The organism is Candidatus Dormiibacterota bacterium, assembly GCA_036495095.1.
Classification (GTDB): domain Bacteria; phylum Chloroflexota; class Dormibacteria; order Aeolococcales; family Aeolococcaceae; genus CF-96.
Window position 1 is genome coordinate 1 of record DASXNK010000194.1, and the last position, 54,973, is coordinate 54,973.

Below are 54,973 nucleotides of genomic sequence, written 5' to 3' on the forward strand. Positions count from 1 at the left end.
GGCGCGCTGCAGGGCGACCTCCGCCATGCCCACCCTGACCAGGTTGCGGAGGCCGAGCTCGAGCGCCGCCCGGGGGAGGTGCCCGCAGGCCACCCGGAGACCGCCGAGACCGCCGAGCGCCCCGCTGGCGGCGTTGGCGAGGGCGGTGCGGCGGCGCACCAGGTTGGCGCTCTGGAAGACCATGGCGATGCTCCGCCGCGCCTGCTGCAGCCGCCGGTCGTCGAGGGTGGTGAGCTCCTGGCCGGCCACCCGCACCGTGCCGGCGCTGGGCTCGATCAGCCGAACCGTGCAGCGCATCAGCGTCGACTTCCCGCTGCCGTTGGGGCCGAGGATGGCGGTGACCTCACCGGCACGCGCGGCCATGTCGACGCCGTCGAGCACCAGCCGGTCGCCGAAGCGCCTGCTCAGGCCGGAGACCTCGAGGAGCGGCTGCCCCGGCGCGGCGGGCGACCCCGGCGCCGGCCGCCGGACCGCGGGTGCGATCGCCATGGCGTCCGGCTCCGGCTACTTCGGGAGGTTGTTGAGATCGAGCTTCAGCGTCGAGACCAGGTCGCGGATGGTGGTGTAGGCGCTGTCCGGCTGGGCCGTGAACCCGGGGCCGAGGAGCACCTTGCCGGGGTCGGCGACGGTGCTCAGGTCGATGGCGGCGAGGGCCGCGGACAGCTTCTTCGTGAAGGAGGCGGGCAGGTCGCCGCGGACGCAGATCGGGTCCTGGGGGATGGGATCGGACTGCCACAGGGTGACGTAGTCCGCCGGCTTGTACTCACCGGACGCGGTCGCCGACGTGATCGTGTTGCTGTTGAGCTCACCGGCGTCCACCTTCCTGTTGCGGATCGCCTCGAAGGCCGCGGTGTGGCTGCCCGCGTAGAGCGCCTGCACGCCGGTGTCGGGGTCGATGCCGGACTTCTTCAGCGCGTAGGCGGGGAACAGGTGGCCCGAGGTCGACGCCACGTCGCTGTAGGCGAAGCTGTGGCCGGCGACGTCGGCGAGCCTGGCGATGCCCGACCCCTGGGGGCTCACGATGCTGGCGGTGTAGGTGGCCGGCCCGCCGCTCCTGTCGGTGTAGGTGGCCACCGCCTGCGCCCTCGCCACCTGGTGGGCGAGCACGTAGCCGAGCGGGCCGAACTCGCCGATCTCCAGCTTGCCGTTGCGCATCGCCTCGATCTCGGCGGTGTAGTTGGTGGCCACGGTCAGCTCGACGGTGCAGCCCAGCTTCGTCCCCAGCTGCTGGGCCACCGACTGGAGCACGGGGAGCAGCTTGGCGGCGTCGTCGTAGGGCTCGACGCCCATCCGCACGGTGCCGTTGTTGGGACAGGTGAACCCGGCGGCGGTGGCCGCCGTGCCGGTGGTCGGGGTCGACCCTCCGCAGCCGGCGAGCGCGAGGATCGCCAGCGCCGGCGCGGCGGTGAGCCCGCGCCGCAGCGCCGGGGTCGGTCGGAGGTGCTCTCGTCTCGAATCCATCGCCCCTCTCTCCACGCCACCGTCGCCCGCAATCACCACGAGCGCACCGCGACGCCATCTTGTCTAGATGATCGCCATGGGAGCACACCGGCGGGGCGCAGCGGGATTGCAGACGATGCGGAGGCGGTTAAGGCATGGAAAAGCGTGAGACTCGCGCCGGCCGCGGTCAGCCGGACTGGCCGGTCTCGCCGACCCGGTGGATGCGCAGCAGGTTGGTGGACCCGCTCTCGCCGGTCAGGGTGCCGGCGACGATGACGACGAGGTCGTCGGGGGCGCAGCGGCCGAGGTCGAGCATCGCCCGCTCGACCTGCAGCACCATCTCGTCGGTGTGGCCGGCGAGCGGCACCACGAAGGTCTCGACCCCCCAGGTCAGCGCCAGCTGGCTGCGCACCGCGGCGTGGGGGGTGAACACCAGGATGGGGATGTGGCAGCGGTGGCGGGAGAGCCGACGCGCTGACATGCCGGTCTCGGTGAAGGCGACCAGCGCCTGGGCGTCGACCGACAGCGCGACCTCCGGGGCCGCCGCGGCGATCGCCTCGGCGGGGGTGGTCGAGGCGGGTGAGGGCAGCGTGGCCAGCCCCGCCCGCTCGGTGGCGACGATGATCCGGGCCATGGTGTTCACGGTCTCCACCGGGTAGGCGCCCACGCTGGTCTCACCGGAGAGCATCAGGGCGTCGGCGCCGTCGAGCACCGCGTTGGCGACGTCCGAGACCTCGGCGCGGGTGGGCCGGGGATCGTGGGTCATCGACTCCAGCATCTGGGTGGCGACGATCACCGGCTTGCAGCTCTCCCGGGCCAGGCGCACGGCGCGCTTCTGGATCAGGGGCAGCTGTTCGAGGGGCATCTCCACCCCGAGGTCGCCGCGCGCCACCATCAGGCCGTCGAAGGCGGCGACGATGTCCGCCAGCCGGTCGACGGCCTCCTCGCGCTCCAGCTTGGCGATCACCGGCACCCGCCGGCCACAGGCGTCCATGACCTGGTGGACCGCCTCGATGTCCTCGGGGCGGCGCACGAAGGAGAGGGCCACCAGGTCGACGCCCATCGCCAGCGCGAAGCGCAGGTCCTCGGTGTCCTTGTCCGACAGGGTGGGCACGCTCATCCGCACCCCGGGCAGGGTCAGGCCCTTGTGGTCGGAGACCACGCCGCCGTCGACCACGGTGCAGAGCACGTCGTTGCCGCTGGAGCCGAGCGCGCGCAGGCGGATCCGCCCGTCGTCGATGAGCAGGGTGTCGCCGGCGGTGACGTCGTGGGGCAGCGCCGCGTAGCTGGTGGTCGCCCGGTGGCTCGAGCCCGCGAGCACGTCCCCGGGGTCGTGGCCGGTCTCGGCGGTGACGGTGAAGAGGGCGCCGCGCTCGAGGAGCGCCGTCCCCCCCTCGAAGCTGCCCAGCCGCACCTTCGGCCCCTGGAGGTCGGCGAGCACGCCGACGGCGCGGCGGCGGGCGTCCGCGGCCTCCCGGACCAGGCGGTAGGTGGCGAGGTGCTGCTCGCGGGTCCCGTGGGAGAAGTTCAGGCGGGCGACGTCCATGCCGGCGTCGATCAGCGCACCGATGGTCTCGGGGGTCTGGCTGGCGGGGCCGAGGGTGCACACGATCTTGGCTCGCCGCGCCCTGAAGGTCCCCCTGCGTTCGCCGGGGTGCGGCGAGTCGAGAAAGGATTCGAGAAGAGCGTCCATCGACGGTACCTCCGGGGGTGCAGATCGGGCACCGCGTCGTCCGCGGCCGCTGCTCACACCCGATGCTGGGCGGAGGGGCCGGCAGGGCTGCCGGCGGTGCCACCGCCATCGGCGCGTCGTTCTCCATGCTACGCGCCCCCGGAAGGCCACCGCGTTGTTCGGCCCGCAACAAGTCGCGATCGTCCGGTTATGGCACCGGAGGCCGGTTCGCGTCAGCCCGTGTCACCCCGGTTCAGCCGTCGAAGTCGAGGGTGACCGCCGGGCTGGCCGGGTGCGACTGGCAGGCGAGCACGAACCCGGCCTCGACCTCGTCGGGTTCGAGGGCGTGGTTGCGGTCCATCGTCACCGCGCCGCTCAGCACCCGCGCCCGGCAGGTGCCGCAGACCCCGTCCTTGCAGGCATAGGGTGCGTCGCTCCGCACCCGCAGCACGGCATCGAGGATCGGCTCGGCGCCGGCGCCGAGCTCGAAGCTGGAGCTGCGGCCGTCGAGGACCACGGTGACCCGGCTGCCGCCCCCGGCGGGCCCGGCGGGCACCGCGCGACCGGGGGCGGCGCGGTCGGCGCCGGCGTGGAACAGCTCGGAGTGGAGCCGCGACCCCTCCACCCCGCGCCCGAGCAGGGTGGCGCGCGCCTCCTCGATCATCGCCCGCGGACCGCAGAGGAACCACTCGTCACCGCCGCCGGGGAGCAGCACGTCGAGCAGACGGCCCAGCCGTTCGCCGTCCAGCCGGCCGTTCAGCAGCTCCGCCTCCTGCTCCTCGCGGGAGAGCACGTTGACCAGCTGGAAGCGCTCGCAGAACCGGTTCTTGAGGTCGAAGAGCTCCTCCAGGAACATGATCCCGGCGGTGGTGCGGTTGCCGTACAGGAGGGTGACCCGGCTGCGCGGCTCGACCGCCAGGGTGGTGGCGACGATCGAGAGCACCGGGGTGATGCCGCTGCCCACGGCGACGGCGACGTGCTGCCGGGCCCGGCCAGGGTCGAGCGGGGCGTGGAACCGCCCGGTCGGGGTCATCACCTCGAGGGTGTCGCCGGCGCGGAGCCGGGTGTGCGCGTACCCGGAGAACACCCCGCCGTCGAGACGCTTCACGGCGATGCGCAGCACCCCCGAGCCCGCCGGGGTGCAGATCGAGTAGTTGCGCCGCGCCTCGTCGCCGGCGACCGGGCAGCGCACCGAGACGTGCTGGCCCTGGGTGTGGCGGTAGGCCTCGCGGAGCCGCCCCGGCACCTCGAAGGTGATGGTGACGGAGTCGTCGGTGAGCGGCTCGACGGCGGCCACCCGCAGCTCGTGGAGGACGGCGTGGCGCGGTGCCGCGGGCGCCGCCCCGGGCGCCGTGCTCACCGGTGGGCCCTGAGGTGGGGGAAGGGCTCGCGGCAGGCGTGGCAGCGGCGCAGCGCCTGGCAGGGGCTGGCGGCGAACCGGCTGAGCGGCTCGGTGTGCGCCGACCCGCACTGCGGGCAGGGCACGTCCGGATCGACGGCGGTCCCCGGGGGTGGGGGAGGGGCGATGCCCTCGGCGGCGAGCCGCGACCGGCCCCGGTCGGTGATCAGGTCGGTGGTCCAGGCGGGGGAGAGCACGGTGCGCACCTCCACCTCGGCGTGGCCGTGCTCGCGCAGCCGGGACTCGACGTCCTCACGGATCGCCGCCAGCGCCGGGCAGCCGGAGTAGGTGGGGGTGATCTCGACCACCACGACGCCGCCGTCGAGGCGCACCCCGCGGAGGATGCCGAGGTCCTCGATGGTGAGCGCGGGGATCTCCGGGTCGGCGACGTCCGCGACCAGGGCGCGCACCCGCGCGGTGGCGTCCACGGCTACCAGCGCGCCCCCGCGTGGGAGCGGTGGAGGTGCTGCATCTCCGCGAGCAGGCGGCCGAAGCACTCGGTGTGCAGGCCGCGCCGACCCCCGGTGGGTCCCCAGGAGCCCTCGGGCCGGGCCAGCGTCGCCTCGGCGAGCACCGCGTCCACCGCGCTGTCCCAGGCGGGCCGCAGCGACGCCGGGTCGGGTGCGAGGCCGGCGGCGGCGGCGCGGCCGGTCACCTCGTCGGTCTCGAAGAGCTCGGCGGTGTGGGGCCACATCCGGTCCAGCGCCGACTGCATCCGCCGGTGGCTCTCCTCGGTGCCGTCGCCGAGGCGCACCGTCCAGCCGGCGGCGTGGTCGCGGTGGTAGTCGACCTCCAGCACGGCCTTCGCCGCCACCGCGGCCAGGGTGGGGTCGGTGGAGCCGAGCAGGCCCTCGAGCAGGCCGAGCTGGTACGTGGAGTAGAGCAGCTGGCGGGCGATCGTGACCGCGAAGTCGCCGTTCTCCTGCTCCACCAGCAGGCAGTTGACGAACTCCCGCTCGTCGCGGAGGTAGGCGAGGTCGTCCTCGTCGCGGCCGCGACCCTCGAGCTCGCCCGCGTGGGTGAGCAGCATCCGCGCCTGGCCGAGCAGGTCGAGCGCGATGTTGGTGAGGGCGACGTCCTCCTCGAGCTCGGGGGCGAGCGAGGCCCACTCGGCGAGGCGGTGGGAGAGGATCAGCCCGTCGTCGCCGAGCCGGAGCGCGCACGCCGCCCGGAGGTCGGCCTCGGTCACAGGTTCCTCACCTCGTCGGGGATGTCGTAGAAGGTGGGGTGGCGGTACACCTTGTCGGCGGCGGGCGCGAAGAACGGGTCCTTCTCGTCGGGGGACGAGGCGGTGACCGCGTTCGCGGGCACCACCCAGATGCTGCAGCCCTCGCCGCGGCGGGTGTAGACGTCGCGGGCGTTGCGCAGCGCCATCTCCGCGTCGGCGGCGTGGAGGCTGCCGGCGTGGGTGTGGGAGAGGCCGCGCCGGCTGCGCACGAACACCTCCCACAGCGGCCAGCCGCGCTCCTCGGTCATTCCGCGGACCCCCGCGCGCGGCGGCGCCGCTGCTTCTCGGCGTGGACGAGCGCCGCCTCGCGCACCCAGCGTCCCTCCTCGTGGGCGGCGACGCGGTGGGCGATGCGCTGGCGGTTGCAGGGCCCGTCGCCGCGGACCACGGCGCGGAACTCGTCCCAGTCGATGGCGCCGATGTCGTGGTGGCCGCGCTCCGGGTTCCAGCGCAGCTCCGGGTCGGGGAGGCTGAGCCCGAGTACCACAGCCTGGGGCACGCAGATGTCGACGAAGCGCTGACGCAGCTCGTCGTTGGAGTGGCGCTTGATCCGCCACGCCATCGACTGTGCGCCGTGCGCGGAGTCGCCGTCGGGGGGCCCGAACATCATCAGCGTCGGCCACCACCAGCGGTTCACCGCGTCCTGGGCCATGGCGTGCTGTGCGGCGGTGCCGTGGGCGAGGGTGTGGAGCAGCTCGAAGCCCTGGCGCTGGTGGAACGACTCCTCCTTGCAGATCCGGGTCATCGCCCGCGCGTAGGGACCGTAGGAGCAGCGGCAGAGCGGGATCTGGTTGGTGATGGCGGCGCCGTCGACCAGCCAGCCGATGGCGCCGACGTCGGCCCAGGTGAGGGTCGGGTAGTTGAAGATCGTCGAGTACTTCTGACGGCCGCGGTGGAGCAGGTCGAGCAGCTGCTGGCGGCTCACCCCGAGGGTCTCGGCGGCGGCGTAGAGGTAGAGGCCGTGGCCGGCCTCGTCCTGCACCTTCGCCATCAGGATCGCCTTGCGGCGCAGCGACGGCGCCCGGGTGATCCAGTTGCCCTCGGGCTGCATCCCGATGATCTCGGAGTGGGCGTGCTGGGCGATCTGGCGGACCAGGCTGGCGCGGTAGGCGTCGGGCATCCAGTCGCGGGGCTCGACCCGCTGATCGGCCTCGATGGTGCGCTGGAAGTGCTCCTCGAGGGCCCCGGTGGCCGTCGCGTCCATCAGATCCCGCTCGCCCCCGTCCGAACGTTCGGTCGTGTACTATCGAGTGTACCGGAGGGGCTCCAAACCGTGTCAAGGCTACTCGCGCAGGCGCCTCCGAGTCCGCACAATCAACGGGTCAGGCGATCAGGGGAAGAACCATGAGCGCACGCGGAGCGCCGGGGGCCGGCGCCGCCTCCGCCGCCGCGCCGCGCCAACGCTCCGGCGAGCGCGTCGCCTACACGCCCCAGAGCCTCCTCGCCGTGGCCGTCGAGGCCTTCAACCAGCGCGGCTACGATGGCACCAGCATGGAGGACCTGGCCCATGCCACCGGCATCACCAAGTCCTCGATCTACCACCACGTGCGCAGCAAGGAGGAGCTGCTGCGGCTGGCGGTGAGCCGTGCCCTCGACCGGCTCTTCGCGATGCTCGAGCAGCCCGAGGCCTGCACCGGCCGCTCCATCGACCGGCTCGAGCACATGGTGCGCTCCTCGGTGCAGGTGCTCGTCGACGAGCTTCCCTACGTCACCCTGCTGCTGCGGGTGCGGGGCAACACCGACGCCGAGCAGTGGGCGTTGCAGCGCCGCCGCGAGTTCGACCGCAGGGTGTCGGAGATGGTCCGCAGCGCCGTCGAGGACGGCGACCTCCGCGACGACGTCGACCCCCGCCTGACCACGCGACTGCTGTTCGGCATGATCAACTCGGTGGTGGAGTGGTACGAGCCCTCGGGCACCGGCTCGGCCACCGAGCTCGCCGACGCGGTGATGCGGCTCGCCTTCGACGGCCTGCGGCGCCGCGACCCCGCGACGTGAGCGCCGCCGACGAGCTCGCCCGGAGCTGCGCCGACGCCATCCTGGCCCGCGACACGTTCGCCCGCCAGCTCGGCGTCGAGATCCTCGAGGTCGGCACCGGGCACGCGGTGGCGCGGCTGCGCACCGGCGACGGCATGGTCAACGGGATCGGCACCGTCCACGGCGCGGTGGTCTTCGCCCTCGCCGACATCGCCTACGCGATCGCCTGCAACAGCCACGGGATGGCCACGGTGTCGCGCAGCGCCGAGGTGATCCACACCGCCCCCGCCCACCCCGGCGACGTGCTGCTGGCGACCGCCGCCGAGCGCACCCGGATCGGCCGCAACGGTGTCTACGACGTCACCGTGCGGCGCGAGGACGGCGCCGTGGTCGCCGAGTTCCGCGGCCAGAGCCGGTCGCTGGGCGGTGCCCTGGTCACCGACCCGGAGAACGGCGCCGCCTGAGCCCCGGCTCAGGCGGAGCGGCGGCGCCGGGCCGGCGGTGAGGCCGCCTCGCCGGGGGGGTCGGCGATCGGCGCCGCCCGCCGGCGGGGGGCGCGGGGACGGGCCCGGGCGGTCTCGGAGCGGCGGCCGGTGAGGGCCACGGGCACCTCCTCGGTGAGCACCCCGTCGCTGATCCGCACCACCCGTGCCGCCACCGCGGCGATCTCGGGGTCGTGGGTGATGAGCACGATCGTCCGGCCGTCGCCGTGGAGCTGGTTGAGGATGGCGAGGATCTCGGCGGTCGAGGTGGTGTCGAGGTTGCCGGTGGGCTCGTCGGCGAGGATCAGCTCGGGGTCGGTGACCAGGGCGCGGGCGATGGCGACGCGCTGCTGCTGGCCGCCGGAGAGCTCGTTCGGGGTGTGGTCGACGCGGTGGTCGAGGCCCACCATCGAGAGCGCGGCCAGCGCCTTCTCGCGCCTCCCCCGGGCGCGGCGGTAGAGCAGCGGCAGCTCGACGTTGCGCCAGGCGCTGAGCTTCTTCAGCAGGTGGAACTGCTGGAACACGAACCCGATGCGCAGGTTGCGGATCCGCGCCAGCTGGTCGTCGCTGAGGCGCATCACGTCGTCGCCGGCGAACAGGTAGCGTCCCGTGCTGGGCACGTCGAGGCATCCGAGGATGTTCATCAGCGTCGACTTGCCGGAGCCGGACGGTCCGATGATGGCGACGAAGTCACCACGGTTGACCTCCAGCGACACCGAGCGCAGCGCCTGCACCATGGTCTCGCCGGCGCCGTAGTTCTTGGAGACGTTCTCCAGGGTGAGGACGGCGGGGCCGCCGCTCACCGAGCACCCGTGGGATCGAGAGCCACCGCCATCCCTCCACCGTCCCTCTCCTTGCCGCCGCCAGTCGAGCATCGGGGCTGCGGTTCAAGAGCGGCGTAAGACCCGGGTAAGAGGTTGGCAAGAGACGGTATCAGCCTCCGGCGTTCTCGCCGCCTGAGGGGAGCCGCAGCGCCAGCAGGGCGCCGAGGGCGGCGAGCGCCGCGGTGACCATCACGGTGTGGAGCAGGGTGCCGCCGGGGAGGGGGAGGAGGACGTCGCCGTGGAGGAGCACCAGCCGCTGCGGCAGAGTCCCCGCGGCCGCCTGCGACCCCGGCGACCACGCCGGCACCGCCAGCGCCGACCCGAGCACCGCGGTTCCCGCGGCGGCGGGGATCAGCACCGAGACGGCGGCGACCCCGGCGGCCCGCCCCACCCGCGCCGACGGGGCGATCGCCGCCGCCACCAGGGGGGCCAGGGCGATGCCGAGGGCGGCGGCGCGCAGCGACGACCAGAGCAGCAGCCGCGCCACCCCGGAGGGGGGCACGCCGTGGAGCATGTAGGTGGCGACGGCGACGGCGAGCAGGCCCCCGGCCACCGGCCAGCGCGCCCCCAGCCGGTCCCGGAGCGGCATCGCCGCCGCCATCGACCCGGCGGCGAGCGCCGCGGGCAGCAGCAGCGCCATCCCCACCTGCAGACCGCCGGTCGCGCCCGCGCCCTGGAGCAGCAGGGGCACGTCGACGAGCCCGCCGAAGAGCTCGGCCACCGCCACCGCGAGCAGCGGCAGGACGAGCAGCACCTCGGCGGACCCCAGCCGTCGGAGGTCGACGAGCGGCTCGGGCACGGAGAGCTCGACCACCGCGAGGAGGAGGACGCTGACCAGGCTCACGGCGAGCAGGCCGAGCACCGGGTACGAGCCCCAGCCCCACGCGGCGCCCTGGAGCAGGGCCAGGAGCAGCGCCCCCAGCGCCAGCGCCGCGGTGGCCATCCCCGCGGGGTCGGGCCGGGCGCCAGGCTCGCCGGGGGCCCGGGGCAGCGACAGCCGGGCGCAGGCCAGCGTCGCGACTCCGAGCGGGAGCATCAGCAGGGGCGGGATCCGCCACTCCAGGTGGCCGGCCAGCCAGGCGCCGAGGGCGGGGGAGAGGGCGGGCGCCAGCAGCAGCCCCCCGCCGAGCGGGCCGGCCACCCAGCCGGTCCGGGGCCGGACCCGGCAGAGCAGCGCCACCGCCGCCGGCAGCAGCAGGCCGGCGGCCGCTCCCTGGACGGCCCGGAGGCCGAGGAGCACGCCGAGGTTCCAGGAGAGGCCGGCGAGCGCCGAGGCGGCGACCAGCGCGGCGACCGACCAGCGCAGCAGCCGGGCGGCGCCGATGCGGTCGCCCAGCCCGGCGGCGACCGGCACCGCCATCCCCATCGCCACCAGGTACAGGGTGACGGTGAGCCTGGCGTCGGGCGCGGAGGCGCCGAGGGAGGCGTGGAGCGACGGGATCGCCGCACCCGGCAGGGTGGCGCCGAGCAGGGCGAGGGTCGCCGCGGCGGTCAGCACGGCGGTGGCGAGCCCGGGTCGGGTCGTGGTCGGGGGCGGGGCCGAGGGCCGGGTCATCGCCGCCGCACGGCGCCGGGGCGCGGCCGCGGGCCGGGTCGCCGGCTTCGGCGCCACCGGCCGGGCCTTCGGCGTCGCCGCCGCCGGGCGCGGCCTCGCCGCGGTGGCGGTGGCGGTGGTGCCCCCTGCCGGACGGCGTGCAGGCCGTCCGGCGGGGGGCGGTGCCGGCAGCTGTTCCCCCGCGGATGCCGCCAGCGAGGCGGGCAGCTCCGCGAACGCCTCGACGGCGAGCGCGCGGGTGCGCGCTGTCCCCTCACCCGTCACCTCCGGCCGCCGGGCCCGGGGCCGCTCCGTCCGTCCTTCAGGCCTCGCCATCGTGGAGTACAACGGGCTGGTGCCGACGTTCTTGTGGCCTCCGTGGTGATCGAGGCCTTCGACCGCAGGATCCGGGCCTACGTCACCCGGGACGAGGGTGGCCCCGGCTTCGCGGCCCCGGCGGCGGCGATGGCGGCGAGGCTGGGCCTGCACCCGCTACGCTGATCCCATGCCGGTGATCCGCAACTGCGACAACTGCGGGCGGCCGTTCCCGATCTACCGCCTCGCCGGCGTGCTGCTCGACGGCCGCATCCAGGAGCTCTGCCCGCGCTGCTGCTCGACCGAGCACGCGCGCCTCGAGCAGCCCTACGCGCCGCGAACCGATCAGGGCGCCATCCAGCCGAGCACCAGCCGCGACGTCTGGTAGGCGGCGGGTGGCGCCGACCGACTTCGCCGCGCGGCTGCGCGAGGCGTGCGAGCGCAGCGGCTCGCTGCTCTGCGTCGGCCTCGACCCGACCGGCTGCGCCACCGCAGCGGAGGCGGAGCGTCTCTGCGCGGAGCTCCTCGAGGCGACCCTCGACCAGGTCTGCGCGGTCAAGCCCAACGCCGCCTTCTTCGAGCAGCACGGGGCCGCCGGCTGGCGGGTGCTGGAGGGGCTGCGCGCCCGGGTCCCGGCCGACCGCATGCTCATCGTCGACGGCAAGCGCGGCGACATCGGCAGCACCGCGGAGGCCTACGCCCGCGCCCTCTTCGACGGTCTCGGCGCCGATGCGGTCACCGTCAACCCGCTGATGGGGGAGGACGCGGTCCGTCCCTTCCTGGAGCGGCCCGGGCGGGGTGCGTTCCTGCTGGCGCGCACCAGCAACCCCGGCGCCACCGACCTGCTCGAGCGCCGCCTCGACGACGGCACCCCGGTGTTCGCCCACCTCGCCACCCTGGCGATGCGCTGGGACCCGGGCGGCGCGGTCGGGCTGGTGGTGGGGGCGACCGCTCCCGACGCGGTGGCGGCGCTGCGCCGGCTGGCGCCGTCGGCGCCGCTGCTGCTCCCCGGGGTGGGCGCCCAGGGCGGCGCCGTCGAGGCGGCGGTCGCCGCCGGGCTCGACGCCGCGGGCGGCGGCGTGGTGGTCAGCGTCAGCCGCGGCATCGCCGCCGCGCCCGAGGGACCGGCGGCGGCGGCGCGGCACTGGCGGGAGCGGATCGAGACCGCCCGCGAGGGTGCCCGGGCCGGGCGCTGACCGCGCCCCGGATGTCTAGACTGCCGGGGGGGAACGGCGCGCCGGCGCCCGGAGGAGAAGGATTGCCCACCGCCACCATCGAGGTGAGCGGGCACATCATCGACTCGATGATGCTCCCGCGCATCTTCGACGTGGTCATGGACCTCGGCGGGTCCTTCAAGGTCGACGAGTTCCGGGTCGGCCAGAACCCCGACGAGCGCAGCTTCGCGCGCATCACCCTGAGCCACGACGACGCCCGCGGCCTGCGCGCCATCGTCGCCGCCTGCCAGCAGCAGGGGGCGGTGCGGGTCGACGGCGCCGCCGCGCGCACCGAGCCCGCCCCCCGTGACGGCGTCCTCCCCGACACCTTCTACTCGACCAGCAACCAGCCCACCGCGGTGCGCGTCGCCGAGGCCTGGCTGGAGGTCGAGGACATCGAGATGGACTGCGGGGTCGTGGTCGACGGCGGCCGGGCCCGCTGCGTCGCGGTCACCGAGGTCCGCGCCGGCGACCGCATCGTGGTCGGCCACGACGGCATCAAGGTGTCGCCGGTGGAGCGCTCGCGCAGCAGGGAGATCTTCGGCTTCATGACCAGCTCGGTCTCCGCCGAGAAGCCGAAGCACCTGATCATCCGCGAGCTGGCGAACACGATGCGCGAGATCCGCGCCCGCGACGGCCGCATCTGCATGGTGGCGGGGCCGGCGGTGATCCACACCGGGGCGGGCGTGCACCTCAGCCGGCTGATCGCCTCCGGATGGATCGACGTGCTGTTCGCCGGCAACGCGCTCGCCGCCCACGACATCGAGTCGCAGTTCTTCGGCACCTCGCTCGGCATCAACCTCCGCGACGGCCTCCCCGTCGAGTCCGGCCACGAGCACCACATCCGCGCCATCAACCGCATCCGCGGGGCGGGCGGGATCCGCGAGGCGGTGGCCACCGGCATGATCCGCGGCGGGGTGATGTTCGAGGCCTTCCGCCGCGGCATCACCGTGGTGCTGGCCGGCTCGGTGCGCGACGACGGCCCCCTCCCCGAGGTGGTCGTCGACATGATCGAGGCGCAGCGGCGGATGCGCCAGGGACTGCGCGGGGTCGAGCTGTGCATCATGTGCGCGTCGATGCTCCACGCCATCGCCACCGGCAACATGCTGCCGGCCGCGACCAGGACGGTGTGCGTCGACATCAACCCCTCGGTGGTGACCAAGCTCGCCGACCGCGGCTCCTCCCAGACCCTGGGCCTGGTCACCGACGTCGAGTCCTTCCTGCGAGAGCTCTCGGAGTGCCTGGCATGAGCCTGCCCGTCCCCGTCGCCATCCTCAGCGACGACACCTCCGACCAGCACGACGCGCCCGGACACCCCGAGTCGGCGCAGCGCCTCCACGCCATCGTCGACCACCTCGCCGCCGACCCGCAGCTGCGCGACCTGCCGGCGATCCCGGTGCACGAGGCCGACGCCGTGCTGGTGCTCGGCGCCCACGGCGACGCCCACCTCCGCCGCATCGAGCGCGCCGCCCGCGGCGGCGGCGCCTGGATCGACCCGGACACCTACTGCACCGACCGCTCCTACGACGTGGCGCTGCGCGCCGCCGGCGCCGCCTCCGAGGGCGTGGCCGCGGTCTGCACCGGGTCGGCGCGGAGCGCGTTCGCGATCGTGCGCCCGCCCGGCCACCACGCCACCCGCGACCGCGCCATGGGGTTCTGCCTCTTCAACAATGCCGCCATCGCCGCCCGGGCGGCGCAGAGCCGTCACGGCCTCGGCCGGGTCGCGATCGTGGACATCGACGTGCACCACGGGAACGGCACCCAGGACGTGTTCTACGACGACCCCTCGGTGCTCTACTGCTCGCTCCACCAGTGGCCCCTGTACCCGGGGACGGGACGCCGCTCCGAGACCGGCGAGGGCGCCGGCGCCGGCGCCACCGTCAACGTGCCGCTGCCGGCGGGGACGACCGGCGAGCGGTGGCTGGCCGCCTTCGACGAGGTGGTCGCCCCGGCGCTGCGCGCCCACGCCCCCGAGCTGATCGTGGTCAGCGCCGGCTACGACGGCCACCGCGCCGACCCGCTCGCCAGCCTCCGGCTCGACACCGACACCTACGCCGAGGTGGCCCGCCGGCTCGCCGGCATCGCCGCCGAGACCGCCGGCGGCCGCACCGTCTGGGTGCTGGAGGGCGGCTACGACCTCGACGCCCTCTCCGCGTCGGTGGCGGCGTCGCTGCGCATCCTGCAGGCCTCCGGATGAACGTCCGCGCCGCCGTGCTCGCCGCCGTGCTCGCCGCCGCGCTCGCCGGCTGCGGGTCGTCGAGCACCCCGGCGCCGAGCGGGACGTCCCGGCCCTCGGCCCCGGCGACGGCGTCGCCGAGCCCCTCGCCGGGCGCGGTCGACATCGGCTCGACGATCACCGTCATCGCCCCGCTGGGCCTGAAGCTGCGCGACGCGGGCTCGCCCGACGGCGCCGTGCTCGGCAGCCTGGGCCAGGGCACGGTGGTCACAGTTGTGTCCCACGGTGGCCAGAACAACACCTGGTACCAGGTCAAGGGCGAGACCCAGACCGGGTGGATCACCGACAACCCCCAGTTCACCAGCCCGCGGCACTTCGAGCTCTACCAGTCCGACGCCCGCGGCTTCACCGCCCTCTACCTCAACACCTGGTCGTTCACCGAGGCCGCCGGGCCGGTGATCTTCCGTCCCCAGAGCGGCGGCTATCCGCAGATCGCCGTCGCCACCGGCGCCAACCAGGCGGCACTCGGGGCCCCGGGCATCGAGGGCTACTCGACCGTCCAGGTCGGCGCCGCCGAGGTGTTCGGCATCACCGGGGTGCTCAAGCTCTACGCGCGCAGCGGCGCCGCGCCGCCACCGACCCCGGGGCAGCCGCCGATGCCACCGCTGCTCGCCGAGCTTCGGGTCACCCTCGACGCCAACCGGGCGATGCGCCTCGACTTCCTCTACCCGACGGCCGACGACCTGCGCACCTTCCGAGACTTCTATGGGTCGATCATCGTGCCCCAGCCGGCCTCGCCGGGTGCCGTCCCGGCGACTCCGAAGCCGGCCTGACCGTGCTCGAGCGCGACCTCCTCGTCGACACCTCGCGGCGCCGCGTCGTCGACGTCACCGACCAGGCGGCGGCGCTGGCGCGCGAGGGCGGCGGCGACGGACTGCTCAACGTGTTCGTCCCCCACGCCACCGCGGGGGTGGCGATCATGGAGACCGGCAGCGGTTCCGAGCCCGACCTCGTCGACGCGCTCGAGCGCCTGCTCCCCCGCGACGACCGGTACCGCCACAGCCACGGCTCCGAGGGGCACGGCGCCGACCACCTGCTGCCGGTGCTGGTGTCGCCCTCGGTCACGGTGCCGGTGCGGCGGGGGAGGCTCGGCCTCGGCACCTGGCAGCGGATCGTGGTCGTCGACCTCAACCGCGACAATCCCGAGCGCACCCTGCGCCTCTCCTTCCTCGCCGGGTGACCACGAGAGTCGCCCGGCTGCTGTCGTGACGCCGCTGTCGGTGTTGTCCGCAGGGGGACGTGCTGACTAGAGTGGTCGCATGAGAGGGCGTCATTCGGCCGCCGCCGCGAGCGGTGCGCTGCTCGCGATCGTCAGCCTGGCCGGTGGGGGTGAGGCCGCCGGCATCGGTGGAGGCTCCGGCATCGGTGGAGGCGCGGGCATCGGCGTGGGCTCCGGCATCGGCGTGGGCCCGTCCGCGCTGGGATCGAGCCTCAGCTCCCCGGGCACCATCGGCCACCACACCTTCGGCGTCAGCACGCTGGTCCCGCCCCCCGCGCCGGTGCTCGACCTCCGCGGCCTCGGCACCCCGACCGGGGGAACCATCCCGCCGCCGGCGCCGCTCCACGCCGTCGGCGTGACCGTGACCCAGAACGGGCCGACCACGCCCGCGCCGTTCACGACCTTCGACCTCGGCGGCCGCCAGACCATCCGGCCGGGAACGAGCGGCGGGACGAGCATCACGAGCTCCTCGACCGCGAGCCAGCGCAACCAGGTCACCCTGAACCCCACCGTCCTCGGCGGCGGCAACGTCCCCGGCACCCGCGTGACCGTCGGGTTCGACCCCGCCTCGCTGACCGGAGGCGGCGGCGCCGGCACCAGCGGAGGCGGCACGATGACCATCGGCGGCGCGTCGGGCGGCACGGCGGGCGGTGCCGGCGGCGCGGTGACCATCGCCGGATAGCTCTCCGGCGCCCGCGGTGGGGCGGGGAGGGTCCGGCCCGGCGGGTGACACCTGCCGATGCGAGTTGGCCCCGAGCCTCCGCGCGCGTATGCTCGGCGGCCGCAACGGGGCGCCGCGGGCGAGTCCGGTCACGAGGCGGACGATGCCGAGATACATCCTGGACCAGACCTGGGAGCGCGAGGCCGAGCGCCTCGACGCGCTGGAGCGCTGCGGCGATCCGCTCACCGTCGACCACCTGCGCCGCACCGGCGTCGGCACCGGCTGGGACTGCCTCGAGGTGGGTGCGGGCCGGGGCTCGATCGCCCGCTGGCTCGCCGACCGGGTCGGCGACCGGGGCACGGTGCTGGCGGTGGATCTCGACACCACCCTGCTCGAGGAGGAGCGGCGCCCCAACCTCGAGGTGCGCCGCCTCGACATCCTCAGCGACCCGCTCCCCGCCGCGGCCTTCGACCTGGTCCACGCCCGCCACGTCATCGGCCATCTTCCGGACCGCGCCCGCGCGCTGCACCGCCTCGCCGCCAGCCTGCGCCCGGGCGGGTGGTTGCTCGTCGAGGACTTCGACTTCCGCTGGGCCGAGCTCGGCGACTGGCCCTGCGACCCGGTCGACGCCGGCCCCGTGTTCGGCCGGGTCTGGTCGGCGACCCTGGAGGTGATGCGCACCGGCACCTACGACGGCGGCTGGTCCTGGCGGGCGGCGGCCGGCCTGCGCGCGGTGGGGCTCGCCGAGGTGGCGGGCGAGGCGAGGGCGCCGATCGGCGACCGCGCCTTCACCGAGATGATGCACCTCACGATGCTGCGGTTCCGCGAGCCGGTGATCGCCGGCGGCATCCCCGAGGCCGACATCGACCGCTGCCTCGCCATGCTCGCCGACCCTGGCAGCTGCGTCACCGCGGCGCCGCTGGTGTCGGTCTGGGGGCGGCGGCCGCCCCCGGACCGAACACCTCAGCGCGCCGCCCGGAGCGCGGCGACGAACCACTCGTAGGCGGGCGTCAGCGAGGGCCCCTGCGGCCAGCCGTTGATGACGCCGATCAGGTTCCAGTAGCGCTCCACCCGCTGGTCGCTGAAGGTCTCGAGCATCCAGACCAGCTCGGCGCGATACGCGGCGTCGTCGCTCCGGTGGGCGGCGGTCGCGAACAGCCCGACCAGCTCGTCGGCGATCGCCGCCGCCCCCTCCGACTCCGGCGCGACCCCGGCGGCGATCGCCGCCTGGCCACGCTCCACCACCGCCCGCCCGGCCTCCGCGGTGGGCTTGTCGTCGTGGCTGATGCCGGAGCCGGCCCGCAGCCGGGCCCCCTCGGTGACCATCCGCCGCACCCGGGCACGGAAGTCGGCGTCGCCGACCATTCCGGCGAGCTCGACCCAGGCGTCGATCTGGGCGTCGGACGGGTCCTCCGGCAGCGTGGGCAGGCCGCTGCGCATCACCGTGGCGAAGGGGTCGTCGGGATGGTCGGCGAAGACGGAGGCGATGAAGTCCTCCATGATCCGTCCGGCCTCATCGGCGGACGTGCGGGCGAACGCGGTCATGCGATGTACCTCCTCGGGCCGGGAGTCGCGGCGGGCGATGGCCCGCAGCAGCGTCCGGCGCAGGGTGAGCTGACGGATGTGCAGGTCGATGGCGTCGGCGTGGGCGCTGGCCACCTCGGCGAGCCCGGCCCGGCGGTCGAGGACCTGGCGGATCGTCGCCAGGTCGAACCCCAGGTCGCGGAGGGTGCGGACCAGCTCGAGCCGGGCCAGCCCGGCCTGGTCGTAGCGGCGATAGCCGGACGGGCTGCGCTCGGCCTCGGGGGCGAGCCCGATGTCCGAGTAGTAGCGGACGGTCTTCACCGGGAGCCCGGTGAGCCGCGCCATCTGGCCGATCGAGATGTCCATGCCCCGACCCTGAGGCCTCCAGTGGCTGGAGAGTCAAGGCCGTCACCGCGCCGTGACAGCGAGAGGGGGGCCGCGCCGGGGGCCCTTCCCGGAAGCCTACATACTCATGAGAATGCATATTCTCATGAGTATCTGGTGCAAGGATGCCCTTACGGGGCATCTGTCCGCAACCGTGCACTCCCGGGATCCGCCCCGCTCGGATCTGGACCCGATGGAGTTCGCAGGTGCGGCCAGTCCACTAGTAGTAGTAGGCGTCGACGTCACCGGCCGGCGCCCCGACCTGCCGGGCACCGTGGTCGACGGCCTCGGCGGGGATCTCGGATCGGCGCCGGGGGAACCGGCCCCGTTGGATGTAGAACTTGAGCAGCAGGGCAAACCCCATCCGGTTCTCGCCCCGCTTGGCCTGGATGAGCGCCTGCTCGTCCGGAAGGACGGTCCAGTGCTCGATCAGCTCATCTGGATCGAGCTCTCGGCGCACCAGCCCTGCTTCGCCGGCAAAGTTCCGAGAATGCTCGGAGGCGGAACTCGGGAGCCCAGGCCTTGGGGGCGGACAATTCTCTGGAAGGCGGGCTGTCGAATCGCGAGACGAGGACCCTAGCCTCCACGGCTCACGGGGTGATCAGCACATGTGGCCACTCTTGATCCTTCTGCTGGCGAGCATGGCGGCGCTCGGTGCGTACCTAGCCGCCCATGGGTTCAGGGACGGCCGCTGGGGTGGCTACGTCGTGCTCTATGCCGCGGGCGTCGCCGGCGCGGCGACATGGGGTCAGTGGTCCGGCCTCACCCAGTCGATCCGGCTCGAGCTGGTCTTCGGCTTCGTTTTGGTAGGTGTTGCGCTCTGGGGGATGGCCCTATTCGACGTCGTTTCGCGGGCCGACGCATCACTTGGTAGTCGAGTGGGGTACATCATTTTTCTGCTACTGATCCCGCCGTACGGGGTGATCGATTGGGCTATCGATCGCACGGACGGCAGGTTGCGGGCGGAGGTCATCAGTTTGACGATTGCGACAACCGCCACTCTACTGGGATCGTTCGCCGTAAACGCTTGGTGTAGCATGCATGGGCTTCGTGCGCTCCCTCCTTTGTGATCCGAAGGCGACTCGTCGGGCCTCGTGGGCGTTCGGACAGCCATCGGGGTCTCGGTGCTCTCCGGTCTCCCCGCAGCTCTGGCGATCGAGTCCAGAGTGTGGGCAACCTGGCCGCCAGCGCGATCGCGGGCGTCCTCTGGTCCGCGATCTCGCCCGTGGTCGCCTTCGGCTACCTCGCCGGCTGGATGGCGCTTGCGCTCGGTGCTCTGGTCACCATCCGTCGCCGCACCTGATCCGAGATCCGACCCCGAATCTCATATCCGTTGGTTTTTCGGCCATTGCTACCGGGCCCCCCCCTCGGCCGCGGCCTTGATCCGCGCCAATGTCGCCTCCATGCCGCGGCGGTTGTGGGCGGCGCGGTCGCCCACCCCGGTGGCGACCCTGCCGAGCGCCCGGATCACCCCGCCGCGGGAGTCGGTCCAGGTCTCGCTGATCCGGCAGCCGCCGGGGATGGCGGTCACCGTGTAGCGCCACTCCGCGACCGGCAGCCCCATCGAGGCGACCCGGAAGGCGAAGCTCCGGCCCGGGTCGGCCGACACCACCGTCGAGACCGTCGACCAGCGTCGCAGGCCGATGCGGTTGTGCCCGCGGAAGCGCGCCCCCACCGCGGCACCGCCGGCGCCGCCCATCCACTCGCAGCGCACGCACTCGGGGCTCCACTCCCCCATCCGGCGCACGTCCGAGACCAGCGCGTAGACCGCCTCGGCGGGAGCGGCGACGTCGACGCTCACCTCCACCGGCGGCGGCCCCGGCTCCCGGTTCACCCCGCCCATCGCCCGTCCTCCGTCACGCCGCAGATCGTAGTGGGGAGCGGATCAGCGGGGCAGCTGCTCGCGCCAGACGTTGCCGAGGACCCGCACCGGCCCGGCCAGCCCCTCGCGACAGCAGGCCAGGACCTCGGGGCCGATGGGCGGGTACATCTCCAGGGTGGCGAGATCCTCCACCGGCTCCCAGGCGACGCCGACGAGGCGGCCGTCCATGCCCGCGCGGAGGCTGCCGCCGCGGATGCTCCCGGCGTAGACCAGGTTCACGAGATGGCGGCCGAGCGGCGCCACCGACTCGCAGAGCAGCAGCAGGCGGCCGACGTCGACCTCGTAGCCGGTCTCCTCACGAAGCTCGCGCTCGGCGGCGGCGGCCAGGGTCTCCCCCACCTCGACGCCACCGCCGGGCAGCAGCCGGTAGCGGCGGCCGTTCTTCAGGTGCTGGACCAGCAGGACCCGATCGCCGTCCTGGATGAGCACCGCCACGCGGATCCGGATCTCGCGCGCGTGCATCGGCGGATCATCCCACGCCCACCGCCGGTCGGGTTTCTCCCACACCTGTTGACTCCGAACGCCTGTTCGTGTACGCTCGCCATGCGAACAGGCGTTCGTGAGCAGAGACGACCCCCCATCGACCACCCACCCACGACATGACCAACCTCCTCCACGACTTCGCCCCCGCCAACGCCCGCCGGCGCCGGCGCCGCATGCGCGCCATCGAACGGCGCATCCTGCTCGCGCTCGCCGGGGCGCTGATCCTCCTCGTGCTCCTCGGGAACGTGGTCTACGGCGGCAGCAGCGGTGGCACCCAGGTGGTCACCGTGGGCCCCGGTGACACGGTCTGGAGCATCGCCTCCGCGCACTACCCCGACGACGGCGACCTGCGTCAGCGGGTCGACGACATCCTGTCCATCAACCACCTCAGTGGCGGGACGCTGGTGCCGGGCCAGGCGCTGACGATCCCGCCGCCATAGGCAGGGGAGGAAGCGCCCGGCGCTGACCCACGCGCGCGATCGGACCCACCTCCCTCTCCGCTCTCGCGCCGCGGCCCCTCCCCTGCTCCGGTGGTGCTGCCTCCGACGAGCGGCTATGGGGCGCCCAGCAGCTGCCGCAGCGCAGGCTCGAGGTCCGGATACCGGACGGCATAGCCGAGACCGAGCAGGCGCCCGGCCGACACCCGCTGCCCGGTGGTGACCATCGACGCCATCTCGCCGTAGAGGAGGCGCAGCGCCAGCGCGGGGACGGGCGTCACCGCGGGACGGCGGAGCACGGCGCCCAGGGTTCTCGACAGCTCGGCGTTGGTGACCGGGGTGGGCGCGACCACGTTGACCGGTCCCGCCGCCCCGGCATCGTCGACGCAGTGCAGGAGCGCGCCGGCGACGTCGTCGAGGTGCACCCAGCTGACCCACTGGCGCCCGCCGGCGACCGGCCCTCCGGCGCCGAGACGGAAGGGCGGGAGCATCTTGGCGAGCGCCCCGCCCTCCGGCGAGAGCACCACCCCGGTGCGCGCGACGACCACCCGCAGGCCCGAGGCATCGGCCGCCGCGAGGGCCTCGCGCTCCCAGGCGACGACCACTCCGGCGAGGAAGTCGGCGCCCGCCGGCGACCGCTCGTCGAGCCATTCGTCGCCGTGAGGGCCGTAGAAGCCGGTCGCCGACTGCGACACCAGCGTCCGCGGCCTCCGATCCTCCGGCAGCCCGGCGATGGCGGCGACCAGCGAACGGGTGGAGAGCACCCGGGAGTCGGAGATCTCGCGCCTGGCGCTCTCGGTCCAGCGCTGCGCCACCGGCTCGCCGAGCAGGTGGACGACGGCGTCCGCGCCGGCGAGCGCGGCCTCGGGCGGCGGGGCCGACGCCGGGCGGGGCCACGCGTGGAGCTCCACGCCCGAGAGCCCTCGGTGGGCACGGTCTGGGTCCCGGGTCAGGGCCACGACCTCGTCGCCGCGGCGCTGCAGGGCGGCGGCCACCGCGGTGCCGATCGTCCCGGTGGCTCCGGTGAGCACCACGCGCATCGCTCTCCTCCTCGAATCCCCCGCAACCGACCCGCGACCCCGACCGTGCTGGGTGCGAGGCCGTCACCCTGTACTGCGGCGGCGACGGCGCTGCGGATCAGTCGGAGGGCCGCAGCTCAGCGACGGACGACGGTGGCGGGACGGCGCGGCGCCGGCGGCTCGTCCCGCAGCCGGGGGCGGTCGAGCAGGCCGAGCCAGGCGGGGGCACCGGGACGCACCGGCAGCGGGGCATCGCGACCGTCGCCGCCGCCGCTGTCGTCGTCGGCGTCACCGTCGGCGCCGCCGGGCTCGAGCATCCGCCAGAGCACCACGCTGAAGGCGGCGAAGAGGGCGAGCTTGCTGAGCAGCGCCATGCACGCGCCGGCCAGCTGCTGATCGGTGAGCGGGTTGACCCCGAGGCTGCGCGCGGCGTCCGCGTAGTCGGTGTAGAAGGCGCGGTGGGCGAGCGCGAAGAGCAGCCCGGCGAAGGTCTGGGGGATGGTGGCCAGGAGAATGTAGCCGAGCTTGCCGAGCGAGCCCATGCACCACCGCCCGCACCCACCGGGCTTGACGATCGGCCACCAGAAGGCGAGCGAGACGGCGAGCAGGCTGACCTGCTGGAGCGAGTACAGCTCCGGGTGCCGGAGGCAGGCGCGGTAGAGGGGGCCGGCGTGCCAGCCGAAGAAGACCACGTTCACGAGCACGATGGCGAGCGCCGGGTGGGCGAGCCACTCCAGCCGCCGCCCCCAGCGCGACCGCATCCCCGCGGCGGGGTCGAGACCGAGGAGCAGCAGCGGGGGGACGAAGCCCATCACCAGCGTCACCTGGATGAGGTGGGCGGTGAGCAGGTAGTGGGCGGCGAGGGTCGCCAGCGGGGAGACGTAGGCGATGGCGAGGAGGATCAGGGCGAGCATCGCGCACCAGGGCCGCAGGCCGAACAGCGACTCGCGCCGCCGCCGGCCGGAGATCAGGGCCGCGACCACCACGACGGCGACCACGGCGAGCGCAGCCAGCAGCACCGGGCTGAGGGTCGGGTCGGTCGGAGCGGGCCTGGCCATCCGGTCTCCTCAGGACGCTGACGCGCCCACTGCCCGGAAACCGTAGCAGGCCGCGCCCCGGCAGGCCAGCGGGCGACGGGCACCCGCATCCCGGCCGGCCGGGGGGGCGCTCCGCACATCCGCGCTCCCTTCGGTCAGGATAGGCGACCGTGAACGGGCTGCTCCTGGGTGACCGCCCCCGCGGCTGGAGAGGCGTGTGACCGCCGGCCGCGGCCGGCGGGAGCCGACCATCCCCTACCACGTGTCGCGGCGCACCAGCCGCCCCCCGGAGCGGGTGCTCGCCGACATCGCCCGGCTCGAGGTCCCCCGGGCCAGCGTGGTCGCGCGCGGCTCCACCCACCTCGTGCTCGCCCCCGGCCGGTCACCGCGCTACGGCGCCGGCGCCGCGGTGACCGTGGGCATCGCGGTGGTCTTCGGAGTGCTCATCGCCTCGGCGTCGTCGGTGGCGCTGATCGCCCTGCTCCCCGCTGCGCTGCTCCCGGGGGTGCCGCTCCTGCTCCGCCACGACCCGCGGGTCGGCGTCGGTGCGGTCGAGGACGCGGGCGCCACCACGGTCACGGTCAGCGGCGACATGTGGAGCGCGCTCGCCGTCGCCCTGCACAGCTACCTGGCCGGGCTGCCCACACCCACCACCGGCGACGGCGCATCCCCGCCGCCGGAGACGGACCCGCCCGCCGCGCCCGTCGGTCCCACCGCCGTCAGCGCCACTCCGGCGTCGGCGCCGGTCGCGTCACCCGACGACTCCGCCGCGCCCTGATCTGCGGCGGCGGATGCGGCTAGCGGGGGCTAGCGGAGGACGCGCACCACCGCGACCACCACACCCTCGAGGTGGAGGTCGCGGACGTAGATGGGCTCGAGCGCGCGGTTCTCGGGCTGCAGCCGGATGCGCCCCGCCTCGCGGAAGAAGCGCTTCACGGTGACCTCGTGCTCCCCGGTCTGCTCGTTCTCGATGCGCGCCACCACGATCTGGCCGTTGCTGGCGTCGCTCTGGGGGCGGACGACCACCATGTCGCCATCGTGGATGCCGCACTCGATCATGCTGTCGCCGCGGACGTGCAGCGCGAAGGCGTCGTCGCCGCCGGCGATCTCCGGCCCGAGCACGATGCGGTCCTCGATGTTCTCCTCGGCGAGGATGGGACCACCGGCGGCCACCCGACCGACCAGCGGGACCGAGAAGCTCCGCGGGACCGCCACCGGCTCGTCGCCGACCACCTCGACCGTGCGGGACTTGGTGGGGTCGCGACGGATGTGACCCTTCTGCTCCAACGCATTCAGGTGGTTCTGCACCGTCGACGAGGAGCTGAGCCCGACCGCCTGCCCGATCTCTCGGACGGTGGGCGGGTATGCGTGATTGCGGGCGTGATTCCTGAGGAATTCCAGGATTTCCCGCTGCCGCGGATTGAGGCCCTCGACCATGAAAATGTCCTCTTCGGCTGGCGCGTCGCGGAATGTAGCACGGGCGGCGGGGGAAATGCAAACGTTTGTTCCCGGGCACTCGCGGAGTGTGTGGGGGCCCCTCCGGGACGTGCGTTCCGGTCAGCCGCCGAGGGCGCGGATGCGCCGGCAGGCCTCGTCAATCCGGTCCTCGGGAGCGGTCAGCGACACCCGGAAGAACCCCTCGCCGCCGGGCCCGAAGGCGACTCCGGGGGTGACGCTGACAGCGGCGCGGTCGAGCAGCCGGGCGGCGAAGGCGCGACTGTCGCCGTCCCCGGGCACCGGCGCCCAGAGGTAGAAGGTGGCGCGGCTGCGGGGGATCTCGACGCCGACGGCGGCAAATGCCGCGCAGAGCCGGGTCTGCCGGCCGGCGATCAGCGCATTGCGCGCCGCCAGCGCCTCCGGGGGCTCGTCGAGCGCCGCCAGCGCGGCCCGCTGCACCACCGCGAAGATGCCGCTGTCGACATTGCTCTTCACCCGGGCGAGCAGTCGGATCGCCGCGGCGCTGCCCACCGCCATCCCCACCCGCCAGCCGGTCATGTTGTAGGTCTTGCTCAGCGAGTGGAACTCGACGCCCACCTCGAGCGCCCCCGGCGACTGGAGCAGGCTGGGGGCCCGGTAGCCGTCGAAGGTGATCTCGCTGTACGGCGCGTCGTGGGCGCAGAGGATGCCGCGCTCGGCGCAGAAGGCCACCGCCCCGTCGAGGAACTCCGAGGGCGCCACCGCCGCGGTGGGGTTGTTCGGGTAGTTCAGCCAGAGCAGCCGGGCCCGCGCCGCCACCGCGTCGGGCACGGCGCCGAGGTCGGGGAGGAAGCCCCGCTCCGGTCGCAGTCGGAGGCGGTGGGGCTCGCCCCCGGCCATCAGCGCCCCGCTGGCGTACACCGCGTACCCGGGGTCGGGCACCAGCACCACGTCTCCGGGGTCGACCACCGCGAGGGGGAGGTGGGCGATGCCCTCCTTGCTGCCCAGCAGCGGCAGCACCTGGGTGTCGGGGTCGAGCTCGACGCCGAAGCGCCGCCGGTACCACGCGGCGATGGCGGCGCGCAGCTCGTCGAGCCCGGCGTAGGCCGGGTAGCGGTGGTTGCCGGGGTCGCGCAGCGCGGCCTCGGCGCGCTCGACGATCGCCGGCGGCGTCGGCAGGTCGGGGTCGCCGACGTCGAGCCCGATCACGTCGACGCCCTCGGCGCGGAGCTGCGCCACCCGCTCCCGGATGCCGGCGAAGAAGTACTCGGGGATCCCTGCCAGCCGGGCGGCGGCGCTCACCGGCGGCCTTCTCACCGCGCTCACACGCCGGCCAGCTCGCCGCGGAACACGATCTCCGCCGGCCCGGTCATCAGCACCGGACCGCCCGGCTCCCAGGCGATCGTGAGCACCCCGCCGCGCAGCTCCACCTCGAGGGGAGGGTCGGCGAGCCCCAGCGCGGTCAGCGCCACCGCGGTGGCGCAGGCGCCGGTGCCGCAGGCGTCGGTCTCCCCCACCCCGCGCTCCAGGGTGCGCTGGCGGACCCGGGTTCGGGACACCGGCTGGACGAACTCGACGTTGGCGCCGGCGGGGAAGCGGGGGTGGCGCTGCAGCCCTCCGCCCAGCCGGGCCAGCGGAGCGGTGTCGAGGTCGCCGTCGACCAGCACCACGCAGTGGGGGTTGCCCATCCCCACCGCGCTCACCCGCAGCACCTCGCCCTCGACGTCGACGGGCACGTCGAGGGCGCGCACGCCGTCGTGCACGAAGGGCACCGCGGCAGGGTCGAGACGGGGCCGGCCCATGTCCACGCGGACCGCCCCCTCGCCGAGCAGCTCGGTGGTCACCACCCCCGCCGGGGTCTCCCAGCGCACCACCGCGCCCCCGGCGCCGGTCTCGGCGGCGAGCAGGGCGGCACAGCGCACCCCGTTGCCGCACATCTCGGGCTCGCTGCCGTCGGCGTTCACCACCCGGAGGCGCAGGTCGGCGACCTCCGAGCGCTGGATGAGGAGGATGCCGTCGGCGCCCACGCCGGTGCGGCGGGCGCAGGCGAGCGGGGCCAGCGCGGCCCAGTCGACGGGGTGCGGCTCACGGTCGTCGACGACCAGGAAGTCGTTCCCCAGACCGTGCATCTTGGTGAAGCGCATCGATGACCTCGGCGGCGAGCCCGTCCACGGATCCGGCGTCGCGCTCCAGCCAGAGGATCCGGGGATCGCGCCGGAACCAGGTGCGCTGCGCCTTCGCGTACCTCAGGGTACGACGCACCAGCGAGTCGACCGCGCCGTCGACGTCGCAGACGCCGTCGAGCACCGCCAGCGCCTCGCGGTAGCCGATCCCGGCGGCGTCCAGCGCGGGCCGGGCGACACCCCGCGCCAGCGCCTGCTCGACCTCGGCGAGCAGCCCGCCGCCTTCGAGGAGGCGGCGGCTGCGCTCCTCGACGAGGCGGCGGTGCAGCTCCGGCGCCACCGTCAGCGCCACCTGGGTGGCGGGCAGCGCACCGCTGCGCCCGCGCACCGCCAGGGTGCCGCGGCCGTCGAGGATCTCGAGGGCGCGCACCACCCGCCGCGGGTTGCGCAGGTCGACCCCGGCGGCCCCGTCGGGGTCGCGCAGGACCAGCTCGGCGGCGAGCTCGGCGAGACCCTCGGGCCGCTCCCCCAGGGCGAAGCGCCGCTCCCGGGTGGCGGCGTCGGGCTCGACGTCGGCCAGGTCGAGTCCGTCCACCAGGGCGCCGACGAAGAAGCCGGTGCCGCCGACCACGACCGGGACGGCGCCGCGCCCGTGGATCTCGGCGACGGCGCGGCGAGCGAGGTGGAGCCAGGCCGCCACCGTGAAGGGCTCGCCGGGGTCGCGCACCCCGAGCAGGTGGCAGGGCACGCCGCGCAGCTCAGCGGCGGTGGGCGCGCAGGTGCCCACGGTGAGGCCGCGGATCACCTGCCGGGAGTCGGCGTTCACCAGCTCGGCGGCGCCGAGGCGCTCGGCCACGGCGACGGCGAGCGGGGTCTTGCCGGTCGCGGTCGGCCCGGCGACCACCAGCAGATGCGGGGCCGGGGTCACGGACGGCGGAAGGCGCGTCGCAGGGCGGCGTCGTCGAGGAGCACCGCGGTCGGCCGCCCGTGGGGACAGGTGGTGCCCCCCGGCGTGCTGACGAGCCGGTCGAGCAGCCGCTGCTGCTCCTCGGCGCCGAGCGCGTCGCCGAAGCGCACCGCGCTGTGGCAGGCGAGCAGCGCGGCGACGCGGTGACGCCGCTCCGCCTCCGGGCCGCCCCCGGGGTCGCCGTCGAGGGTGTCGAGGAGCTCGAGCAGCAGCCGGGTCACGTCGGCGCCGGCGCAGGCGGCGGGGACGGCGGCGCAGCGCAGCGTCCGCGGGCCGAACTCGTCGATGGCGAAGCCGAGGGCGGCGATGGCGCCGGCGTGCTCGGCCCGGCGCGCCATCGCGGTGGCGTCGACCTCGACCAGCACCGGCAGCAGCAGCAGCTGGGAGGCGCCCGCCGGGCCCGGTCGCGGCGACCCCGCCCCGGGCTCCCAGGCGGCCAGCAGCTCCGCGTAGAGCACCTTCTCGTGGGCGGCGTGGGGGTCGACGAGCACCACCCCGAGCGGCGACTCCGCGACCATCCAGGTGGTCCCCGCCTGGCCGAGGCTGCGCAGCGGGGAGAGGGCGGCGATCCCCCCGGGCGGAGCGGTGCCGCCGGCGAGCGCCTCCGCGGGCGGGCTGGCGGGCTCGACCGCGGCGGCGCCGCCACCGGGGTGCGGCGGCCACGCCCCGGCCCCGCTGCGCCGGTAGGGGTGGGGCCCGGCGGAGTCGTGGAGGGCGAGTGCCGCCATCGGCCGGGCGCCGTCGCCGAGCATCCCGTCCCAGTGCATCGCCGCGCTGTGGGGGCGCCCCTGCTGCTGGACCACCGCCCAGCAGGCGCGCTGCACCGCGGCGAACACCCTCCCCTCCTCGCGGAACCGCACCTCGCGCTTCGCCGGATGCACGTTGACGTCCACGGCGGAGGGGTCGAGCGCCACCGTGACCACGCCGAAGGGATGGCGACCGGCGGGCAGCAGGCCGCGGTACGCCTCCTCCACGGCGACGCCCAGCGCGCGGTTGTGCACCCGCCGGCGGTTGACCACGAGCACCACCCCGCCCCGGCCGGCGCGGTGCGCCCGGGGCTCGGAGACGGCGCCGCCGACCTCGATCTCGCCCTCGGCGGCGATCTCGATGAGCTGGCCGGCGGCCTCGGCGCCGAGCACCCCGCGGAGCGCGTCGAGGAGCACCCCGCCGGGGGTGCGGAGCGCGCTGCGACCGTCGAGGCGGCAGCTGAACGCGACCTCGGGACGGCAGAGGGCGAGATCGGCGACCGCGCGCACGCAGGCGGCCCCCTCGCCCCGGCGGGTGCGCAGGAAGCGGAGCCGGGCGGGCGTGGTCGCGAAGAGATCGCGGACCTCCACCGTCGTTCCCGGTGCGTGGGCGGCGGGGCCATGCTCGAGGGTCTCCGAGCCGCGCACCCGCAGCCGCGCCCCGGCCGCGGCGTCGCGGCGGCGCGAGGCGAGCACCACCTCGGCGACCGCGGCGATGCTCGCCAGCGCCTCCCCGCGGAAGCCGAGGCTGCCCACCCGCTCGAGGTCGCCGACCCCGCCGATCTTCGACGTGGCGTGGCGGGCCACCGCGAGGGGGAGCTCGGCGGCGGCGATGCCCTCGCCGTCGTCGCTGACCCGGATCCGCACCAGGCCACCATCCTCGACCTCGACGTCGACCCGGGCCGCGCCGGCGTCGACCGCGTTCTCGCAGAGCTCCTTCACCACCGACGCGGGGCGCTCGACCACCTCTCCGGCGGCGATGGCGTCGGCGACCGCGGGAGGCAGCAGCCGGATCGGGCTCACGTCGCGGACTCGGCGGTGCCCACCCGGTGCCGCCACTCGGCGAGCTTGTTCAGCGCCGCCAGCGGGGTGAGCCCGTCGAGGTCGAGCCGCCCCAGCTCCTCGACCACGGGGTGGGTGGCGGCGGGCAGGGGCAGGCTCAGCTGGGCGCTGGGGGCGGTGCGGGGCCCCAGCGGCCGCGCGCTCTCGAGCTCGGCCAGCAGCTCCCGCGCCCGGGCCACCACCCCGGCGGGGATGCCGGCGAGGCGGGCGACGTGGATGCCGTAGGAGCGGTCGGCGCCGCCCTCGACGATGCGGTGGAGGAAGGTGACGCTGTCGCCGTCCTCGACCACCTCGACCCGCGCGTTGCGCACCCGCGGCAGCTGCCCGGCGAGCGCGGTGAGCTCGTGGTAGTGGGTCGCGAAGAGGGTGCGGCAGCGCAGCTGCGGGGCCTCGGCGAGGTGCTCGACCACCGCCTGGGCGATGCTCATCCCGTCGTAGGTGGAGGTGCCCCGCCCGATCTCGTCGAGGATCACCAGGCTGCGTGGGGTCGCGGTGTTGAGGATGGCCGCGGTCTCGGTCATCTCCACCATGAAGGTGGAGAGCCCGGCGGCGAGGTCGTCGTGGGCGCCCACCCGGGTGAAGATGCGGTCGCAGACGCCGATCCGGGCCCGGCGCGCGGGCACGAAGCAGCCCACCTGGGCGAGCAGGGTGATCAGCGCCACCTGCCGCAGGTAGGTCGACTTGCCCGCCATGTTCGGGCCGGTGAGGATGACGATCGGCGCCGCGCCGCCGTCGAGGACGCAGTCGTTGGCGACGAAGGCGCCCGCCGGCAGGCTGTGCTCGACCAGCGGATGGCGTCCCGCCTCGACCTCCAGCACGGTGGAGGCGTCGACGGTCGGACGCGTCCAGCCGAGCTCGTCCGAGATCTCCGCGAACGCCCGGGTGACGTCGAGCTCGGCGACGCAGCCGGCGGCGGCGAGCAGCGCCCCGGCGTGGCTCGCGACCAGCGCGGTGCAGGCCTCGAGCACCTCGAGCTCGCGGGCGACGGCGCGCTCGCGGACCCCGAGGACCACCGTCTCCTGCTCCTTGAGCGCCGGGGTGATGTAGCGCTCGGCGCCGACCAGGGTCTGCTTGCGGACGTAGTCGGCGGGCACCGCGTCGCGGTGGGCGTTGGGGATCTCGAGGTAGTACCCGAAGATGCGGTTGTAGCTCACCCGGAGCGAGCGGATGCCGGTGCGGCGCCGCTCCTCCTCCTCGAGCCCGGCGATGTAGACGCGCGCCCCCTCCCCCGCCGCCAGCAGCGAGTCGAGCTCGGCGTCGGCGCCGGGACGTACCGCGCCGCCCTCGCGGGCGTGGGCGGGCGGGTCGTCGACGAGCACCTCGGCCAGCCGGCCGGCGAGCCCCTCGGGGGCGGTGCAGCCGGCGGCGGCGGCGACGAGCAGTGCCCCTCCCCCGCCGGGGACGGTGGCGGCGACCAGCGGCATCGCCTCGCAGGCGGCGCGCACCCCGGCGAGGTCGCGGGGCGAGGCCAGCCGCTGGACGCAGCGGCCCACCAGCCGCTCCAGGTCGCGCACCCCGGCGAGCGCCTCGCCGAGCCGCTGGCGGGCGGCGCGGCCGGCGACCAGCGCCTCGACCGCGTCGAGGCGGGCGCGGATCGGCTCCACCTCGACCAGCGGCTCCTGGAGGCGGCCGCGCAGCATCCGCGCCCCCATCGGGGTGCGGGTGCGGTCGAGCAGCTGGAGCAGCCCCGGGCCGGCACCGCCGAGGGGGCCGAGCAGCTCGAGGTTGCGGCGCGCCGGCGGGTCGAGGCGCATCACCTCCCCCAGCGCCCGGGGGCGCACCCGCAGCCAGCCGCCGCCGGTGGCGATGCGGGAGCGCTCACAGTAGGCGAGGGCGGCGCCACCGGCGGCGATGGCGGCGCCCAGCCCCTCGACCCCGAGCCCGCGCAGGCTGGCGGTGCCGGTGGCCTCGCGAAGCCGCTCGCCGGCGCGCACCGGGTCGAAGAGCGACCCCGGCAGGGTGGTGCGGACCGCCCGCGGCGCCAGCGTCGCCGGCGCCTCGCACCCCTCGGGGAGGAGCAGCTCGGCCGCGGCCAGGCGCTCGCACTCCTCGGCAAGCGCGGCGGAGTCGAGGCCGCCGGCGACCTCGCAGAGCTGGAGGTCGCCGGTGCTCGCCTCCAGCGCCGCCAGCCCGACCCGCCCGGGCAGCGGGGCCAGGACGACGCAGCGCACCGCCCGGGCGGGCTCGAGGAACGCGTCCTCGAGCACCATCCCGGCGCTGAGCACCCGGGTGACCTCGCGGCGCACCAGGCCACGCCCGGTGGCCTCCTCGACCTGGTCCCAGAGCACCACCCGCAGCCCCGCCTCGAGCAGCCGGCGCAGGTAGCCGGTGAGCGCGTGCACCGGCACCCCGCACATGGCAAGCCGCCCGGCGCTGCCATAGGCACGGCTGGTCAGCGCCACCCCGAGGATCGGCGCGGCGCGCTCCGCATCCGCGCCGAGCATCTCGAAGAAGTCGCCGAGGCGGGCGAGCACGATCGCGTCGGGGTGCCGCTCCTTGACGGCGCGGTACTCGCGCAGGATCGGGGTCTCGCCGGCGTCGTCGAGGGTCACCGTCGACCGCGGCGAGGGGCTCTCTCCGGCCGCCGCGGCGTGCGGCGCCCCGCCGCGGCGTCGGCGGGTCACGGCGCCTCCACACCCCCCCGCGGCGACCCGGCCACCAGCTGCCAGGCGGTCGCCGACCGCACCTCGGCGCGGACCAGCTCGCCGGCCACCGCCGATCCCTCGGCCAGCCGGGTCACCCGGTTGCCGCGGCTGCGTCCGAAGGGCCGGCCGTCGTCGGTGACCGACTCGACGAGGACCTCGACCTCGGTGCCGCAGAGGGCGAGGTTGCGCTCCAGGGCGATCTCCCGCTGCACCGCGAGCAGGTGGTTGAGCCGGCGCTTCTTCTCCACCAGGGGCACGTCGTCGGGCCGCCGCGCCGCCGCCGTCCCCGGGCGGGGCGAGTAGGCCTGGAGGTGGACGACGTCGAAGCGCACCTCGCGGAGGAGCCGCTCGGTGCCCTCGAACTCGGCCTCGGTCTCGCCGCAGAAGCCGACGATGATGTCGGTGCTCAGCGCGAGGCGGGCGACCGCCGCCCGCGCCCGGTCGATGATCGCCCGGTAGTCGGCGACGGTGTAGACGCGGCGCATCCGCTTGAGCAGGTCGTCGTCGCCCGCCTGTACGGGGAGGTGGAGCTGCTCGCAGACGGTGGGCAGGTCGCGGATCGCCTCGAAGAGCGCCGCCGAGGCGTTGCGCGGATGGGATGTGAGGAAGCGCTGGCGCCAGAGCCCGGGCACGGCGTCGACCGCGGCCATCAGCTCGGGCAGCCCGGCGCCGGTGGCGGGGTCGCGGTAGGAGTTGACGTTCTGCCCCAGCAGGGTCACCTCGCGGACCCCGCGCCCGACCAGCCGCCGCACGTCCTCGACCACCGCCTCCACCGGCCGGCTGCCCTCGCGCCCGCGGACGAAGGGCACGATGCAGTACGAGCACATCTCGTTGCAGCCACCGATGACCGGAACATAGGCGCTGAGCCGGTCGGAGGCGGGCAGCGGCAGCGGGCCGTCGAGGTCGCCGCCCCAGAGGCCCTGCAGCCGCGCCAGGAAGCCGTCGGGCTCGCGGACGTCGAAGAGGTAGTCGAGGCCGGGCAGCCGGTCGAGGAGCGCGGAGCCGTGCTCGACCCCCATGCAGCCGGTGAGCGCGATCGCCCGTCCCGGGCGCGCCTCCTTCCAGCGCATCAGCTCGCGCATGCGCCCGTACACCTTCTGCTCGGCGTTCTGCCGCACCGCGCAGCTGATGATGATGGCGAGGTCGGCGTCGTCGAGCGGCACCTCGGGGATGCAGCCGATCTCCGCGAGCTGCTCGCCCAGCTGCAGCCGGTCGGCCTCGTTCATCTGGCAGCCGATGTGCCACAGATGCACCCGAGGCGGCCGCCCCAGCGGCACGACGATCGGCTCCCGCCGCTGCGTGGCGAGCGGCACCGCCTGAAAATGCGACGCCGAGGGGCTGAGCGGGATGAGTGCAGGCACGACCGGGAAGTCTAGGGGCTCACTCGGTGGTCGACGCCATCCAGGGCAGCATAGCGAACATCCGTACGGAAGACCAGCGCCGGACCAGGCTCAGCGCGACTCCACCAACAGCCGGATCCCGGTCCTCTCCTCTCCGTCGATGCTGATGTCGATGAAGGACGGGATGCAGATGAGGTCGATCCCGCCGGGGGCGACGTAGCCTCGGGAGATGGCGATCGCCTTGATCGCCTGGTTGATGGCGCCGGCCCCGATGGCCTGGACCTCCACCTTCTGAGAGCTGCGGATCACACCCGCGATCGCTCCCGCCACGGCAACGGGCTTCGAGGTGGCCGAGACCTTGAGGATTTCCACGGCGGGTTCCTACGACGTTGCGAGAACGGCTTGCGGACGTGCCGGGCCGAGAACGGCCGGGCCGGAGAGGAGTGGTGCGAGCGGATTCTCTGAAGCGGGAGCAGGAAAGTCAATTGCGGTCACTTGGCGTACTCGACGGAGCGGGTCTCGCGGAGCACCGTCACCTTGATCTGACCGGGGTAGGTGAGCTCGGTCTCGATGCGCTTGGCGATGTCGCGGGCCATGACCACGGCGGTGTCGTCGTCGACGCGCTCGGGCCGGACCATGACCCGGATCTCCCGGCCGGCCTGGATGGCGAAGGTGCGCTCGACCCCCGGCATCTCGTTGGCGATCGCCTCCAGCCGCTCCAGGCGCTTGATGTAGGAGGCGAGGGTCTCGCGACGCGCCCCCGGCCGTCCCGCGGAGATCGCGTCGGCGGTGAGCAGCACGAAGGCTCCGATGGTCCTCGGCTCCTCGTCGTAGTGGTGGGCGCGGACCGCGTGGACCACGTTGGCGGGCCGTCCCAGCCGGGAGAGGATCTCGGCGCCGATGACGGCGTGCGACCCCTCGATCTCGTGGTCGACCGCCCGGCCGATGTCGTGGAAGAGGGCGACCTCCCGGGCCTCGTCCTCGTCGGCCCCGATCTCGGCGGCGATCATCCCCGCGAGGGCGGCCACCTCGGTGCTGTGGACGAGCACGTTCTGGCCGTACGAGGTGCGGAAGCGCAGGGTGCCCAGCAACTTGACCAGCTCGGGATGCACGCCCTGGATGCCCGCCGCGAAGCAGGCCTTCTCCCCCTCCTCCTTGATCAGCAGCTGGATGTCCGAGCGGCTCTTGGTGACCATCTCCTCGATCCGGGCGGGGTGGATGCGACCGTCGGTGAGGAGCTTCTCGAGGGTCATCCGGGCGACCTCGCGGCGCACCGGGTCGAAGCCGCTGAGCACCACCGCCTCGGGGGTGTCGTCGATGATCAGGTCGACCCCGGTGGCCGCCTCGAGGGCGCGGATGTTCCGGCCCTCGCGGCCGATGATGCGGCCCTTCATCTCGTCGCTGGGAAGCTGGACCACCGTCACCGAGGTCTCGCCCGACTGGTCGGCGGCGTGCCGCTGCATCGCCGCGATGAGGATCTCGCGGCTGCGCTGGTCGGCCTCCTCGCGGACCCGGTCGGAGGCGGCGCGGATGCGGGCGGCGATCTCCGGGGTCAGCTCCGCCTCGACCCGGGTGATGATCTCGTCGCGCGCCTCGCCCTGGGTGAGGGCGGCCACCCGTTCCAGCTCGGTGGTGATCCCGGCGCGCTCGGCGTCGATGCCGCCGCGCACCTCCTCGAGCTCCAGCTCGCGGCGGCCGAGCCGCTCCTCCCGGGAGTCCATCTCCTGGGCCCGGCGCTCCATCGCCTCCTCGCGCTGGGCGCCGCGCTGCTCGAGGCGGGCCAGCTCGGCGCGGCGCTCCCGGTTCTCCGTCTCCACCTCGGAGCGGAGCTTCAGCGCCTCCTCCTTGGCGGCGAGCATCATCTGCTTGCGCTGCTGGTCGAGCTCGGCGAGGGTCTCGCGGTGGCGCTCCTCGTCGGCGGCGCGGGTGGCCCGCTCCTTCTCCAGCTGCTGTCGGGTGTAGAGGATGGCGCCGGCCAGGGCGACCGCGGCCACGGCCAGCAGGATCAGGGCTACCAGCATCGGGAGGGGGGACCTCGTTGATGGAGCGGGTCGTGAGGTGCTCGCCACCTCGCGAGGACGACTGCGTTCCCAGGGGTGTTGGGGCGGTGTGCGGGGCGGGGACGCAGAGGTCCGGTGCTCCGTCGGCTGGGTGTGCCGACGCCTCCCTCCGGGTAAGCCCCGACATTGTACGAACGCGTAAAGGGGGTAGGCGTGGCGGGGTGTGTTGGGCGGGCGGTGAGCGGCGGGGTTGTACCCTTGCCGGGTGCCCAGCACCCTGCGACAGGACGGCGCCGCGGGGTCGCCGCCGGCGCGGCCCGGGGCGTCTCCGCCGCCGCGCCCCGGTGCGGAGCCCGGTCGCGTGGCGGCGCTGACCGCCCGCAGCGGCATCGAGCTGGGCGCCCTGCTCGCCGGCTGCGCCCTGCTCCGGGTGGGCGCCGCCGGGGCCGGCCAGGCGGTGCAGCTCGACCTCGTCGACCTCGGCGGGGGCCGTGCCAGCCACATCACCGTGGGCCTGGTGGGCGCCGCTCAGGCGGTGCCGGAGATGCTGCTGGCCTTCGGCCTCGCCCGCCTCGCGGACCGGTTCGGCCGCCGCCGCTTCCTCATCGGCGGCCCGCTCCTGGGGATGCTCGCCGTGCTCCTGCTCGCCGGCGCCGTGCACCCCGCGCAGATCGGCATCGCCCGGCTCTTCGAGGGGGTGGGCGCCGCCGCCTTCGTGCCCACCGCGCTCGGCACCATCGCCGCCGCGACCTCCTCCGACCGGGCGGTCAGGGCGCGGGCGAGCGGCGCCTTCGAGGGCGCCACGCTGGTGGGCTACGCCGGCGGCTTCCTGGTGGGCCCGCTCTTCTATCACCTGCTCGGCAGGGGATGCTTCCTCGTCCTCGCCGCCTTCTACCTCGCCGCCGCGCTGGTCTCGCTGCGCTTCGTCCCCTGGATCCCGCCGCTGCAGACCAGCCCGGTGGGGGTGATCATGCGGGCGATCACCGGGCCGGGTCCGATCCGGGTCTTCATCCCCGCCTGGCTGGCGGTGAACACCCTGGTGGGCGGCTGGTACTTCAACCTCGCCTCGCTGCTCCGGCAGTCGCGCGACCCCTCCCAGACGCTGGTCCACGGCTTCGACAACCGGGTGATCTCCGCGATCCTGCTCGGCTGGGTGGTGCTGCTCATCCTCGGCATCCTCATCTGGACACCGGTGCTGCGCCGGATCGGCGGCCCGGCCACGATGCGCCGAGCCATCCCCGGGGTCTACCTGATCGGCATCGGCACCCTGCTGATGAATCACCTGCCGCTGGCCTGGGCCCCGGCGCTGCTCCCGATCGCCGCCGTCGGGGTGATGACCATCGGAGGGTTCGGACCCGCCGCGGTGGCCTACCTCGCCGACTGCTCGGAGAGCCTGGCCGCCGACCGTGCGGCGCTGATGGCCTTCTACACCATCACCCTCGCAGGTGGCGGCGCACTCGGATCACTGCTCGGCGGCCTCCTGGCGAAGTGGCTGCTCCTCGACGGCCTGGTGCTGCTCGGCGTGCTCTGCGCCACCGTCGCCCTGGTCTCGCTGAGCGCGGTGGTGCGCTACGAGCGGGGGCGCGAGGTGGTGCCGGAGCCCTGAAGCTCTACCCCCCGGTGGCCGGCGCTGCCGCGGACCCGTTTGCGGACGGCGTCGCCGGCGTCGCCGGGACGTCGGCGGCGGGGGCCGGGGCGGGGAGCAGGCTGGCCCGGACCCGCTGGGCGATCTCGCCGAGCAGGTCGGGGTTCTGGCGCAGGAAGTCGCGGACGTTCTCGCGCCCCTGGCCGAGGCGCATGTCGCCGTAGCTGAACCAGGCGCCGCTCTTCTCGACGATGCGGCTCTCCAGGGCGACGTCGAGGACGCTGCCCGCGTAGGAGATGCCCTCGTCGTAGAGGATGTCGAACTCGGCCGCGCGGAAGGGCGGGGCCACCTTGTTCTTCACCACCTTGACCTTGACCCGGCTGCCGACCACGTCGAGGCCCTGCTTGATGGAGTCGATCTTGCGGATGTCCATGCGCACCGAGGCGTAGAACTTCAGCGCCCGGCCGCCGGTGGTGACCTCGGGGTTCCCGAACATCACCCCGACCTTCTCGCGCAGCTGGTTGATGAAGATCACGCTGGCGTTGGAGCGGCTGATGGCAGCGGTGAGCTTGCGCATCGCCTGGGACATCAGCCGGGCCTGGAGGCCGACGTGAGTGTCGCCCATCTCGCCGTCGATCTCCGCCTTGGGGACCAGCGCGGCGACGGAGTCGATGACGATCACGTCGACCGCACCGCTGCGCACCAGCACCTCGACGATCTCCAGGGCCTGCTCCCCGGTGTCGGGCTGGGAGATGAGCAGCTCCTCGGTGCGCACCCCGATGCGCGCGGCGTACTGGGGGTCGAGGGCGTGCTCGGCGTCGATGAAGGCGGCCACGCCCCCCCGCTTCTGGGCCTCGGCGATGATGTGGAGGGTGAGCGTGGTCTTGCCCGACGACTCCGGCCCGTAGATCTCGACCACCCGGCCGCGGGGCACGCCGCCGACGCCGAGGGCGATGTCGAGGGTCAGCGCCCCGGTGGGGATGGCGTCGACGTTGCGCTGCGCGTCGGCTGCCCCCAGCCGCATGATCGCGCCCTTTCCGTAGGAGCGCTCGATCTGGCCCAGCGCTGTGCTCAGCGCGCGTTCTCGCTCGGTGGACACCGGCTCGGTCTCCTTGGGGGCGGCGCCACGCCGCCCGCTGCCTGCGGTGCTCCGGAGTGTCCCACTTTCCAGTGTGTTTGTCAATGCTTCAACTCCGGGGGTGGTCGGACCGAACATATGTATGGTAGCCGGACCCGCAGGGGGGCTGCAGGGATCACCCCCCGGCGACCCGACCCCGTCCCCGGGCCGCCCGCCGGGCGGCCTCGGTGCAGAGACCCAGCGCCGCCCGCACCGCCACGCCACGGTTGGCCTCCCGCCCGTGGTCGCCCTCCAGGCGCACCGCCCGGCGCCGGCCGTCGGGGCCGGCGACCGCCACCCAGATGAGCCCCGGCGGCTTCTCCGAGCCGGCGGCGCCGGGGCCGGCGACGCCGGTGATCCCGAGGCCGATGTCGGCGTGGAGCCGGCGGCGCGCCCCGGCCGCCATCGCCAGCGCCACCGCCTCGCTCACCGCCCCGTGGGCCTCGATGAGCTCGGCGGGCACCAGGAGGAGGTCGATCTTCACCTCGTCGGCGTACGCGACCACCCCGCCGAGCATGTAGCGCGACGAGCCCGGCAGGGCGGTGATCACCGCCCCGAGCAGGCCGCCGGTGCACGACTCGGCGGTGGCCACGGTGAGGCCGGCGGCGAGCAGCGCCGCCGCGGACGCCGCCGACTCCGGGTAGAGCTCGGCCAGCAGCGGCTCCGCCGAGGGATCGCGGCGGGCGCGGCGCCGGACCAGCCCCCGGGCGGCCGCGCCGACGCCGACCCCGATCGCCCCGGCCCCGGCGCCGATCAGCACCGAGATCGCCGCCCCCCGACCCTCGTCCGCCATCGCCCCGATGATACGGCCCGCCCGGCGGCTCCCACCCGGACCTCAGACGACGAAGCGCCGGTACCGCCAGAGGTAGTCGAGCCCGCTGAGGACGGTGGCGGTGACCGCCAGGGCGACCGAGGCGATCGCGACCCCGTGGAGCACCGGGAACGGACGCTGCAGGATCAGCAGCTCGAGCATGAGGTTCTGGGTCAGGGTCTTCGACTTCCCCCACGGGGTCGAGCCGATCACCACGCCCTGGGAGGCGGCGAGCAGCCGCAGGCCGGTGATCAGGAACTCGCGGGAGACCACCACCAGCGCCACCCACGCCGGGATCACCGACGCGCTGACCATGATCACCAGCACGGTGATCACCAGCAGCTTGTCGGCGAGCGGGTCGAGGAACTTGCCCAGCTCGGTCACCAGCCGCCGGCGGCGGGCGATCTCGCCGTCGAGGGTGTCGGTGGCGGCCGCGGTGGCGTAGACGGCGGCGCCGACCTGGTCGTGGTACGGGAACGACGCCGAGATCGAGTAGCCGACCACGGGGATCAGCGCCAGGCGCAGCAGGGTCAGCTGGGTGGGCAGGTTGAGCCGCGAGCGGATCAACCCTCGACCGTCGCGGGGACGCCGGCCACCTGGTAGGTGCCCGCGGCGGTGATCCGCACGGTCAGGAAGCGGTCGAGGAGGGCGGCGGGGTCGTCGAGGCCGCGCACCACCACCCGGCCGTCGACCTCGGGCGCCTCGCGCTCGGACCGTCCCAGCAGCACCGGGGGACGGCCGCCCCGCCCCGGGGCCACCGCCTCGCCGAGGACGAGCAGGTCGCGGCCGACCACCCGCCGGTTGCGCGCCCGCGAGGCCGGAGCCTGGGCGGCGTACACGGCGCGGCGCCGCTCCTCCCGGAGCTCGGGCGCCACCTGGCCGGTCATCCGGGCGGCGACGGTGCCGTCCTCCTCCGAGTAGGCGAAGGCGGTGACCCAGTCGAGCTCGGCCTCGCCGAGGAAGTCGAGGAGGAACTGGAACTCAGCCTCGGTCTCCCCGGGGAAGCCGACCACGAAGGTGCTGCGCAGCGCCAGGTCGGGCATCGCGGCCCGGAGCCGGGCGAGGACGTGCATCGCCCGGTCGGCGCTGTACGGCCGCTTCATCCGCCGGAGCACGTCGGGGTGGACGTGCTGGAGCGGCATGTCGAGGTAGCGGGCCACGCAGGGGGTGGTCGCGATCGTCTCGATCAGCTCCTCGGAGACCCCCTCGAGGGTGGCGTACATCATCCGGATCCAGGTCGGCGCCGGCTCCAGGGCCGCCAGCCGGCGCAGCAGCTCGGAGAGCGAGCTGCGCTCGGGGAGGTCCTTCCCGTAGCCGGTGAGGTCCTGGGCGACCAGCACCAGCTCCTCGACCCCGCGGTCGAGGGCGGCGGCGGCCTCGGCGGCGATCACCTCCACCGGCTTGCTGCGCAGGTTGCCGGTGAACGACGGGATCGTGCAGAAGGCGCAGCGGAAGTTGCAGCCGTCGCTGAGCTTGAGGTACGTGGTCGCCGGCGCGGTGGGACGGAAGGGCAGCTGCGAGTAGTCCACCGGGCGCAGCTCCTCCACCCGCACCACCGGGCGTCCGATCCGGGGGCCGGCGAGCTCGTCGGGGAGCGCAGGCCAGTCGCGGGTGCCGATCACCAGGTCGAGCTCGGGCATCGATTCCGCAAGGTCGGCGCCGTGACGCTGGGCGAGGCAGCCGCTCGCCACCAGCCGCATCCCGGGGTTGCGCCGCTTCACCTCGCCGAGCTCGAGCAGGGTGTCGACCGACTCCTGGGCGGCGGCCTCGATGAATCCGCAGGTGTGCACGATGGCGACGTCGGCCTGCTCGGGGGAGGCCGCGGGCTCGTACCCCCGACCCTCCATCAGGCCCTCGAGGTAGCCGCCGTCCACCTGGTTCTTCGGGCAGCCGAGGACCCGCAGGTGGTAGGTCGGCGGCGTGCCGGCCATCGTCAGCGGTAGTTGGTGAACTGCAGGGGGACGTCGAGCTCGAGCTCGCGGAGGTCCTTGATCACACCCTGCAGCGTGTCCTTCTCCTTCGACGAGACCCGCAGCTTGTCGCCCTCGATGCGCACCTGCACCTTGGGATGCGCGGCGCGGATCCTCTTGTTGAGATCCCGGCCGAGATCGTCCGAGATGCCCTTTTTGAGCTTGACCACCTGGCGGAGGTTCCCCCTGGCGGCGTCCTCGGGCTTCTGGGGGTCGAGGATCTTGAGATCGATCCCACGGCGGTGCAGCTTGCTCTGGAGCACGTCGAGCATCGCCTTCAGATGCATGTCCGAGTCGCTCAGGAAGACCAGCTCGTCCTTCTCCTGGGTGATCTCGGCGGTCACGTTCTTGAAGTCGTAGCGGGTCGTGATCTCCCGCCGCGCCTGGTCGAGCGCGTTCACCAGCTCCTGCTGGTCGTAGTCGCTGACGACGTCGAAGCTGTGGTCTGTTGCCATGGCGTAGCAGAGGATACTGAGCCAGCCATGTCCACCGGTCCCCCACGCCCCGGAGCTCGCTCCGGATCGCCCTTCGAGGAGGCCTTCGGCTTCCGCCGCGCGGTGGCCGTCGACGGCCGGGTGGTGGTGTCCGGGACGGCGCCGATCGAGCCGGACGGCGGCTGCGCCGAGGGCGCCGGGGCCCAGGCGCGGCGGTGCCTGGCGATCATCGCCGAAGCGCTGCGGGAGCTCGGGGCGGCACCCGCCGACGTGGTCCGCACCCGGATGTACATCGTCGACCCCGAGGACGCCGAGGCGGTCGGCCGCGCCCATCTCGACGCCTTCGGCGAGGCCCGGCCGGCGGCGACGATGGTGGTGGTTGCCGGCCTCCTCGACCCCCGATGGCGGGTGGAGATCGAGGCCGAGGCCGAGGTCAGCCGGCCCGGAGCCGCCGCGCCACCAGGCTGAGGTCGTCGACCAGGCGGGCCATCTCGAGGTGGCGCTGGCCGGGGTCGTCGACCCGCAGGACCGACGAGGGGTGCACGGTGACGTACGCCTCCCGGCCCCCCTCCAGGTCGAGGCACTCGCCGCGCTGGCGGGTCAGCCGCACCCCCGGCCCGAGCAGCGCCCGCACCGCGGTGGCTCCCATGGCGACGACGATGCGGGGGTTCACCGCCTCCAGCTCGGCGTCGAGCCACCGATGGCAGGCGTTGATCTCGCTGACCAGCGGGGTCTGGTGGATCCGCCGTGACCCTCGCCGCACCCACCTGAAGTGCTTCACCGCGTTGGTCACGTAGGCGGCGCCCCGGTCGATGCCCGCCTCGGCGAGCGCCCGGTCGAGGATCTGCCCGGCGGGACCGACGAAGGGACGGCCCTCCCGGTCCTCGCGATCGCCGGGCTGCTCGCCGACCAGCATGAGCGGGGCGGGCACCGGCCCCTCCCCGAACACCGTCCGGGTGGCGTGCTGGTGGAGCGAGCAGGCCGTGCACCGCGCCGCCCCGGCGCGCAGCGCCTCGAACGCGGCGACCGGCGCCGCCACGACCTCGCCCCGTGCCAAGCCTCACCCCCGTGCTTCATTTTCACAATACGATATATCCACTGCATCATAACTAGAGGTAACGCAGCGGTGGGGGTTCGAAGGGGAGTGTGGCCTCCCCCCCGGAGAAACCGGCCCGCCGCGAAACCCGTCACTGATATCCGAAGTGTCAGGTTATCCCCGACTTGTCCCCACTGTCCCCAGCCAGCTCGCGGAGCCGGTCGGACCAGAAACGGTGGCGGCCGTCGAGCCGGCTCTCCTCGGCGACGAGGATGACCAGGTCGTTGTCGAGCTCGGCGCGGGCGGCGTCGGCGCCCTTCCCGAGCCTGCTGGCCAGCTCGCTGATCAGCGCGCGCTTGAACTCGAGGAGCTCCGCGTACACCGCCGTCCAGTGGGCGGCGTCCCGGGGGTCGGTGGACCGGAGGTCCCGGTCCTCGCCCGGGAGCCGGCGCTCCGGGTCCACCGCCCGCATGGCGGCGCGTCGGAGGTCGTCGTCGTCCATGCGGGCGCCATCCTAGGCGCTGCCGTGCCGCTCCTGCCGCCCGGGACGGGGAGGGCCGGCCCCGGGCCGGCCCTCCCGCCCGCTCACGGGGTCAGAGACCCGCGCACTGCCCGGTCTCGGCGCCGGACACGGTGTTCGGGGGGCCGAACGTGAAGGGTGGGCTCGCATTGCCGCTGCACGCCAGCGAGCCACGGATGGTGTTCCCCCCGATGAGGAGCGGGTTCCCGGTGTTGCTGGCCACCGCCACCCCACCGGAGATCTGGTTGCCGTCCAGAACGACGGAGGAGTGGTTGCCCGCGAGGGTCACCCCACCCAGCAGGGTGTTCGGGCGGCAGGGAGTGTCCTCCTGCTGCAGGAGCTGAGCGAGATCGGGTCCGCCGAGGAGGAGGAAGCCGGTCGCGCCCCGCATCGTCACCGCGCCCTTGACCGTGCTCCCGCACATCGTCACCGAGGTGGCGCCGTCGCCGCTGACACCGCCCTTCACCGTCGCCCCGTCCATGAACAGGGTGCCCCCGGGCCGGACGATCACCGCGCCCGGCACGGTGACGTTGATCAGGCAGACGGTCTGCCCGGGACCCACGATCACCGGCGACCCGCTCGGGTTGGTGGTGCAGCCGGTGGGCGGGGTGCAGGCGGTGAGCCCGAGCCCTCCCAGCACCGGGCCGATCACCGCCGCCGCCATCTGCGCGGCGCGCCGGCGCGACCGGCCACGCGGGCGCGTCTCGCTGCTTGCCATGTCCCTGTCCCCCTCCCGTGGGTGGCCCGAACGATGCGGACCGACTCCCTGTTGCCCTCCTTCAGTCGTCCGGCGGCCGCGGAACCCTGCGGTCCCCGGTCATTCCTCGCCCTGCTCGGCGAGGAACTCGTCGACCTGGATGACGTCCATCAGCACCTCGCGCGACTTGCTGCCCTCGTAGGGGCCCACCACCCGGGCCTCGGCGAGCTGGTCGACGAGACGGGCGGCGCGGGTGTAGCCGACGTTGAGCTTGCGCTGGAGCAGGGAGGCGGCGGCGCGGCCCTCGGCGGCGACGGTGTGGGCCGCCTTGGCGAAGAGCGGGTCGCGCTTGGTGGCGTCCCTCGCCCAGGACACCGTGGCCTCGACCTGGAAGATCTCCTCCTGGTAGTCGGGGCGCCCCTGCGCCTTCCAGCTGTCGATCAGGCGGTCGAGCTCGCGGTCGCTGACGTAGGCGCCCTGGAGGCGGCGCGCCTTGCCCTGGTCGATGGGCAGGTAGAGCATGTCGCCGCGGCCGAGCAGCTTCTCGGCGCCCATCTCGTCGAGAATGACCCGGGAGTCGACGCCGCTGGAGACCGCGAAGGCGATGCGGCTGGGGATGTTGGCCTTGATCAGGCCGGTGATGATGTCCGCCGAGGGGCGCTGGGTGGCGACGATCAGGTGGATGCCGACGGCGCGGGCGAGCTGGGCGATGCGGCAGATCAGGTCCTCGATCTCGCCGGCGGCGACCATCATCAGGTCGGCGAGCTCGTCGATGACCACCACGATGTTGGGCAGGGGGTTCAGCCCCAGCTGGGGCACGCGCTCGTTGAACGCGGCGATGTTGCGGGCCCCGTGGGAGGCGAAGAGCTTGTAGCGCTCCTCCATCTCCCGCACCGCCCAGCGCAGCGAGGCGACGGCGGCGTCGGGCTCGACCACCACCGGGACCAGCAGGTGGGGGATGTCCGCGAACCCGCTGAGCTCGACCCGCTTGGGGTCGATCAGGATCAGCTTCAGCTGCGCCGGGGTGGCCTGGAGGAGGAACCCGGCGAGCACCGCGTTGATGCAGACCGACTTGCCGCTGCCGGTGGCGCCGGCGATCAGCAGGTGGGGCATCCGGGCCAGGTCGCCGACCACCGGGTGGCCGCTGACGTCGGCGCCCAGCGCCACCCCCAGCCGGCTCCGGACGTCACCGAAGGCGCCGGAGTTGACGACGTCCTTGAGGGTGACCAGCTGGGCCGCCTTGTTCGGCACCTCGATGCCGATCGCCGCCTTGCCGGGGATCGGGGCCTGGATGCGGATCGGCGCCGCCAGCGCCAGGGACAGATCGGTCTGGTGGCTGACGATCTTCCGCACCGGCACGCCGACGGCGGGCTGGAGCTCGTACTGGGTGACCGTCGGTCCGCTGTTGACGCCCCGCACCCGGGCCTCGATCCCGAAGGCGAGCAGGGTGGACTCGATGGTTCCGCGGGTGGTGCGGATCTCCGCCTCCAGCCGCTCGCGCTTGCCGGTCACGGTGTCGAGCAGCTCCATCGACGGCACCGTCCAGATCCGCTCCGGCTCGGGCTCGTCGGTGGCCAGCTCGACCGCGTGCAGCGGCACCTCGGCGGTGCCGAGGACGGCGGGCTCGGGCTCGGGCACCGGCTCCATCGGCAGCCCCTCGAACTCGCGGGCGAAGGGGATGATTGGCGACGGGGCCTCGTCGGGAGCCGGCTCCTCGGCGGGCGGGGACCCGAGGTCGGCCCCGTCGGGGATGAACAGGGGGAGCGAGACCGCCTCGGCGGAGGCCCCCCGGCGGCGGCGGCCGGTGGCGGCGGGCTCGGGCGGCCCCGGAAGCGGGGGCGGCGCGGCAGGCGCCTGCACCGGAGCCTCCGCGTCCGCCAGCCGCACCTCGGCCCACCAGGCGCGGAGCGCCGCCGCCACCCGGCCGACCCGGAGCTCCACGGCGAGCACCAGGCCCAGGGAGGCGAAGACCAGCCAGGCGGTGCCCGCGGCGGCGCCGCCGAGGCGGTTGCCGAGCCCGGGGCCGAGGCGCTGCCCCACCCGCCCCGCGGTCCCGGGATCGACCAGCCCGAGGAAGCCGAGCAGCGCCACCGCGGTGAGGAGGCTGCCGGCGGCGCCCTGGATGCCGCCGCTCCAGCCCCGCACGCCGATCATGCGGACGCCCGCGACCAGGGGCGCCGCCGCCACCAGCCACGCGCCGACGCCGAGCCAGGTGAAGAGAGCATCGTGGATCGGCGCCGCCACCGAGCCGCCGCCGGGGAGGGCGAGGACCGCGGCGAGCACCACCCCGGCGCCGATGCCGCCGACGCCGCAGAGCTCGCGCCGCTGGTCGGGGGTGAGCAGCGGCGTCCGCGGGGTCGACACCGTGCGCGGGGTGCGCGGCCGGCGGGCGCGCGGCGCCGCCGTACGGGATCGCGATCGGGCGGGGCGGCGGACCCGGGAGCGGGCCGATGCCGGACCGGCACCCTTGGTGCGGGCCATCGGGATGGCAGCCTCTCTGAGTGGGACGTGGAGCTGAGCGGCGACGGGCTGCGAGTTCCGTCGAACGGATGCGCCGCCGATGGTAGCAGTCCTCGTGCTACTGTGGACCACGGCCCCCACTGATGGGGCCTGCCAACTTGGTGAGATCCCTCTCCCCGCCCTCCTTCCGCGGCGGTGTCCTCAAGTCAGCGGCATCACGCATCCCGAGGGGGAGCCCGGGCTCCACGGAGCCCCAGAAAGGATCCCATGGCCACCTTTGCCGATCTCGGCGTGCGCTCGCGCACCGCCGACGCCCTGAGCCGCGGTGCGATCAACGAGCCGCTGCCGGTGCAACGCGACGCCATCCCCCCGCTGCTGGCCCGCCGCGACGTCGTCGTCGAGGCTCCCACCGGCTCGGGGAAGACGCTCGCGTTCCTCGTCCCCATGGTCGAGCGGCTGTCCGGTCACCGCTCCGGCGGCGCCCGCGCCCTCGTCGTCGTCCCCACCCGTGAGCTCGCCAGCCAGGTGGCCTCGGTGCTCCGCACCGTCGACCCGGCGCTGCGGGTCGCGCTCGTCGTCGGAGGCGTCGGCTACGGCGGGCAGCTCTCGCTGCTCCGCAACTCGCCCGACGTCATCGTCGGCTGCCCGGGGCGGCTGCTCGACCTCGCCGCCCGCGGCGCCGCCCGGCTCGACCGGATCGAGTACCTGGTGCTCGACGAGGCCGACGAGATGCTCGACCAGGGCTTCGCCCCCGACGTCGAGCGGATCATGGCGATGACCCCGCAGAACCAGCCCGGCCGCATCCTCCGCCAGACCGTCCTCGCCTCGGCGACGATGCCCGCCTGGGTGCGCACCATGATCGACCGCCACCTGGTCGACCCGGTGCGCCTCGCGGTGTCGACCGAGCAGGTGCCCCTGCTCGAGCAGGGGCTGCTGCGGGTGCGCCGCGACCAGCGGGTCGCCACCCTCTCCGCGCTGCTGCGCCAGTTCGACGGCTCCGCGCTCGTCTTCCACCGCACCAAGCACGGCGCCAAGCGGCTGGCCTCCGATCTGCACCGGCTCGGCCACCGCGCCGACGAGCTCCAGGGCAACCTCTCCCAGAACGCCAGGGACCGCGCCATCGCCGGCTTCCGCGCCCGCAGCACCGACGTGCTCGTGGCCACCAACGTGGCCGCGCGCGGGCTCGACATCGACCACGTCTCGCTGGTGGTGAACTACGAGCTGCCCGACAGCCCGCAGTGGCTGACCCACCGGGCCGGGCGCACCGCCCGCAACGGCGCCGAGGGCACCGCGGTCACCTTCCTCTCCGACGACGACATGGAGCAGTGGAGCAAGCTGCGACGCCTCGGCGGCCCCGCGCTGCGCTGGGCGGACGGTGACGCGCTGCTCGGCGAGGGTGAGCTGCGGCTGCTGGAGACGCCGCCCCCCGGTGAGCCCAACGGCCGCCCGGCACCCCGGCGTCCCGTCCCGCTGCGCGGCTACGGCCGCGGCCGCGGCGCCGGCAACGGCGCCGGACGCCCCCGGGCCGCGGAGGGACGGCGCGCGCCTAGACCTCGGTGATCACCGGGAGGATCATCGGCCGGCGACGGGTGCGGCGGTAGAGGAAGCGGGCCAGTCCCTCGTGGATCGCCGACTGCCACACCGACCACTCGGAGTCGGGGCGCAGCTTCGACACCAGCTGGAGGATGTGGGCGCGCGCCTCGTCGAAGAGCGACTCGGTCGAGGACTCGTCGACGAAGCCGCGTGACACCAGGTCGGGGCCGCCCACCACCATCCCGGTGGAGCGCTCGACGGTGAGCACCACGATGAGCACGCCGTCCTGGGCGAGGGCGCGGCGGTCGCGCAGCACCACGTCGCCGGCCTCCTCGATCTCCAGACCGTCGACGTACACGTAGCCCGCGGGGGCGCGCAGGGTGGTGCGGCGGATTCCCGCGGCGTCGATCTCGATGATGGTGCCGTTGTCGATCGGCAGCACCCGCTCGGCGGGGATGCCCACCGCCCGGGCGAGCTCGGAGTGGATCGCGAGGTGGCGGTACTCGCCGTGCACCGGCACGAAGTAGCGCGGCCGCACCAGGGTCATCAGCAGCTTGAGCTCCTCGCGGCTGGCGTGGCCCGAGGCGTGCACCCGGTGACGTGACGAGTGGAAGACGCGGCTGCCCTGCCGGTAGAGGTTGTTGATGGTGCGATGCACCAGCTCCTCGTTGCCGGGGATGGGGTTGGCGCTGATGATGACGGTGTCGCCGCGCTGCAGCTGGACGATCGGGTGCTCGCCGGCGGCGATCCGGGTGAGCGCCGACAGCGGCTCGCCCTGGGCGCCGGTGCAGACGATCAGCACCCGGTCGGCACTCAGCCCGTCGAGCTGGCGGGGCCAGAGCAGCGACCCCGGCGCCACCTTGAGGAACCCCAGCTCCTGCGCGGTCGCGACGTTGTTGAGCATCGACCGTCCCACCACGAGCGAGCGGCGGTTGTGCTCCTCGGCGCAGTCGAAGGCCTGCTGCAGCCGCGAGATGTTGGAGGCGAAGGTGGCCATCAGGATGCGCCCGGGCGAGGTCGCGAAGATCGGCGACAGCCCCTCCCCCACCTGGCGCTCGCTCGGCGTTGTGCCCTCGGACTCGGCGTTGGTGCTGTCGCTGAGCAGCAGCAGCACGCCCTCGTCGCCGATCCTGGCGAGCCGGGCGAGGTCGGGCGGCTCGCCGTTGATCGGGGTGTGGTCGAGCTTGAAGTCGCCACTGTGCACGATGGTGCCGAGCGCGGTGCGGATCGCCAGCGCGCAGGCGTCGGGGATGCTGTGGGTGGTGTGGATCCACTCCACCGCGATGCCGCCCAGCTCGACGGTGTCGCCGGCGCGCACCACCTGGGTCTCGGTGGAGTCGAGCAGCCCGTGCTCCTTCAGCTTGGAGCGCAGGAACCCGAGGGTGAGGCTGGTGCCGTAGACCGGCACCGGCAGCCGCGGCAGGATGTACGGAAGCCCGCCGATGTGGTCCTCGTGCCCATGGGTGAGCACGATGCCGCGGACCCGCTGGGCGCGCTCGAGCAGCCAGGAGATGTCGGGGATCACCAGGTCGATGCCGAGCATCTCCTGCTCCGGGAACATCAGCCCGCCGTCCACGACCACGATGTCGTCGTTGCACTCGATCGCCATCAGGTTGCGGCCGATCTCGCCGAGGCCGCCCAGGGGCACGAGCGACAGCCGCCCCCCTCCCACCGCCGGTGGGGCGTGCAGGACGTCGGTCATCAGAAGAGGGTGAGCTGCTCGTCGGCGGCGCGGACCGCGACGGCGCGCGCGGCCTCCTCCGCCAGCTCACGCTGCCGGCGCTCCCGCTCCGCCCGGGCCTCGTCGAGGTAGCCGCGCACCTTCTGCATGTCCTCCTCCAGGGTGCGCAGCAGCGAGGCGTTGTAGAGCGCGGCCGCGGGATGGAGGAGGGGCACGTAGAGACGGTCGCCGCGGCGCACCCGCTGTCCGTGGATGCGGCTGATGCCGGGCATGCCCGGGAGCAGACGTCCCACGGCGTGACGGCCCAGCAGCAGGATGACGTCGGGGCGGATCAGTGCCACCTGGTCGTCGAGGAAGTGCGCGCACGAGCTCACCTCGGCGGGCTCGGGGTCGCGGTTGCCCGGCGGGCGGCACTTCAGGACGTTGCCGATGTAGATGTCCTGGCGGTCCAGCCCGATCGACTGGAGCAGCCGGGTGAGCAGCTGGCCGGCGGCGCCGACGAAGGGCCGGCCGGTGCGGTCCTCCTTCTCGCCCGGAGCCTCGCCGACGGCCATGATCCGCGCCGTCACCGGCCCGTCGCCGGGCACCGCGCGGGTGCGGGTGGCGTGAAGCGGGCAGGCGGTGCAGGACTCGATGGAGCGGTGGAGCGCGAGCAGCGCCTCGGCGCCGGCGGCGCCGGCCCCGGGCACGGCCGGGACGGTGCTGCCGAAGGGGATGTGCCCGAGGCTCACGCGCTGCGGACCGCGCGAGGGGGGGCTGCGGCATGGCCGGGGGCGAGCCCGACGAGGTCGCCGCAGGCGTCGAGCAGGGCGCCGAGGGTGGCGCGCCGGACCGGGTCGAGGGGCACCAGCGGCAGCCGCACGCCGCCCACGTCGACGCCGAGGTGCTGGAGCGCCGCCTTGACCGGGATCGGGTTCGAGGTCACGAACAGGCCGTGGAAGAGCGGCAGCAGCCGCACGTGCAGCCCGGCGGCGGCGGCGGTGTCGCCGGCCACCTGGGCCTCGATCATCCGGCGCACCGCGGCCCCGCAGACGTGGGACACGACGCTCACCACGCCGAAGGCGCCGACACTCATGAAGGGCAGGATGAGGCCGTCGTCGCCGCTCCAGACCCGGAAGCCCGGCGGCGCGCCGGCGACGATCTGCGCCACCTGGTCGGCGTCGCCCGCCGCCTCCTTGGTGCCGCAGATGTGGGGATGCCGGGCGAGGGTCAGCGTCGTCTCGACGGTGAGGTTCACGCCGGTGCGCCCGGGGATGTTGTAGAGGATGACCGGAAGGCCGACGTCCGCGACCGCCTCGAAGTGGGCCACCAGCCCCTCCTGGGGCGGCTTGTTGTAGTACGGCGCCACCACCAGCGCGGCGTCCGCCCCCGCGTCCTTCGCCTCCAGGGTGGCGAGCTCGGTCGCGGCGGTGCTGTTCGAGCCCGTCCCCATCACCACGGCGTGGTCGGGGATGGCCCGGCGCACCGCCCCGAGCAGGCCGAGGCGCTCGGGGTGGGTGAGGGTGGGCGACTCCCCGGTGGTGCCGTTCACCACCACCCCGTCGCTGCCGGAGGCGACGAGCGCGCGGGCGAGGCGCGCCGCCACGTCGAGGTCGACGGCGCCGGCGGCATCGAAGGGCGTCACCATGGCGGTGAGCAACCGGCCCAGGCTCGCCTGCATGGGGCCAGATTGTACGTGCCGGTCACCGGGGGACGAGCAGAGGATGAGACTGATCCCGTCGCCGCGGCAGCCTGACGGGCGGCGGGCGCCGGCGCCGCCGCCGCGCAGGGAAGCCCCCGCTCGGCCGTTGATCACGAAGAGGGCGGTGACGCCCAGGAGGGGGACGACGCATGGTCACGCCGACGGTGGAGGGGCTCCGGGCCCGTTCCGCCGAGCTCGTCGCCGGGCTCCGCGCCCGGATCCGCCGGTCGAGCTGGGGTGAGCGCGCCCTGGTGGGCGGCTCCGCGGCGGTGCTCTTCGCGCTGCTCTTCCTCCCCTGGCTCACCACCAGTTGCGACGCCGACTGCAACGGCTTCGGCCTCGACGCGAGGACCATCGACGGGGTCCACGGCTGGGGACTGCTGACCATGCTCGGGCTGCTGGCCGTGGTCGGCCTCTGGGCGGTGCGCTGCTATCCCGACCGGGTGAGGCTGCCGGCGCTGCCGCTGCGCGATCCCCAGGTCTACATGGTCGCCGGTGCCCTGGAGCTGGTCGGGGTGGTGCTCTTCTGGTTCGAGTTCCATGCCAGCGTGGCCTCCTTCGTCAGCGTCGGGGTGCGGCCCACGCTGGGCTGGTTCCTCGCCCTCGCCGGGGCCACCGCCACCCTGCTGGGCGGCTGGCTGCTGCAGTCGGAGCGACTCTCCCCGGGTTGACATCAACCCGCGTAGGAAGCCGGCGCCCCCGCGCGTCATAGGGCCGGCCATCCACCTCTGGGGAGAGGAACCACATGAACGACCCGCGAACCGTCCGCGGCGCGCGCCCTGCGCCCGCCGGTCACGCCACCCTCACCGGCCACCGGTCGCCCTGGCGACCCGCGCCGCCGGCCGAGACCATCCCGTCCGCGGCCGACGCGCCGCCGCTGCCCTTCGTGCAGGCGCGCATCCGCGCCGGCCGCGAGGCCTCCGACCAGGGTCACGCGATCGGGCAGTGGGCGCCGGGCACCGTCTATCCGGGGGGCGAGCAGGACTGGTGGGCGACCTGCCAGCGCTGCGCCTGCCTGATCTGGGTGGTGTGCCGCAGCGACCGGATGGCGACCGTGCAGCACGTGCCGGGCCGCTGCCGGCCGGGCTGATCTGAGGAGTGCCTTACGCCCCGCGGGAGGCGAGCAGCTCGCCGACCTGGACCGCGTTGGTGGCGGCGCCCTTGCGCAGGTTGTCGACGCTGAGGAAGAGGGCGAGCGCACCCGGCCGGCCGATGTCGGCGCGGATCCGGCCGACGAGCACGTCGTCCTGGCCGGCGGCGTCCCGTGGGGTGGGATAGCGCTGCTGGGCGGGGTCGTCGACGACCCGCACCCCGGCGGCGCCGGCGAGCAGCTCGCGGGCGGCGTCGGGGCGCACCGGCTCGGCGAACTCCGCCCAGACCGCGGCGCTGTGGCCGGTGGCGACGGGGACCCGCACGGTGGTGACGCTCACCGGCAGCTCGGCGAGGCCGAGCACCCGGCGGGTCTCGGCGATCACCTTCAGCTCCTCGTCGGTGTCGTCCCCATGCATCGTCCAGCCGCCGGGGACCACGTTGCCGTGGAGTACGTGGGGGTACACGGCGTGGGAGGGGGCCTCGCCGGCGGCGTCGGCCCGCGCCTGCTCGTGCAGCTCGCCGGCGAGGGCGCGGCCGCCACCGCTGGCCGCCTGGTAGGTGGCCACGGTGATGCGCAGCAGCCCGAAGGCCCGGTGCAGCGGCGCCAGCGCCACCGTCAGCGGGATGGCGACGCAGTTGGGGTTGGCGACGATGCCGTGGTGGCCGTCGAGCTCGACGGCGTTGACCTCGGGCACCACCAGCGGGACGTCCGGGTCCATCCGGTAGGCGCTCGACTTGTCGATGGCGACGCCGCCGTTGCGGGCGACCACCGGGGCGTAGCGGCGCGCCGTCCCCGAGCCGGCGGCGAAGAAGACGACGTCCAGGCCCTCGATGGCCTCGTCGCTCACCTCGACGACCTCGAGGTCGCGGCCGCCGAAGCGCACCGTGGTCCCGGCACTGCGGGCGCTGGCCATGCAGCGCAGCTCGGCGAGCGGGAAGCCCCGCTCCTCCAGGATGCGCAGCACCGTGCTCCCGGCGGCGCCGGTGGCGCCGACCAGCCCAACCCGGGGCGCTCCGCGATCTCCGTTCCGGCTCATCAGGTCTCCGATGATGCCATGGCCCGGGTGACCGTGGCCGCGGGGGGCAGGCCGAGCACCTCCTCGAGGCTGGTGGAGAAACGCTCGGTCGCGGTGACCGCCCGGGCGGCGGCGAGCACCCCCGGGGCGAAGGCGGCGCGCGAGGTGGTGCGGTGCTCGAGGGTCAGGGTCTGGCCGGGGGCGCCGAAGATCACCGACTGGTCGGCGATCGGCCCCTGGAGCCGCAGGCTGTGGACGCCGGCGCCGCCGAGGCTGCCCCCGCGGGTGCCCGGCAGCGTCTCGGTGCGGGGCTCGGTGTGCTCGAAGGGACGCCCCCCGCGGGCGGCGAGCAGTCGCTCGGCGGTGCGCAGGGCGGTGCCGCTGGGCGCGTCGAGCTTGCCGGGATGGTGGCTCTCGATGATCTCGCAACTCTCGAAGTGGCCGGCGCAGACCTCGGCGAGCCACATCATCAGCGCGGCGCCGAGGGCGAAGTTGGGGATCACGCAGCCGCCGAGGCCGGCGGCGGCGCAGCGGTCGCGCAGCTCCTCGACGGCGGCGTCGCCGAGCCCGGTGGTGCCGACCACCGGACGCACCCCGTGGTCCACCGCGGTGAGCGCGTTGCCGAGCGCCGCGGTGGGGACGGAGAAGTCGACCAGCACCTGCGCCCCAGCTCCGGCGAGGGCGGCGGCGAGGTCGTCGCCGACGTCGACCGCCGCCGCGCACTCGAAACCGGGATCGGCCTCGAGCGCGGCGACGATCTCGCGACCCACCCGTCCCCGCGCGCCGCTCACGGCGACGCGCAGGGGGGGCGCCGGGGGGGAGTCCCCCCCCGACAGACCGGTCACGCCGGGCTTGCCGTCCCGGCGCCGGCGGCCTGCGCCTGCTTGCCCGCCAGCTCGCTGATCGCCAGCTTGCGGGAGAGGTTGACGCGGCCCTTGTCGTCGATCTCGATGACCTTGACCATGATCTCGTCACCGATGTTGACCACGTCCTCGACCTTGTTGACGCGGTGGTCGGCGAGCTGGGAGATGTGGACCAGCCCGTCCTTCTTCGGCAGGATCTCGACGAAGGCGCCGAAGTTCATGATCCGGACCACCTTGCCCTTGTAGATCTTGCCCACCTCCACGTCCTCGGTGAGGTCGCGGATCATGGCGATCGCCTGCTGCATCGCGGCGCCGTCGTTCGAGGCGATCGACACCCGGCCGTCGTCCTCGACGTCGATCTGGACGCCGGTCTCCTCGACGATCCGGCGGATGGTCTTGCCACCCGGGCCGATGACGTCGCGGATCTTGTCGGGGTTGATCTGGATGGTCTCGATGCGTGGCGCCCACATCGACATCTCCTCCCGCGGCGCGGGCAGGGTCTCGGTCATCTTGCCGAGGATGTGCAGCCGGCCCACCCGGGCCTGCTCCAGCGCCTGCTCCATCAGCTCCCAGCGGAGCCCCTTGATCTTCATGTCCATCTGCAGGGCGGTGATGCCCGTCTCGGTGCCGGCGACCTTGAAGTCCATGTCGCCGAGGGCGTCCTCCATCCCCTGGATGTCGCTGAGGATGGCCGCCCTGTCACTGTTCTCGTCGGTGATCAGCCCCATGGCGATGCCCGCCACCGGCGCCTTCAGCGGCACCCCGGCGTCCATCAGCGCCATCGTCGAGCCGCACACCGAGGCCATCGAGGTGGAGCCGTTGCTGCTCAGGATCTCGCTGACGATGCGGACCACGTACGGGAAGTCCTCGTCGGAGGGCATCACGTTGTGCACCGCGCGCTCGGCGAGCGCGCCGTGACCGATCTCCCGCCGGCCCGCGGAGCGCAGCGGGCGCGCCTCCCCGACCGAGTAGGGCGGGAAGTTGTAGTGGTGCATGAAGCGCTTGAACTCCTCGAGACCGAGGCCGTCCAGCTTCTGCTGATCCTGGCCGGAACCGAGGGTGACGACGCTCAGCGCCTGGGTCTGGCCGCGGGTGAAGAGGGCGCTGCCGTGGGTGCGGGGAAGCAGACCGACCTGCGACCAGATGTGCCGGATCTCGTCGGTGCGGCGGCCGTCAGGACGGATGCCCTCGTCGAGGATGGCGGCGCGCACGGC

60 protein-coding genes (1 of these 60 cut by a window edge) are annotated in these 54,973 nt (G+C 74.3%); 20 read left to right on the top strand and 40 right to left on the bottom strand.

The window, feature by feature from the left end:
* The 8 genes from VGL20_19110 to paaA all read right to left on the bottom strand — a co-directional run.
* On the bottom strand, window positions 1–489 hold a 489-nt coding region (locus VGL20_19110; protein ID HEY2705796.1), incomplete at its 3' end, for an ATP-binding cassette domain-containing protein.
* 15 nt (window positions 490–504) lie between these two features.
* Window positions 505–1,461, bottom strand: a complete 957-nt coding sequence (locus tag VGL20_19115) for a phosphate/phosphite/phosphonate ABC transporter substrate-binding protein (GenBank protein HEY2705797.1) — start codon at window positions 1,459–1,461, stop codon at window positions 505–507.
* A gap of 166 nt (window positions 1,462–1,627) precedes the next feature.
* A complete protein-coding gene (gene pyk / locus VGL20_19120; protein HEY2705798.1) occupies window positions 1,628–3,133 on the bottom strand; it encodes a pyruvate kinase in 1,506 nt (501 codons plus the stop codon).
* A gap of 232 nt (window positions 3,134–3,365) precedes the next feature.
* Complete coding sequence (paaE, locus tag VGL20_19125) at window positions 3,366–4,472, bottom strand: 1,2-phenylacetyl-CoA epoxidase subunit PaaE (protein HEY2705799.1); 1,107 nt, start codon at window positions 4,470–4,472, stop codon at window positions 3,366–3,368.
* Window positions 4,469–4,939 (bottom strand): 1,2-phenylacetyl-CoA epoxidase subunit PaaD, encoded by a 471-nt coding sequence (paaD, locus tag VGL20_19130; GenBank protein ID HEY2705800.1) that lies wholly within the window; start codon window positions 4,937–4,939, stop codon window positions 4,469–4,471. Before paaD ends, paaE begins: the two co-directional genes overlap by 4 nt.
* Window positions 4,940–4,941: 2 nt before the next feature.
* Window positions 4,942–5,700, bottom strand: a complete 759-nt coding sequence (gene paaC / locus VGL20_19135) for a 1,2-phenylacetyl-CoA epoxidase subunit PaaC (protein ID HEY2705801.1) — start codon at window positions 5,698–5,700, stop codon at window positions 4,942–4,944.
* A complete protein-coding gene (paaB, locus tag VGL20_19140) occupies window positions 5,697–5,987 on the bottom strand; it encodes a 1,2-phenylacetyl-CoA epoxidase subunit PaaB (protein HEY2705802.1) in 291 nt (96 codons plus the stop codon). Before paaB ends, paaC begins: the two co-directional genes overlap by 4 nt.
* Window positions 5,984–6,943 carry a 1,2-phenylacetyl-CoA epoxidase subunit PaaA gene (gene paaA, locus VGL20_19145; protein HEY2705803.1) on the bottom strand — a complete coding sequence of 320 codons (960 nt, stop codon included), beginning with the start codon at window positions 6,941–6,943 and terminating at the stop codon, window positions 5,984–5,986. The genes paaB and paaA overlap by 4 nt, the downstream gene beginning before the upstream one ends.
* Before the next feature lie 140 nt (window positions 6,944–7,083).
* Between paaA and VGL20_19150 the strand changes: the two genes are divergently transcribed.
* Entirely contained in the window at window positions 7,084–7,734 is a 651-nt protein-coding gene (locus VGL20_19150) for a TetR/AcrR family transcriptional regulator (protein ID HEY2705804.1), read from the top strand.
* On the top strand, window positions 7,731–8,177 hold the full coding sequence (locus VGL20_19155) for a hotdog fold thioesterase (GenBank protein HEY2705805.1): 447 nt from the start codon (window positions 7,731–7,733) through the stop codon (window positions 8,175–8,177). The genes VGL20_19150 and VGL20_19155 overlap by 4 nt, the downstream gene beginning before the upstream one ends.
* 8 nt (window positions 8,178–8,185) lie before the next feature.
* On the opposite strand, the gene VGL20_19160 is transcribed toward VGL20_19155, so the two are convergent.
* Complete coding sequence (locus VGL20_19160) at window positions 8,186–8,932, bottom strand: ABC transporter ATP-binding protein (protein ID HEY2705806.1); 747 nt, start codon at window positions 8,930–8,932, stop codon at window positions 8,186–8,188.
* Between the two features lie 196 nt (window positions 8,933–9,128).
* Complete coding sequence (locus VGL20_19165; GenBank protein ID HEY2705807.1) at window positions 9,129–10,838, bottom strand: MFS transporter; 1,710 nt, start codon at window positions 10,836–10,838, stop codon at window positions 9,129–9,131.
* Between the two features lie 84 nt (window positions 10,839–10,922).
* On the opposite strand from VGL20_19165, the gene VGL20_19170 reads away from it, so the two are divergent.
* The 9 genes from VGL20_19170 (at window position 10,923) to VGL20_19210 (ending at window position 17,201) form a co-directional block, all read left to right on the top strand.
* Window positions 10,923–11,054: a hypothetical protein gene (locus VGL20_19170; protein ID HEY2705808.1), complete on the top strand. Its 132-nt coding sequence runs from the start codon at window positions 10,923–10,925 to the stop codon at window positions 11,052–11,054.
* A 4-nt stretch (window positions 11,055–11,058) separates the two neighbouring features.
* On the top strand, window positions 11,059–11,256 hold the full coding sequence (locus tag VGL20_19175) for a hypothetical protein (protein HEY2705809.1): 198 nt from the start codon (window positions 11,059–11,061) through the stop codon (window positions 11,254–11,256).
* A gap of 7 nt (window positions 11,257–11,263) precedes the next feature.
* On the top strand, window positions 11,264–12,064 hold the full coding sequence (gene pyrF, locus VGL20_19180; protein HEY2705810.1) for an orotidine-5'-phosphate decarboxylase: 801 nt from the start codon (window positions 11,264–11,266) through the stop codon (window positions 12,062–12,064).
* Window positions 12,065–12,126: 62 nt separating this feature from the next.
* On the top strand, window positions 12,127–13,332 hold the full coding sequence (locus VGL20_19185; protein HEY2705811.1) for a TIGR00300 family protein: 1,206 nt from the start codon (window positions 12,127–12,129) through the stop codon (window positions 13,330–13,332).
* Complete coding sequence (locus tag VGL20_19190) at window positions 13,329–14,279, top strand: histone deacetylase (protein ID HEY2705812.1); 951 nt, start codon at window positions 13,329–13,331, stop codon at window positions 14,277–14,279. The genes VGL20_19185 and VGL20_19190 overlap by 4 nt, the downstream gene beginning before the upstream one ends.
* Entirely contained in the window at window positions 14,276–15,091 is an 816-nt protein-coding gene (locus VGL20_19195; protein HEY2705813.1) for an SH3 domain-containing protein, read from the top strand. The genes VGL20_19190 and VGL20_19195 overlap by 4 nt, the downstream gene beginning before the upstream one ends.
* A gap of 2 nt (window positions 15,092–15,093) precedes the next feature.
* Window positions 15,094–15,498: a secondary thiamine-phosphate synthase enzyme YjbQ gene (locus VGL20_19200; GenBank protein ID HEY2705814.1), complete on the top strand. Its 405-nt coding sequence runs from the start codon at window positions 15,094–15,096 to the stop codon at window positions 15,496–15,498.
* 79 nt (window positions 15,499–15,577) lie between these two features.
* Window positions 15,578–16,219 carry a hypothetical protein gene (locus VGL20_19205; protein HEY2705815.1) on the top strand — a complete coding sequence of 214 codons (642 nt, stop codon included), beginning with the start codon at window positions 15,578–15,580 and terminating at the stop codon, window positions 16,217–16,219.
* 142 nt (window positions 16,220–16,361) lie between these two features.
* Window positions 16,362–17,201, top strand: coding sequence for a class I SAM-dependent methyltransferase (locus tag VGL20_19210; GenBank protein HEY2705816.1), 840 nt, complete (start codon window positions 16,362–16,364; stop codon window positions 17,199–17,201).
* Here VGL20_19210 and VGL20_19215 read toward each other — a convergent pair.
* Window positions 17,162–18,088 (bottom strand): MerR family transcriptional regulator, encoded by a 927-nt coding sequence (locus VGL20_19215; GenBank protein HEY2705817.1) that lies wholly within the window; start codon window positions 18,086–18,088, stop codon window positions 17,162–17,164. The two genes, VGL20_19210 and VGL20_19215, sit on opposite strands and share 40 nt — an antisense overlap.
* A gap of 238 nt (window positions 18,089–18,326) precedes the next feature.
* Window positions 18,327–18,566: a DUF4158 domain-containing protein gene (locus VGL20_19220; protein ID HEY2705818.1), complete on the bottom strand. Its 240-nt coding sequence runs from the start codon at window positions 18,564–18,566 to the stop codon at window positions 18,327–18,329.
* A 160-nt stretch (window positions 18,567–18,726) separates the two neighbouring features.
* Here VGL20_19220 and VGL20_19225 point away from each other — a divergent pair, with 160 nt between their 5' ends.
* The gene (locus VGL20_19225) at window positions 18,727–19,176 is read left to right on the top strand and encodes a hypothetical protein (GenBank protein ID HEY2705819.1); all 450 of its coding nucleotides are present in this window, start codon (window positions 18,727–18,729) and stop codon (window positions 19,174–19,176) included.
* A gap of 98 nt (window positions 19,177–19,274) precedes the next feature.
* Window positions 19,275–19,409 carry a hypothetical protein gene (locus tag VGL20_19230; protein HEY2705820.1) on the top strand — a complete coding sequence of 45 codons (135 nt, stop codon included), beginning with the start codon at window positions 19,275–19,277 and terminating at the stop codon, window positions 19,407–19,409.
* 48 nt (window positions 19,410–19,457) lie between these two features.
* Here VGL20_19230 and VGL20_19235 read toward each other — a convergent pair whose 3' ends face one another.
* Together VGL20_19235 and VGL20_19240 are read right to left on the bottom strand one after the other, a co-directional pair.
* Window positions 19,458–19,949 carry an SRPBCC family protein gene (locus VGL20_19235; GenBank protein ID HEY2705821.1) on the bottom strand — a complete coding sequence of 164 codons (492 nt, stop codon included), beginning with the start codon at window positions 19,947–19,949 and terminating at the stop codon, window positions 19,458–19,460.
* Between the two features lie 42 nt (window positions 19,950–19,991).
* Complete coding sequence (locus VGL20_19240; protein HEY2705822.1) at window positions 19,992–20,450, bottom strand: NUDIX hydrolase; 459 nt, start codon at window positions 20,448–20,450, stop codon at window positions 19,992–19,994.
* 137 nt (window positions 20,451–20,587) lie between these two features.
* Here VGL20_19240 and VGL20_19245 point away from each other — a divergent pair, with 137 nt between their 5' ends.
* The gene (locus tag VGL20_19245; protein ID HEY2705823.1) at window positions 20,588–20,911 is read left to right on the top strand and encodes a LysM peptidoglycan-binding domain-containing protein; all 324 of its coding nucleotides are present in this window, start codon (window positions 20,588–20,590) and stop codon (window positions 20,909–20,911) included.
* 113 nt (window positions 20,912–21,024) lie between these two features.
* Here VGL20_19245 and VGL20_19250 read toward each other — a convergent pair whose 3' ends face one another.
* A complete protein-coding gene (locus VGL20_19250) occupies window positions 21,025–21,948 on the bottom strand; it encodes a TIGR01777 family oxidoreductase (GenBank protein ID HEY2705824.1) in 924 nt (307 codons plus the stop codon).
* 116 nt (window positions 21,949–22,064) lie between these two features.
* A complete protein-coding gene (locus VGL20_19255) occupies window positions 22,065–22,985 on the bottom strand; it encodes a cytochrome c oxidase assembly protein (protein ID HEY2705825.1) in 921 nt (306 codons plus the stop codon).
* Window positions 22,986–23,181: 196 nt separating this feature from the next.
* On the opposite strand from VGL20_19255, the gene VGL20_19260 reads away from it, so the two are divergent.
* Window positions 23,182–23,742, top strand: coding sequence for a hypothetical protein (locus tag VGL20_19260; protein ID HEY2705826.1), 561 nt, complete (start codon window positions 23,182–23,184; stop codon window positions 23,740–23,742).
* Window positions 23,743–23,771: 29 nt separating this feature from the next.
* On the opposite strand, the gene lexA is transcribed toward VGL20_19260, so the two are convergent.
* The 9 genes from lexA to rny form a co-directional block, all read right to left on the bottom strand.
* Window positions 23,772–24,401, bottom strand: coding sequence for a transcriptional repressor LexA (gene lexA / locus VGL20_19265; GenBank protein HEY2705827.1), 630 nt, complete (start codon window positions 24,399–24,401; stop codon window positions 23,772–23,774).
* A 120-nt stretch (window positions 24,402–24,521) separates the two neighbouring features.
* Complete coding sequence (locus VGL20_19270) at window positions 24,522–25,682, bottom strand: LL-diaminopimelate aminotransferase (GenBank protein HEY2705828.1); 1,161 nt, start codon at window positions 25,680–25,682, stop codon at window positions 24,522–24,524.
* Between the two features lie 20 nt (window positions 25,683–25,702).
* The gene (gene dapF, locus VGL20_19275; protein HEY2705829.1) at window positions 25,703–26,524 is read right to left on the bottom strand and encodes a diaminopimelate epimerase; all 822 of its coding nucleotides are present in this window, start codon (window positions 26,522–26,524) and stop codon (window positions 25,703–25,705) included.
* Entirely contained in the window at window positions 26,466–27,431 is a 966-nt protein-coding gene (gene miaA / locus VGL20_19280; protein HEY2705830.1) for a tRNA (adenosine(37)-N6)-dimethylallyltransferase MiaA, read from the bottom strand. The genes dapF and miaA overlap by 59 nt, the downstream gene beginning before the upstream one ends.
* Entirely contained in the window at window positions 27,428–29,239 is a 1,812-nt protein-coding gene (gene mutL / locus VGL20_19285; protein HEY2705831.1) for a DNA mismatch repair endonuclease MutL, read from the bottom strand. Before mutL ends, miaA begins: the two co-directional genes overlap by 4 nt.
* Window positions 29,236–31,902, bottom strand: a complete 2,667-nt coding sequence (gene mutS, locus VGL20_19290; protein ID HEY2705832.1) for a DNA mismatch repair protein MutS — start codon at window positions 31,900–31,902, stop codon at window positions 29,236–29,238. Before mutS ends, mutL begins: the two co-directional genes overlap by 4 nt.
* Window positions 31,899–33,284 carry a MiaB/RimO family radical SAM methylthiotransferase gene (locus VGL20_19295; GenBank protein ID HEY2705833.1) on the bottom strand — a complete coding sequence of 462 codons (1,386 nt, stop codon included), beginning with the start codon at window positions 33,282–33,284 and terminating at the stop codon, window positions 31,899–31,901. The genes mutS and VGL20_19295 overlap by 4 nt, the downstream gene beginning before the upstream one ends.
* A 90-nt stretch (window positions 33,285–33,374) precedes the next feature.
* Entirely contained in the window at window positions 33,375–33,635 is a 261-nt protein-coding gene (locus tag VGL20_19300; GenBank protein HEY2705834.1) for a stage V sporulation protein S, read from the bottom strand.
* Between the two features lie 119 nt (window positions 33,636–33,754).
* A complete protein-coding gene (rny, locus tag VGL20_19305) occupies window positions 33,755–35,284 on the bottom strand; it encodes a ribonuclease Y (GenBank protein HEY2705835.1) in 1,530 nt (509 codons plus the stop codon).
* A 244-nt stretch (window positions 35,285–35,528) separates the two neighbouring features.
* Between rny and VGL20_19310 the strand changes: the two genes are divergently transcribed.
* Entirely contained in the window at window positions 35,529–36,869 is a 1,341-nt protein-coding gene (locus VGL20_19310; protein HEY2705836.1) for an MFS transporter, read from the top strand.
* 4 nt (window positions 36,870–36,873) lie between these two features.
* On the opposite strand, the gene recA is transcribed toward VGL20_19310, so the two are convergent.
* The 5 genes from recA to VGL20_19335 all read right to left on the bottom strand — a co-directional run bounded on the left by recA (window position 36,874) and on the right by VGL20_19335 (window position 41,201).
* Window positions 36,874–37,947, bottom strand: coding sequence for a recombinase RecA (recA, locus tag VGL20_19315; protein ID HEY2705837.1), 1,074 nt, complete (start codon window positions 37,945–37,947; stop codon window positions 36,874–36,876).
* A 154-nt stretch (window positions 37,948–38,101) separates the two neighbouring features.
* Window positions 38,102–38,758 (bottom strand): CinA family protein, encoded by a 657-nt coding sequence (locus VGL20_19320; GenBank protein HEY2705838.1) that lies wholly within the window; start codon window positions 38,756–38,758, stop codon window positions 38,102–38,104.
* A gap of 42 nt (window positions 38,759–38,800) precedes the next feature.
* A complete protein-coding gene (gene pgsA, locus VGL20_19325) occupies window positions 38,801–39,343 on the bottom strand; it encodes a CDP-diacylglycerol--glycerol-3-phosphate 3-phosphatidyltransferase (protein ID HEY2705839.1) in 543 nt (180 codons plus the stop codon).
* Window positions 39,340–40,707, bottom strand: a complete 1,368-nt coding sequence (rimO, locus tag VGL20_19330; GenBank protein HEY2705840.1) for a 30S ribosomal protein S12 methylthiotransferase RimO — start codon at window positions 40,705–40,707, stop codon at window positions 39,340–39,342. The genes pgsA and rimO overlap by 4 nt, the downstream gene beginning before the upstream one ends.
* Before the next feature lie 2 nt (window positions 40,708–40,709).
* The gene (locus VGL20_19335; protein HEY2705841.1) at window positions 40,710–41,201 is read right to left on the bottom strand and encodes a YajQ family cyclic di-GMP-binding protein; all 492 of its coding nucleotides are present in this window, start codon (window positions 41,199–41,201) and stop codon (window positions 40,710–40,712) included.
* Between the two features lie 27 nt (window positions 41,202–41,228).
* Between VGL20_19335 and VGL20_19340 the strand changes: the two genes are divergently transcribed.
* On the top strand, window positions 41,229–41,648 hold the full coding sequence (locus tag VGL20_19340) for a RidA family protein (GenBank protein HEY2705842.1): 420 nt from the start codon (window positions 41,229–41,231) through the stop codon (window positions 41,646–41,648).
* On the opposite strand, the gene VGL20_19345 is transcribed toward VGL20_19340, so the two are convergent.
* From VGL20_19345 to VGL20_19360, 4 genes are all read right to left on the bottom strand, one after another.
* Window positions 41,614–42,237, bottom strand: coding sequence for a UdgX family uracil-DNA binding protein (locus VGL20_19345; protein HEY2705843.1), 624 nt, complete (start codon window positions 42,235–42,237; stop codon window positions 41,614–41,616). The two genes, VGL20_19340 and VGL20_19345, sit on opposite strands and share 35 nt — an antisense overlap.
* Before the next feature lie 148 nt (window positions 42,238–42,385).
* Window positions 42,386–42,718 carry a hypothetical protein gene (locus VGL20_19350; protein ID HEY2705844.1) on the bottom strand — a complete coding sequence of 111 codons (333 nt, stop codon included), beginning with the start codon at window positions 42,716–42,718 and terminating at the stop codon, window positions 42,386–42,388.
* A 91-nt stretch (window positions 42,719–42,809) separates the two neighbouring features.
* Window positions 42,810–43,454, bottom strand: coding sequence for a hypothetical protein (locus tag VGL20_19355; protein HEY2705845.1), 645 nt, complete (start codon window positions 43,452–43,454; stop codon window positions 42,810–42,812).
* A gap of 99 nt (window positions 43,455–43,553) precedes the next feature.
* Window positions 43,554–45,797 carry a DNA translocase FtsK gene (locus VGL20_19360; protein HEY2705846.1) on the bottom strand — a complete coding sequence of 748 codons (2,244 nt, stop codon included), beginning with the start codon at window positions 45,795–45,797 and terminating at the stop codon, window positions 43,554–43,556.
* Between the two features lie 363 nt (window positions 45,798–46,160).
* Here VGL20_19360 and VGL20_19365 point away from each other — a divergent pair, with 363 nt between their 5' ends.
* Window positions 46,161–47,453 (top strand): DEAD/DEAH box helicase, encoded by a 1,293-nt coding sequence (locus tag VGL20_19365; protein HEY2705847.1) that lies wholly within the window; start codon window positions 46,161–46,163, stop codon window positions 47,451–47,453.
* On the opposite strand, the gene VGL20_19370 is transcribed toward VGL20_19365, so the two are convergent.
* The 3 genes from VGL20_19370 to dapA are packed head-to-tail and all read right to left on the bottom strand — an operon-like array spanning window position 47,440 to window position 50,767.
* Window positions 47,440–49,128, bottom strand: a complete 1,689-nt coding sequence (locus VGL20_19370; protein ID HEY2705848.1) for a ribonuclease J — start codon at window positions 49,126–49,128, stop codon at window positions 47,440–47,442. The genes VGL20_19365 and VGL20_19370 overlap by 14 nt on opposite strands.
* Window positions 49,128–49,838, bottom strand: a complete 711-nt coding sequence (locus VGL20_19375) for a uracil-DNA glycosylase (protein HEY2705849.1) — start codon at window positions 49,836–49,838, stop codon at window positions 49,128–49,130. The genes VGL20_19370 and VGL20_19375 overlap by 1 nt, the downstream gene beginning before the upstream one ends.
* Window positions 49,835–50,767: a 4-hydroxy-tetrahydrodipicolinate synthase gene (gene dapA, locus VGL20_19380; GenBank protein ID HEY2705850.1), complete on the bottom strand. Its 933-nt coding sequence runs from the start codon at window positions 50,765–50,767 to the stop codon at window positions 49,835–49,837. The genes VGL20_19375 and dapA overlap by 4 nt, the downstream gene beginning before the upstream one ends.
* Window positions 50,768–50,937: 170 nt before the next feature.
* Here dapA and VGL20_19385 point away from each other — a divergent pair, with 170 nt between their 5' ends.
* Together VGL20_19385 and VGL20_19390 are read left to right on the top strand one after the other, a co-directional pair.
* Window positions 50,938–51,459 carry a hypothetical protein gene (locus VGL20_19385; protein HEY2705851.1) on the top strand — a complete coding sequence of 174 codons (522 nt, stop codon included), beginning with the start codon at window positions 50,938–50,940 and terminating at the stop codon, window positions 51,457–51,459.
* Between the two features lie 74 nt (window positions 51,460–51,533).
* Window positions 51,534–51,878: a hypothetical protein gene (locus VGL20_19390; GenBank protein HEY2705852.1), complete on the top strand. Its 345-nt coding sequence runs from the start codon at window positions 51,534–51,536 to the stop codon at window positions 51,876–51,878.
* A gap of 13 nt (window positions 51,879–51,891) precedes the next feature.
* On the opposite strand, the gene VGL20_19395 is transcribed toward VGL20_19390, so the two are convergent.
* The 3 genes in view from VGL20_19395 to pnp are tightly spaced (at most 50 nt apart) and all read right to left on the bottom strand, a layout consistent with a single transcriptional unit that may run on beyond the window.
* Window positions 51,892–52,917: an aspartate-semialdehyde dehydrogenase gene (locus VGL20_19395; GenBank protein HEY2705853.1), complete on the bottom strand. Its 1,026-nt coding sequence runs from the start codon at window positions 52,915–52,917 to the stop codon at window positions 51,892–51,894.
* Window positions 52,917–53,687, bottom strand: coding sequence for a 4-hydroxy-tetrahydrodipicolinate reductase (gene dapB, locus VGL20_19400; GenBank protein ID HEY2705854.1), 771 nt, complete (start codon window positions 53,685–53,687; stop codon window positions 52,917–52,919). Before dapB ends, VGL20_19395 begins: the two co-directional genes overlap by 1 nt.
* A 50-nt stretch (window positions 53,688–53,737) precedes the next feature.
* Window positions 53,738–54,973 carry the 3' portion of a polyribonucleotide nucleotidyltransferase gene (gene pnp, locus VGL20_19405; GenBank protein ID HEY2705855.1) on the bottom strand. The gene runs 882 nt beyond the window's last position, so the window shows 1,236 of its 2,118 coding nt (coding positions 883–2,118); its start codon lies off the right edge, out of view — the gene reads right to left on this strand; it ends in the stop codon at window positions 53,738–53,740.

What these genes read in the sequence shown, in the direction of transcription:
- VGL20_19115 (HEY2705797.1), bottom strand. Translation starts at nt 1,461, where the DNA reads ATGGATTCGAGACGAGAGCACCTCCGACCGACCCCGGCGCTGCGGCGC.
- pyk (HEY2705798.1), bottom strand. Translation starts at nt 3,133, where the DNA reads ATGGACGCTCTTCTCGAATCCTTTCTCGACTCGCCGCACCCCGGCGAA.
- paaB (HEY2705802.1), bottom strand. Translation starts at nt 5,987, where the DNA reads ATGACCGAGGAGCGCGGCTGGCCGCTGTGGGAGGTGTTCGTGCGCAGC.
- paaA (HEY2705803.1), bottom strand. Translation starts at nt 6,943, where the DNA reads ATGGACGCGACGGCCACCGGGGCCCTCGAGGAGCACTTCCAGCGCACC.
- VGL20_19150 (HEY2705804.1), top strand. Translation starts at nt 7,084, where the DNA reads ATGAGCGCACGCGGAGCGCCGGGGGCCGGCGCCGCCTCCGCCGCCGCG.
- VGL20_19160 (HEY2705806.1), bottom strand. Translation starts at nt 8,932, where the DNA reads ATGGTGCAGGCGCTGCGCTCGGTGTCGCTGGAGGTCAACCGTGGTGAC.
- VGL20_19175 (HEY2705809.1), top strand. Translation starts at nt 11,059, where the DNA reads ATGCCGGTGATCCGCAACTGCGACAACTGCGGGCGGCCGTTCCCGATC.
- VGL20_19190 (HEY2705812.1), top strand. Translation starts at nt 13,329, where the DNA reads ATGAGCCTGCCCGTCCCCGTCGCCATCCTCAGCGACGACACCTCCGAC.
- VGL20_19195 (HEY2705813.1), top strand. Translation starts at nt 14,276, where the DNA reads ATGAACGTCCGCGCCGCCGTGCTCGCCGCCGTGCTCGCCGCCGCGCTC.
- VGL20_19205 (HEY2705815.1), top strand. Translation starts at nt 15,578, where the DNA reads ATGAGAGGGCGTCATTCGGCCGCCGCCGCGAGCGGTGCGCTGCTCGCG.
- VGL20_19210 (HEY2705816.1), top strand. Translation starts at nt 16,362, where the DNA reads ATGCCGAGATACATCCTGGACCAGACCTGGGAGCGCGAGGCCGAGCGC.
- VGL20_19215 (HEY2705817.1), bottom strand. Translation starts at nt 18,088, where the DNA reads ATGGACATCTCGATCGGCCAGATGGCGCGGCTCACCGGGCTCCCGGTG.
- VGL20_19235 (HEY2705821.1), bottom strand. Translation starts at nt 19,949, where the DNA reads ATGGGCGGGGTGAACCGGGAGCCGGGGCCGCCGCCGGTGGAGGTGAGC.
- VGL20_19240 (HEY2705822.1), bottom strand. Translation starts at nt 20,450, where the DNA reads ATGCACGCGCGCGAGATCCGGATCCGCGTGGCGGTGCTCATCCAGGAC.
- VGL20_19245 (HEY2705823.1), top strand. Translation starts at nt 20,588, where the DNA reads ATGACCAACCTCCTCCACGACTTCGCCCCCGCCAACGCCCGCCGGCGC.
- VGL20_19250 (HEY2705824.1), bottom strand. Translation starts at nt 21,948, where the DNA reads ATGCGCGTGGTGCTCACCGGAGCCACCGGGACGATCGGCACCGCGGTG.
- VGL20_19255 (HEY2705825.1), bottom strand. Translation starts at nt 22,985, where the DNA reads ATGGCCAGGCCCGCTCCGACCGACCCGACCCTCAGCCCGGTGCTGCTG.
- lexA (HEY2705827.1), bottom strand. Translation starts at nt 24,401, where the DNA reads ATGGTCGAGGGCCTCAATCCGCGGCAGCGGGAAATCCTGGAATTCCTC.
- dapF (HEY2705829.1), bottom strand. Translation starts at nt 26,524, where the DNA reads ATGCGCTTCACCAAGATGCACGGTCTGGGGAACGACTTCCTGGTCGTC.
- rny (HEY2705835.1), bottom strand. Translation starts at nt 35,284, where the DNA reads ATGCTGGTAGCCCTGATCCTGCTGGCCGTGGCCGCGGTCGCCCTGGCC.
- VGL20_19320 (HEY2705838.1), bottom strand. Translation starts at nt 38,758, where the DNA reads ATGGCGGACGAGGGTCGGGGGGCGGCGATCTCGGTGCTGATCGGCGCC.
- rimO (HEY2705840.1), bottom strand. Translation starts at nt 40,707, where the DNA reads ATGGCCGGCACGCCGCCGACCTACCACCTGCGGGTCCTCGGCTGCCCG.
- VGL20_19335 (HEY2705841.1), bottom strand. Translation starts at nt 41,201, where the DNA reads ATGGCAACAGACCACAGCTTCGACGTCGTCAGCGACTACGACCAGCAG.
- VGL20_19340 (HEY2705842.1), top strand. Translation starts at nt 41,229, where the DNA reads ATGTCCACCGGTCCCCCACGCCCCGGAGCTCGCTCCGGATCGCCCTTC.
- VGL20_19350 (HEY2705844.1), bottom strand. Translation starts at nt 42,718, where the DNA reads ATGGACGACGACGACCTCCGACGCGCCGCCATGCGGGCGGTGGACCCG.
- VGL20_19355 (HEY2705845.1), bottom strand. Translation starts at nt 43,454, where the DNA reads ATGGCAAGCAGCGAGACGCGCCCGCGTGGCCGGTCGCGCCGGCGCGCC.
- VGL20_19365 (HEY2705847.1), top strand. Translation starts at nt 46,161, where the DNA reads ATGGCCACCTTTGCCGATCTCGGCGTGCGCTCGCGCACCGCCGACGCC.
- VGL20_19370 (HEY2705848.1), bottom strand. Translation starts at nt 49,128, where the DNA reads ATGACCGACGTCCTGCACGCCCCACCGGCGGTGGGAGGGGGGCGGCTG.
- dapA (HEY2705850.1), bottom strand. Translation starts at nt 50,767, where the DNA reads ATGCAGGCGAGCCTGGGCCGGTTGCTCACCGCCATGGTGACGCCCTTC.
- VGL20_19385 (HEY2705851.1), top strand. Translation starts at nt 50,938, where the DNA reads ATGGTCACGCCGACGGTGGAGGGGCTCCGGGCCCGTTCCGCCGAGCTC.
- VGL20_19390 (HEY2705852.1), top strand. Translation starts at nt 51,534, where the DNA reads ATGAACGACCCGCGAACCGTCCGCGGCGCGCGCCCTGCGCCCGCCGGT.
- VGL20_19395 (HEY2705853.1), bottom strand. Translation starts at nt 52,917, where the DNA reads ATGAGCCGGAACGGAGATCGCGGAGCGCCCCGGGTTGGGCTGGTCGGC.